This window comes from Sphingomonas phyllosphaerae, from assembly GCF_029623345.1.
In the GTDB taxonomy this organism is placed as follows: Bacteria; Pseudomonadota; Alphaproteobacteria; order Sphingomonadales; family Sphingomonadaceae; genus Sphingomonas; species Sphingomonas phyllosphaerae_C.
This window is the reverse complement of record NZ_JAPYKH010000020.1, coordinates 1-55,292: the sequence shown is the minus strand read 5'-3', so window position 1 is coordinate 55,292 and position 55,292 is coordinate 1. Positions and strand designations below refer to the sequence as shown.

54 protein-coding genes, 1 tRNA gene, 4 pseudogenes and 1 riboswitch (1 of these 60 running past the window's edge) are annotated in these 55,292 nt (G+C 67.1%); of the genes and pseudogenes, 38 read left to right on the top strand and 21 right to left on the bottom strand.

Annotated elements, in window-relative coordinates; all coding sequences use genetic code 11:
• The 6 genes from QBJ89_RS16320 to QBJ89_RS16295 all read left to right on the top strand — a co-directional run.
• Positions 1 to 666 carry the 3' portion of a baseplate assembly protein gene (locus QBJ89_RS16320; protein WP_277981532.1) on the top strand. The gene continues 231 nt to the left of window position 1, outside the view, so the window shows 666 of its 897 coding nt (coding positions 232-897); its start codon lies off the left edge, out of view; its stop codon occupies positions 664 to 666.
• A complete protein-coding gene (locus QBJ89_RS16315; RefSeq protein ID WP_277981531.1) occupies positions 663 to 1,142 on the top strand; it encodes a phage tail protein I in 480 nt (159 codons plus the stop codon). The genes QBJ89_RS16320 and QBJ89_RS16315 overlap by 4 nt, the downstream gene beginning before the upstream one ends.
• A 53-nt stretch (positions 1,143 to 1,195) precedes the next feature.
• On the top strand, positions 1,196 to 3,019 hold the full coding sequence (locus tag QBJ89_RS16310) for a hypothetical protein (RefSeq protein WP_277981530.1): 1,824 nt from the start codon (positions 1,196 to 1,198) through the stop codon (positions 3,017 to 3,019).
• A gap of 138 nt (positions 3,020 to 3,157) precedes the next feature.
• Positions 3,158 to 3,490 carry a gp53-like domain-containing protein gene (locus QBJ89_RS16305; RefSeq protein ID WP_277981529.1) on the top strand — a complete coding sequence of 111 codons (333 nt, stop codon included), beginning with the start codon at positions 3,158 to 3,160 and terminating at the stop codon, positions 3,488 to 3,490.
• A gap of 10 nt (positions 3,491 to 3,500) precedes the next feature.
• Positions 3,501 to 3,965 (top strand): hypothetical protein, encoded by a 465-nt coding sequence (locus QBJ89_RS16300; protein WP_277981528.1) that lies wholly within the window; start codon positions 3,501 to 3,503, stop codon positions 3,963 to 3,965.
• Positions 3,962 to 4,192 (top strand): hypothetical protein, encoded by a 231-nt coding sequence (locus QBJ89_RS16295; RefSeq protein ID WP_277981527.1) that lies wholly within the window; start codon positions 3,962 to 3,964, stop codon positions 4,190 to 4,192. Before QBJ89_RS16300 ends, QBJ89_RS16295 begins: the two co-directional genes overlap by 4 nt.
• Before the next feature lie 1,775 nt (positions 4,193 to 5,967).
• On the opposite strand, the gene QBJ89_RS16290 is transcribed toward QBJ89_RS16295, so the two are convergent.
• Entirely contained in the window at positions 5,968 to 6,237 is a 270-nt protein-coding gene (locus tag QBJ89_RS16290; RefSeq protein ID WP_277981526.1) for a hypothetical protein, read from the bottom strand.
• A gap of 207 nt (positions 6,238 to 6,444) precedes the next feature.
• Here QBJ89_RS16290 and QBJ89_RS16285 point away from each other — a divergent pair, with 207 nt between their 5' ends.
• The 3 genes and pseudogenes from QBJ89_RS16285 to QBJ89_RS16275 all read left to right on the top strand — a co-directional run.
• Positions 6,445 to 6,654: a DUF6980 family protein gene (locus tag QBJ89_RS16285; RefSeq protein WP_277981525.1), complete on the top strand. Its 210-nt coding sequence runs from the start codon at positions 6,445 to 6,447 to the stop codon at positions 6,652 to 6,654.
• A gap of 706 nt (positions 6,655 to 7,360) precedes the next feature.
• A complete protein-coding gene (locus tag QBJ89_RS16280; protein WP_277981524.1) occupies positions 7,361 to 7,804 on the top strand; it encodes a hypothetical protein in 444 nt (147 codons plus the stop codon).
• Positions 7,805 to 8,638: 834 nt separating this feature from the next.
• Positions 8,639 to 9,826: pseudogene (locus tag QBJ89_RS16275) on the top strand (phage baseplate assembly protein V); the annotation flags it as partial.
• Positions 9,827 to 9,937: 111 nt separating this feature from the next.
• On the opposite strand, the gene QBJ89_RS16270 reads toward QBJ89_RS16275, so the two are convergent.
• Entirely contained in the window at positions 9,938 to 10,135 is a 198-nt protein-coding gene (locus tag QBJ89_RS16270) for an Arm DNA-binding domain-containing protein (protein WP_277981556.1), read from the bottom strand.
• Between the two features lie 29 nt (positions 10,136 to 10,164).
• Here QBJ89_RS16270 and QBJ89_RS16265 point away from each other — a divergent pair, with 29 nt between their 5' ends.
• On the top strand, positions 10,165 to 10,398 hold the full coding sequence (locus tag QBJ89_RS16265) for a DUF7681 family protein (RefSeq protein ID WP_277981523.1): 234 nt from the start codon (positions 10,165 to 10,167) through the stop codon (positions 10,396 to 10,398).
• Entirely contained in the window at positions 10,395 to 10,802 is a 408-nt protein-coding gene (locus QBJ89_RS16260) for a hypothetical protein (protein WP_277981522.1), read from the top strand. Before QBJ89_RS16265 ends, QBJ89_RS16260 begins: the two co-directional genes overlap by 4 nt.
• On the opposite strand, the gene QBJ89_RS16255 is transcribed toward QBJ89_RS16260, so the two are convergent.
• From QBJ89_RS16255 to QBJ89_RS16245, 3 genes are all read right to left on the bottom strand, one after another.
• Positions 10,754 to 11,128, bottom strand: coding sequence for a hypothetical protein (locus QBJ89_RS16255; protein WP_277981521.1), 375 nt, complete (start codon positions 11,126 to 11,128; stop codon positions 10,754 to 10,756). The genes QBJ89_RS16260 and QBJ89_RS16255 overlap by 49 nt on opposite strands.
• A 313-nt stretch (positions 11,129 to 11,441) precedes the next feature.
• Positions 11,442 to 11,792, bottom strand: a complete 351-nt coding sequence (locus QBJ89_RS16250; RefSeq protein WP_277981520.1) for an acyl carrier protein — start codon at positions 11,790 to 11,792, stop codon at positions 11,442 to 11,444.
• A gap of 843 nt (positions 11,793 to 12,635) precedes the next feature.
• Positions 12,636 to 14,063, bottom strand: a complete 1,428-nt coding sequence (locus tag QBJ89_RS16245) for a hypothetical protein (protein ID WP_277981519.1) — start codon at positions 14,061 to 14,063, stop codon at positions 12,636 to 12,638.
• Positions 14,064 to 14,191: 128 nt separating this feature from the next.
• Between QBJ89_RS16245 and QBJ89_RS16240 the strand changes: the two genes are divergently transcribed.
• The 9 genes and pseudogenes from QBJ89_RS16240 to QBJ89_RS16200 all read left to right on the top strand — a co-directional run bounded on the left by QBJ89_RS16240 (position 14,192) and on the right by QBJ89_RS16200 (position 19,661).
• Positions 14,192 to 15,286, top strand: coding sequence for an acyltransferase family protein (locus QBJ89_RS16240; protein WP_277981518.1), 1,095 nt, complete (start codon positions 14,192 to 14,194; stop codon positions 15,284 to 15,286).
• 1,031 nt (positions 15,287 to 16,317) lie between these two features.
• A complete protein-coding gene (locus QBJ89_RS16235; RefSeq protein WP_277981517.1) occupies positions 16,318 to 16,572 on the top strand; it encodes a hypothetical protein in 255 nt (84 codons plus the stop codon).
• A 198-nt stretch (positions 16,573 to 16,770) separates the two neighbouring features.
• Positions 16,771 to 16,884, top strand: a pseudogene (locus QBJ89_RS20265) (PEPxxWA-CTERM sorting domain-containing protein); the annotation flags it as partial.
• Between the two features lie 733 nt (positions 16,885 to 17,617).
• Positions 17,618 to 17,995: pseudogene (locus QBJ89_RS16225) on the top strand (phage baseplate assembly protein V); the annotation flags it as partial.
• 5 nt (positions 17,996 to 18,000) lie between these two features.
• Positions 18,001 to 18,348 carry a GPW/gp25 family protein gene (locus tag QBJ89_RS16220; RefSeq protein WP_277981516.1) on the top strand — a complete coding sequence of 116 codons (348 nt, stop codon included), beginning with the start codon at positions 18,001 to 18,003 and terminating at the stop codon, positions 18,346 to 18,348.
• Between the two features lie 13 nt (positions 18,349 to 18,361).
• A complete protein-coding gene (locus QBJ89_RS16215; RefSeq protein WP_277981515.1) occupies positions 18,362 to 18,874 on the top strand; it encodes a hypothetical protein in 513 nt (170 codons plus the stop codon).
• A 27-nt stretch (positions 18,875 to 18,901) separates the two neighbouring features.
• Positions 18,902 to 19,141: a phage tail sheath subtilisin-like domain-containing protein gene (locus tag QBJ89_RS16210; RefSeq protein WP_277981514.1), complete on the top strand. Its 240-nt coding sequence runs from the start codon at positions 18,902 to 18,904 to the stop codon at positions 19,139 to 19,141.
• Positions 19,142 to 19,236: 95 nt separating this feature from the next.
• The gene (locus QBJ89_RS16205; protein WP_277981513.1) at positions 19,237 to 19,392 is read left to right on the top strand and encodes a hypothetical protein; all 156 of its coding nucleotides are present in this window, start codon (positions 19,237 to 19,239) and stop codon (positions 19,390 to 19,392) included.
• Entirely contained in the window at positions 19,362 to 19,661 is a 300-nt protein-coding gene (locus QBJ89_RS16200; RefSeq protein WP_277981512.1) for a hypothetical protein, read from the top strand. The genes QBJ89_RS16205 and QBJ89_RS16200 overlap by 31 nt, the downstream gene beginning before the upstream one ends.
• A 184-nt stretch (positions 19,662 to 19,845) precedes the next feature.
• On the opposite strand, the gene QBJ89_RS16195 is transcribed toward QBJ89_RS16200, so the two are convergent.
• The 3 genes from QBJ89_RS16195 to QBJ89_RS16185 form a co-directional block, all read right to left on the bottom strand.
• Positions 19,846 to 21,225: an L-serine ammonia-lyase gene (locus QBJ89_RS16195; RefSeq protein ID WP_431522549.1), complete on the bottom strand. Its 1,380-nt coding sequence runs from the start codon at positions 21,223 to 21,225 to the stop codon at positions 19,846 to 19,848.
• A 121-nt stretch (positions 21,226 to 21,346) separates the two neighbouring features.
• A riboswitch (glycine riboswitch) is annotated at positions 21,347 to 21,434 on the bottom strand.
• Between the two features lie 65 nt (positions 21,435 to 21,499).
• Entirely contained in the window at positions 21,500 to 22,516 is a 1,017-nt protein-coding gene (locus QBJ89_RS16190) for an LLM class flavin-dependent oxidoreductase (RefSeq protein WP_277981510.1), read from the bottom strand.
• A 90-nt stretch (positions 22,517 to 22,606) separates the two neighbouring features.
• Complete coding sequence (locus tag QBJ89_RS16185) at positions 22,607 to 23,209, bottom strand: biliverdin-producing heme oxygenase (protein WP_277981509.1); 603 nt, start codon at positions 23,207 to 23,209, stop codon at positions 22,607 to 22,609.
• Positions 23,210 to 23,312: 103 nt separating this feature from the next.
• Here QBJ89_RS16185 and QBJ89_RS16180 point away from each other — a divergent pair, with 103 nt between their 5' ends.
• Entirely contained in the window at positions 23,313 to 24,548 is a 1,236-nt protein-coding gene (locus tag QBJ89_RS16180) for an NAD(P)/FAD-dependent oxidoreductase (RefSeq protein WP_277981508.1), read from the top strand.
• 185 nt (positions 24,549 to 24,733) lie between these two features.
• On the opposite strand, the gene QBJ89_RS16175 is transcribed toward QBJ89_RS16180, so the two are convergent.
• Positions 24,734 to 25,084 carry a tetratricopeptide repeat protein gene (locus QBJ89_RS16175; RefSeq protein WP_277981507.1) on the bottom strand — a complete coding sequence of 117 codons (351 nt, stop codon included), beginning with the start codon at positions 25,082 to 25,084 and terminating at the stop codon, positions 24,734 to 24,736.
• Positions 25,085 to 25,461: 377 nt separating this feature from the next.
• Between QBJ89_RS16175 and QBJ89_RS16170 the strand changes: the two genes are divergently transcribed.
• Positions 25,462 to 27,288, top strand: coding sequence for a methyl-accepting chemotaxis protein (locus QBJ89_RS16170; protein ID WP_277981506.1), 1,827 nt, complete (start codon positions 25,462 to 25,464; stop codon positions 27,286 to 27,288).
• 106 nt (positions 27,289 to 27,394) lie between these two features.
• Here QBJ89_RS16170 and QBJ89_RS16165 read toward each other — a convergent pair whose 3' ends face one another.
• The 4 genes from QBJ89_RS16165 to QBJ89_RS16150 form a co-directional block, all read right to left on the bottom strand.
• Positions 27,395 to 27,823, bottom strand: coding sequence for an ExbD/TolR family protein (locus tag QBJ89_RS16165; protein WP_223010680.1), 429 nt, complete (start codon positions 27,821 to 27,823; stop codon positions 27,395 to 27,397).
• Positions 27,824 to 27,847: 24 nt separating this feature from the next.
• Entirely contained in the window at positions 27,848 to 28,324 is a 477-nt protein-coding gene (locus QBJ89_RS16160; RefSeq protein WP_277981505.1) for an ExbD/TolR family protein, read from the bottom strand.
• A gap of 118 nt (positions 28,325 to 28,442) precedes the next feature.
• Positions 28,443 to 29,234 carry a MotA/TolQ/ExbB proton channel family protein gene (locus QBJ89_RS16155; RefSeq protein WP_277981504.1) on the bottom strand — a complete coding sequence of 264 codons (792 nt, stop codon included), beginning with the start codon at positions 29,232 to 29,234 and terminating at the stop codon, positions 28,443 to 28,445.
• Positions 29,235 to 29,298: 64 nt separating this feature from the next.
• A complete protein-coding gene (locus tag QBJ89_RS16150; RefSeq protein ID WP_277981503.1) occupies positions 29,299 to 29,967 on the bottom strand; it encodes an energy transducer TonB in 669 nt (222 codons plus the stop codon).
• Between the two features lie 224 nt (positions 29,968 to 30,191).
• On the opposite strand from QBJ89_RS16150, the gene QBJ89_RS16145 reads away from it, so the two are divergent.
• A complete protein-coding gene (locus QBJ89_RS16145) occupies positions 30,192 to 31,097 on the top strand; it encodes a hypothetical protein (RefSeq protein ID WP_277981502.1) in 906 nt (301 codons plus the stop codon).
• Here the strand turns inward: QBJ89_RS16145 and QBJ89_RS16140 are convergent.
• On the bottom strand, positions 31,072 to 31,446 hold the full coding sequence (locus QBJ89_RS16140; RefSeq protein WP_277981501.1) for a dihydroneopterin aldolase: 375 nt from the start codon (positions 31,444 to 31,446) through the stop codon (positions 31,072 to 31,074). The two genes, QBJ89_RS16145 and QBJ89_RS16140, sit on opposite strands and share 26 nt — an antisense overlap.
• Before the next feature lie 198 nt (positions 31,447 to 31,644).
• On the opposite strand from QBJ89_RS16140, the gene QBJ89_RS16135 reads away from it, so the two are divergent.
• The 4 genes from QBJ89_RS16135 to QBJ89_RS16120 are packed head-to-tail and all read left to right on the top strand — an operon-like array spanning position 31,645 to position 34,521.
• A complete protein-coding gene (locus QBJ89_RS16135; RefSeq protein ID WP_277981500.1) occupies positions 31,645 to 32,151 on the top strand; it encodes a GNAT family N-acetyltransferase in 507 nt (168 codons plus the stop codon).
• Between the two features lie 38 nt (positions 32,152 to 32,189).
• Positions 32,190 to 32,753 (top strand): DUF1285 domain-containing protein, encoded by a 564-nt coding sequence (locus tag QBJ89_RS16130; protein WP_277981499.1) that lies wholly within the window; start codon positions 32,190 to 32,192, stop codon positions 32,751 to 32,753.
• The gene (locus QBJ89_RS16125) at positions 32,750 to 33,337 is read left to right on the top strand and encodes a CoA pyrophosphatase (protein WP_277981498.1); all 588 of its coding nucleotides are present in this window, start codon (positions 32,750 to 32,752) and stop codon (positions 33,335 to 33,337) included. The genes QBJ89_RS16130 and QBJ89_RS16125 overlap by 4 nt, the downstream gene beginning before the upstream one ends.
• Positions 33,325 to 34,521, top strand: a complete 1,197-nt coding sequence (locus QBJ89_RS16120) for a CCA tRNA nucleotidyltransferase (RefSeq protein WP_277981497.1) — start codon at positions 33,325 to 33,327, stop codon at positions 34,519 to 34,521. The genes QBJ89_RS16125 and QBJ89_RS16120 overlap by 13 nt, the downstream gene beginning before the upstream one ends.
• Here QBJ89_RS16120 and QBJ89_RS16115 read toward each other — a convergent pair.
• The 3 genes from QBJ89_RS16115 to gcvA form a co-directional block, all read right to left on the bottom strand.
• Positions 34,491 to 36,188: a putative bifunctional diguanylate cyclase/phosphodiesterase gene (locus QBJ89_RS16115; RefSeq protein ID WP_277981496.1), complete on the bottom strand. Its 1,698-nt coding sequence runs from the start codon at positions 36,186 to 36,188 to the stop codon at positions 34,491 to 34,493. The two genes, QBJ89_RS16120 and QBJ89_RS16115, sit on opposite strands and share 31 nt — an antisense overlap.
• 357 nt (positions 36,189 to 36,545) lie before the next feature.
• On the bottom strand, positions 36,546 to 38,807 hold the full coding sequence (parC, locus tag QBJ89_RS16110; RefSeq protein ID WP_277981495.1) for a DNA topoisomerase IV subunit A: 2,262 nt from the start codon (positions 38,805 to 38,807) through the stop codon (positions 36,546 to 36,548).
• 64 nt (positions 38,808 to 38,871) lie between these two features.
• Entirely contained in the window at positions 38,872 to 39,771 is a 900-nt protein-coding gene (gene gcvA, locus QBJ89_RS16105) for a transcriptional regulator GcvA (protein WP_277981494.1), read from the bottom strand.
• Between the two features lie 100 nt (positions 39,772 to 39,871).
• Between gcvA and QBJ89_RS16100 the strand changes: the two genes are divergently transcribed.
• The 6 genes from QBJ89_RS16100 (at position 39,872) to purQ (ending at position 44,099) form a co-directional block, all read left to right on the top strand.
• Positions 39,872 to 40,030 (top strand): hypothetical protein, encoded by a 159-nt coding sequence (locus QBJ89_RS16100; protein ID WP_277981493.1) that lies wholly within the window; start codon positions 39,872 to 39,874, stop codon positions 40,028 to 40,030.
• A gap of 147 nt (positions 40,031 to 40,177) precedes the next feature.
• Positions 40,178 to 41,365: an OpgC family protein gene (locus QBJ89_RS16095; protein WP_277981492.1), complete on the top strand. Its 1,188-nt coding sequence runs from the start codon at positions 40,178 to 40,180 to the stop codon at positions 41,363 to 41,365.
• Between the two features lie 50 nt (positions 41,366 to 41,415).
• Positions 41,416 to 42,261, top strand: coding sequence for an alpha/beta hydrolase family protein (locus tag QBJ89_RS16090; protein WP_277981491.1), 846 nt, complete (start codon positions 41,416 to 41,418; stop codon positions 42,259 to 42,261).
• A 101-nt stretch (positions 42,262 to 42,362) separates the two neighbouring features.
• Complete coding sequence (gene purC / locus QBJ89_RS16085; protein ID WP_132907417.1) at positions 42,363 to 43,142, top strand: phosphoribosylaminoimidazolesuccinocarboxamide synthase; 780 nt, start codon at positions 42,363 to 42,365, stop codon at positions 43,140 to 43,142.
• 61 nt (positions 43,143 to 43,203) lie between these two features.
• Positions 43,204 to 43,434 (top strand): phosphoribosylformylglycinamidine synthase subunit PurS, encoded by a 231-nt coding sequence (gene purS, locus QBJ89_RS16080; protein WP_277981490.1) that lies wholly within the window; start codon positions 43,204 to 43,206, stop codon positions 43,432 to 43,434.
• Complete coding sequence (gene purQ, locus QBJ89_RS16075) at positions 43,431 to 44,099, top strand: phosphoribosylformylglycinamidine synthase subunit PurQ (protein ID WP_277981489.1); 669 nt, start codon at positions 43,431 to 43,433, stop codon at positions 44,097 to 44,099. The genes purS and purQ overlap by 4 nt, the downstream gene beginning before the upstream one ends.
• A gap of 30 nt (positions 44,100 to 44,129) precedes the next feature.
• Here the strand turns inward: purQ and QBJ89_RS16070 are convergent, their stop codons facing one another.
• Complete coding sequence (locus tag QBJ89_RS16070) at positions 44,130 to 44,876, bottom strand: queuosine precursor transporter (RefSeq protein WP_277981554.1); 747 nt, start codon at positions 44,874 to 44,876, stop codon at positions 44,130 to 44,132.
• 58 nt (positions 44,877 to 44,934) lie between these two features.
• On the opposite strand from QBJ89_RS16070, the gene QBJ89_RS16065 reads away from it, so the two are divergent.
• From QBJ89_RS16065 to QBJ89_RS16055, 3 genes and pseudogenes are all read left to right on the top strand, one after another.
• Positions 44,935 to 45,011: transfer RNA gene (locus tag QBJ89_RS16065), tRNA-Arg, on the top strand.
• Positions 45,012 to 45,344: 333 nt separating this feature from the next.
• Positions 45,345 to 46,775 (top strand): methyl-accepting chemotaxis protein, encoded by a 1,431-nt coding sequence (locus QBJ89_RS16060; protein ID WP_277981488.1) that lies wholly within the window; start codon positions 45,345 to 45,347, stop codon positions 46,773 to 46,775.
• A gap of 190 nt (positions 46,776 to 46,965) precedes the next feature.
• Positions 46,966 to 47,502, top strand: a pseudogene (locus QBJ89_RS16055) (methyl-accepting chemotaxis protein); the annotation flags it as partial.
• Between the two features lie 704 nt (positions 47,503 to 48,206).
• On the opposite strand, the gene QBJ89_RS16050 reads toward QBJ89_RS16055, so the two are convergent.
• The 3 genes from QBJ89_RS16050 to QBJ89_RS16040 form a co-directional block, all read right to left on the bottom strand.
• Positions 48,207 to 50,057: a methyl-accepting chemotaxis protein gene (locus tag QBJ89_RS16050; protein ID WP_277981487.1), complete on the bottom strand. Its 1,851-nt coding sequence runs from the start codon at positions 50,055 to 50,057 to the stop codon at positions 48,207 to 48,209.
• Positions 50,058 to 50,165: 108 nt separating this feature from the next.
• Positions 50,166 to 52,649, bottom strand: coding sequence for a TonB-dependent receptor (locus QBJ89_RS16045; protein WP_277981486.1), 2,484 nt, complete (start codon positions 52,647 to 52,649; stop codon positions 50,166 to 50,168).
• Between the two features lie 174 nt (positions 52,650 to 52,823).
• Positions 52,824 to 53,885 carry a DUF2332 domain-containing protein gene (locus QBJ89_RS16040; protein WP_277981485.1) on the bottom strand — a complete coding sequence of 354 codons (1,062 nt, stop codon included), beginning with the start codon at positions 53,883 to 53,885 and terminating at the stop codon, positions 52,824 to 52,826.
• 332 nt (positions 53,886 to 54,217) lie between these two features.
• Here QBJ89_RS16040 and QBJ89_RS16035 point away from each other — a divergent pair, with 332 nt between their 5' ends.
• Together QBJ89_RS16035 and QBJ89_RS16030 are read left to right on the top strand one after the other, a co-directional pair.
• Positions 54,218 to 54,478: an STAS domain-containing protein gene (locus QBJ89_RS16035; RefSeq protein ID WP_277981484.1), complete on the top strand. Its 261-nt coding sequence runs from the start codon at positions 54,218 to 54,220 to the stop codon at positions 54,476 to 54,478.
• A gap of 33 nt (positions 54,479 to 54,511) precedes the next feature.
• Positions 54,512 to 55,292: Hpt domain-containing protein (locus QBJ89_RS16030; protein ID WP_277981483.1), on the top strand; the 781-nt coding region annotated here is incomplete at its 3' end.

Sequence of the window (55,292 nt, the reverse complement as noted above, 5' to 3'; positions counted from 1 at the left end):
ATGCCGGCGTTCGCGCGCGGCAGCGGCCTCGACCAGCTCGCCGCGCTGATGGGGATCACGCGCCACCGCCTCTCCGCCGGCGACGCCAGCCGCGGCATCGCGCCCAGCTACGAGGACGACGACGACTTCCGCCGCCGCCTCGTGCTCGCGCCCGAGGGCTTCTCGGTCGCCGGCCCGGCGGGCGCCTACGTCTTCCACGCGCTCTCGGCCGACCGCGACGTGCTCGACGCCAGCGCGATCAGCCCCGCGCCCGGCGACGTGCTCGTCTCGGTGCTCTCGCGCACCGGCGACGGTACCGCGCCCGACACGCTCGTCGCGACCGTCGACGCTTACCTCTCCGCCGAGACGCGCCGCCCGCTCACCGACCACGTCCGCGTCCGCGGCGCCACCATCGTCCCCTACGCGGTGGAAGCCGTGCTCACCACCTACGCCGGCCCCGACGCCGCGACCGCGCTCGCCCAGGCGCGCGCCAACGTCGCCGCGCACGCCGCGCGCTGTCACCGGCTCGGGCTCGACGTCACGCGCTCGGCGCTGTTCGCCGCGCTCCACGTTCCCGGCGTGCAGAACGTCGCGCTGCTCCAGCCCGCCGCCGACATCGTCGTCGACCGCACCGCCGCCACCTGGTGCAGCGGCATCAGCGTCGCCGTCGGCGGAGTCGGCGAGTGACCCTGCTCCCGCCCAACGCCACCGCGCTCGAGCGCGCGCTCGAGGCCGCGACCGCGCGGCTCGGTGACGTCGCCTCGCCGCTGCGCCGGCTGGTCGACCCCGACACCTGCCCCGCCGAGCTGCTGCCGTATCTCGCCTGGGCGGTCGCGATCGACAGCTGGTCGGACGACTGGCCCGAGCGCGTCCGCCGCGCGCGCGTCCGCGCCGCCATCCCGATCCAGCGCCGCAAGGGCACCGTCGCCAGCATCCGCGACCTCATCGCCAGCTTCGGCGGCGCGGTGGCGCTGCGCGAATGGTGGCAGACCAGCCCGCGCGGACACCCCTACACCTTCGCCATCGTCATCGACGTCGCCGGCGTCGTCCACCCGGCGCCGCCTTCGCCGAGGCGGTCCACGCCGAGGTCGAGCGCACCAAGCCGGTGCGCTGCTCCTTCAGCATCAGCCAGGCGCTCGCCGCCGGCGATGCGTTCGGCGTGATCGCCGCGGCGCGCCCCGCGGTCCACGCGCGGCTCCAGCTGGCGGCCTGAGCGATGGGGCTCCAGCTCGTCATCACCGACGCCGGCCGCGCCGCGGTGCTCGACCAGGCGGGCGGCGGCTTCCGCGCGGTGCGGGTCGCCGCGGTCGGCCTCTCGCCCACCGCGCTCCGGGCGACGCCGACCGCCGCCGCGCTCGCCGGCGAGACCAAGCGGGTCGCCACCATCGCGGGCGAGGCCACCGCCGCCGACACGATCCACCTCACCGTCACCGACGAGACCGCCGACGCCTACGCGGTCCGCGCCTTCGCGCTGTACCTCGCCGACGGCACGTTGTTCGCGCTGTACGGCCAGGACGAGGTGATCGTCGAGAAGTCGCCGCAGGCGCTGCTGCTGCTCGCGCTCGACGTCGCGCTGGTCGACGTGCCGGCGATGGCGATCACCTTCGGCAGCGCCGCCTTCACCAACCCGGCGGCGACCACGAAGCGCGCCGGCGTTGTCACGCTGGCCACGCCCGACGAAGCGCGTGCCGGCGCCGATCGCGTCCGCGCGCTCACCCCCGCGACCGCGCGCGGCGCAGTGCTCGACTGGCTCGGCTTCACCCCGGTGCAGCAAGGCACCGGGCTCGGCCAACGCGCCAACGTGGTGAAGATCGGCTGGTCGGGCGTGCGGCTGCTCGTCACCGTCGATGCCACCGACCAGGGCGCGGTCGTGTTCGAGCGCGGCGGCGACACGGTGTGGCGCCTCGACAACGACGGCGCCGGGTCGGGGCTCGACGCCGATCTGCTCGACGGCCGCGACGGCGCCGACTATCTCGCCGACCGCGGCCGCGTCGCTGCCGCCAACCTCGACACCGCCGTCGCCAACGGCTGCTACGCGATCGAATACCCCGGCTACCAGGATTCGCTCCTCGCCTGGCGCACCGCCAGCTCGACCGGCACGATGCAGCTCGCCTTCGGCTACACCGGCCAGGCGCGCTGGCGCTCCTGGATCAACAACAAGCATTGGAGCGAGTGGCGCACGCTGTGGCACTCGGGCAACGACGGCGCCGGCTCCGGGCTCGACGCCGACCTGTTCGACGGCCGCGACAACACCGACTTCCTCGCCGATCGCGGGCGCCTCGATGCCGCCAACCTCGACGAGGCGGTCGCGAACGGATTCTACCGCCTCGAGTACGACGGCTATCAGGACTCGCTGCTGGCGTGGCGTACCGAAAGCTCGACCGGCTTGATGCAGCTCGCCTTCGGCTACACCGGTCGCGCGCGCTGGCGCTCGCGCATCGACAACAATCACTGGAGCGACTGGCGCACCTTCTGGCACTCGGACAATGACGGCGCCGGCTCCGGGCTCGACGCCGACCTGTTCGACGGCCGCGACAACACCGACTTCCTGGCCGACCGCGGCCGGATCGACGCCGCCAGCCTCGACGATGCGGTGGCGAACGGCTTCTACCGCCTCGAATATGACGGCTACCAGGATTCGCTGCTGGCGTGGCGCACCGTCAGCTCGACCGGCACGATGCAGCTCGCCTTCGGCTATTCCGGTCGCGCGCGCTGGCGCTCGCGCATCGACAACAACCGGTGGAGCGACTGGCGCACCTTCTGGCACTCGGACAACGACGGCGCCGGCTCCGGCCTCGACGCCGACCTGCTCGACGGGCGCGACAACACCGACTTCCTCGCCGATCGCGGCCGGATCGACGCCGCCAGCCTCGACGATGCGGTGGCCAACGGCTTCTACCGTGTCGAGTATGACGGCTACCAGGATTCACTTCTCGCCTGGCGCACCGCCAGCTCGACCGGCACGATGCAGCTCGCTTTCGGCTATTCCGGTCGCGCACGTTGGCGCTCGCGCATCGACAACAACCGGTGGAGCGAATGACGCACCTTCTGGCACTCGAACAACGACGGCGCCGGCTCCGGCCTCGACGCCGACCTGCTCGACGGCGAACACGCCAACGACCTGCGCGACTTCGCCCGGCTGCTCAACCGCCCCGCGACCTACCCGCCCGCGCCGCACGTGCACGCCGCGGCCGATCTCGCCGCTGCCTTTCCCGCATCGCTGAGCGACAACGGCTATGTCGTGCTGCCCAACGGGCTGATCCTGCAATGGCTCGCCGGCGCGCAGCAGGCCGCGGGGATGAGCGGCGCGCAGGTGCTGACGCTGCCGATCGCCTTCCCCAACCGCTGCCTCCACGCCAGCGTCTCGACGACCCTGTCCGGCGACGCCGTGCCCGGCCGCGCGGCCTACGCCGTCACCGGCGTGTCGACGACCAAGGTGACGGTCGAGCGCCAGCCGTTCGAGCACGACATGCGCGGCAGCACGCCGGCCGTGCTCGCGATCGGCTACTGAGAGATCCGCGATGCCGCTCCACTACAGCGCCGCCGCCAACGCCTTCTTCGACGCGCGGCTGCACGACCCGCTGCCCGACGACGCGGTGCCGGTCACCGCGGCGGAGCACCAGGCACTGCTCGCGGCGCAGGCGGCGGGCAAGGTGATCCGCCCCGGCGACGACGGCGCGCCGACCGCCCGCCGCCCGACCGAGACGACCGACGCGCTGCGCGGGCGGCTGCTCGCCGCGGTGAAGCAGGAGGCGGCCCGACGGATCCTCGCGGTCGCGCCGCTGTGGCGCCAGCTCAACGACGTGCGCGACCTCGCCCAAGCCGAGGGCGAGGGCCGCGCCGCGATCGACCGACGCTGCGCGACGGTGGACGCGCTGCGCGCCGCCTTCGACCGGCTCGAGGCCGCGCTCGCGACGATGACGCCGCGCCAGCTCGCCCGCGTCGACCTCACCGCCGACAGCCACTGGACGGAACCGACATCATGAAGATCAGCATCGGCGCGTTCGACGCCGCTACCCGCACCGTCGCGGTCACCTTCGAGCACGACGGCGTGCGCCACGAGCGCGCCGTGAACGCCTGCCTCGATGCCAAGGGCGGCTACGACGCTGCCGCCACGGCGGCCCGGGTCGACGAGGTCGCGCGCGGGGTCGAGTACAAGATGGCCGCGGGCGTGATCGTTGCGACGGTCACGCCGGTCGCGACCACCGAGTGACTCATGCTCGTCAGTGTAACTTGATGTCTGCTTAGGGGAGAGAAGCGGACAGGCGGCTTACGAGCGCCGAACGCCACATCCGCTCTCGATTCATCCGATTTGGCTTGAGCCTTGTCGCCTTGGTCTGACGAGCCAAGCAACCGTTAGAGACCCGAAGGCTAAGAGCCAGCAAATGATATGGTAAGTAGGTGAATCGCCAGGTAGTGAATGCACGACATTGTTGCGGCCTGACGGCAGACTGTAGCAGTCAAACCACTCGCCTCGCCACCTACAAAGCACGAATACGTCTGTTTTTGGCACCGCAAATCCAACTTCGTCTGGGCTAGATCATGCGTATGAGCTGCCTCCTACCCGGTCGCCACTGACAGATTTAGCCTAATCAGCTTCATATCCCTGCCGATAGGCCCACTTCCTTATCTCAGCCTCTGGGGGAAACAATCCATGAGATCTATTGTATGCCATGACAAAATTGCCGGTAGCCTTGAAAACGCGTGGCATTTGAATGCATGTAAGCGCGCCCAGGATCTAAATCGCGGTAGATACCGTAGCTCACCAGAGCAGCTAGGCCTGCGAACAACACGAGCATTGCAGCTGATGCGCTTCGAAGTGTGGTGTCAATCAGCTTCATGATGACTTTGTAGTATAGGACGCGGGTTACCTCTAGCTGGTCGCGCTCCGATGCGTTTGGATGTCCGTCTATGGGAGGTCTTAACGCCTTGAGAGCAAGTGCGGTCACCAAGGCGACCTCTACTGCTAATCAAAAAGACGCAAGCTGACGCTCAAGATACCTTACGTTGGTGGAAAGCTTTTTGCTGCTTGGTCGGTCAAATGACGAAAACCATCTGTCAACGGCACCTGAACTAAAAAGCTTTACGCCGAGCGGTGTAAGATCGCCCTCCGTGATAACTAACCTATCTATTTCCGATAGGTCGAAATGCTTGTTGAGTAGACTGTTGTCGCTTAGGAATTTAAACAGACTATTATACTTAGCTTTCACGCTAGCATACCACGACTCATCCCGAATCCAGCGAGTTTTATCCGTGGGATCCTGCCTCTTGACGACCCGGCTTAACAGGCCGGGAAGGTCGACAAAAACTCGCGGTTCTACTCGCATCCTACTGCTCGCTATACGGTTCAACGCTGAACAAAGGCCGTTCCGTGGTACGTTACGCCAACCCTGCCACCTCCGACAAAGCTGAACGAGGGGCCGTTCCCGGGCAAGTCGTTTATTGGCTTTCGTGTACGTTCTGGGCGCTAACGGACATCGCAACCGGGTACGCCGCGGGTACCGCAGGCCTGATCGCCACCGTTCATCGAGGGCGTACGTAGTACCGCGGCGGAGGGCATTTCCGCCGCGAATTAGGCTAGCCATCACGCCGAGCAGATCGATTTGCCAGCCTACGCGCTGTCAAGTAGCTGGCAGCAAAGGATATCGGCGTAGCTACCAATAGAAAGAGCATATTCCCAGCGAGGAACATTCCAGGTGGAGCGTCATCGACCTGCATGGTCGCAAACGAAAAGGCAAGCGAGGCTAATATCAGGATAGGAACAGCACGTGTTCCGATCGTTATCAAAGCCGAGGGCTTGAGACGAAGCCGTAGACTGATTGCGGTCGATGCGCACGCTACAATCGATCCAACGATTGCAACGCAAGCGATGAGAAGCGGCACGGTCATGAAGGTGATCGCAGGAGGATTGAGCCGGGAGGCGCAAGCGGAACGTAGCTGACCTCTTTCGATGGGCTGTCCGCATTTGGCATGAAAGCGATCGGTCCGCTACCGGGTGACGACGAACATCTGTTGCAGCATGGACGCCAGGTCCATGTCCCGATCAGGCTCTGCCGGAAGCTCCATACGATCCCGAACAACGGTTGAAAGATACTCGGCTATTTGCGCTGCGGGCGCATCGGCCCTCAGCATCTCGAGCAAACAAGGCGCGTACCCGTCGTACTCGTCCGCCGCCTCTTCGATACGGCGCACGCCGATCGGATCCCATGCCCAACGCAGAGCAATTTGGATCAGTCGCAAGGTTGTAAGGTCGGTCAACACGCCATCCTACGATCTAAATCAATCGTCCGGAAGTGGCCGCTACCGGCCGTAGCAAGCAGGTATCCCGCGGATATAGGAGTCGCGCTTGGCGGCGCCTGAAGACGACAGGAGCGGCACCTCGGCGGGGGGCTCCTCCACAGCGGTGTCCGCTTTTGGGAGGAAAGCAGACGTTGCGGCGAGCGCGCGAAACGCGGAGAGTGACGAATGTCCACCGCCCCTTATTGCTGCGACCGGCTCGCGAGCGACCTTACTCACGGGCGCACCATTCACGCCGATCGAAGGGAATGTCCCGACGCGTTCATCGCTGAAATGAATGGCGGCTTTGGACTGATCGTTCACGATGGCGGCAGCAGCGCGGTCGAGATTGCCTTCTGCCCGTGGTGCGGCGCCGCCCTGCCGCCGATGACCCGCTAATGGCAGAGTTGCAGACAAGCTCATTTCAACTAACCTCCCGAGCAGAGGCGATTTTTGACAAAGGACCGGCTTTGGATGCTCAATCAAGTATGTCGCCGTCTAGTGCTGCTTGTGTCCTTGACTACATTGTCTGGGTGCGACCCAGGCGTTCATGTTGCCTGGAAGGACACCATCCAACGTCAAATTAATAGGAAACGCATAGAGGATGCGGTCAAATCTGTGGCAGGTAAAACAACGCATTCATATTATGAAAGCGACGGCGAGGACTTTCCGCACGGCATTAAGGTATATCAAATTATCTAGGAACAGCCCTTCAATGAGATGAACCCCCATCTCGCAGCAGGATATGGTATTGATATTGCTCCGTTGCGGGACGGATCTACGGGATATATCCATCGATGGGGCAAGCTAGGTACGACCATATCTAGCGCGGAAATGAACTACGTTACTCTTGTCATGACAAAGGTCAACGCCGCTGTTGCGCGACGTTGCGGAGTAGCCGTCGGCAACGGCAACCCCGTTCAGGGCAAAGGTTGATCTGACCAAGCCTGAGAACGCGTTTCTGAGGCGCGGACGCGCCAGGTCTGACGTCCGGTAGTGGGAGTAAGCGGACGTTCGGCTTGCGGCCTTGCAGGGTAGGTGCTCTATCAAGCGTCCCATGGCTGTTGATCACCGGGAACCCTTTGAAGGCGCGAACGCGCGGCACATGATGATCGGCTATGCGATCCTCGGAGTCCCAATTGTCACGTTATTTGTGCTTCTCGCATTCTTTATCAAACGGGAGCCGATGTCTCCTCAGTATCTTATCGGATGCTATACAGCCACCAGCGGCCCAACGCTCAACATTCGCTACAAGACAATGTCATATGGCAAGGGCCGATCGCATTTACTGAGCTACGTTGTTGAGACATCGAAGGACGGATATCACCTGCTCGTTTCGCCAGCTATGATTTTGCGTCGCGGCAGTGATGGTAATTTTGCGTTTTCATCAGGCCGTGGCGTCGGATATTTTTGGAATTTGCTTGCGAAGGATGGATCGCAGCGACTACGCGCACCGAGTGACTATGATGGTCAATTTTATACCACTGCGACGGATGGATCTTCGGTCGTTTATAGTCGGACCAATGACAGGACCGAGTGCGGCTCCTAATGGGCGTTAGCCGCCACTCAAATCGCTCTCTGCAACTCGTGGATGATCGGCAGATACCCTTGGTCATCCAGAAGGCCGCTGGCGCTTCCGATGACCGTAGGCTCGCCACAGCGGGGGCACTCAGCCGTCCATCGCTCGCCTCGGCTCCGGTATTCGGGTCGGGTCCATTCGTCCCGCCATGAGGTCACTTTGGTCGAAGCGTACACGGCGCAGCAAGACGTGCAGCCCGCATAGCGGCTCGCCTCAATCTCAGTTCGGTTGCCGTTGCTATGCTCTCTTGCTTCGGCGATCGCGGCGGCGATTGTCTGCATTGGGGTCATATCACCGAACAGGGGAGTGGCCGCAATATGGGCGATATAGCCGTAAGAGCGAGGTGCCGGAGCTTAACCGACGCCGTTACATCGTGCGAGGGTGATCCGGCCAGTGCTCACATCGTACTCGATATTCACTTGAATGCAGCCACCGTCGCAATCGCTGGGAAGAAAGATGTGGTCATCAAACCAACGCCGTTCACCTGCCCTCATGCCGATCGGCGGCGGGCATACCGCAGCCGCATCGCCGCTCAATCGAGGACCCATCCTAATAAATCTGTGACAATATGCGTAGTCGGAGGGTCCTGCCGCGCGAAAATATGTCGCTCGAACCTTGCTTCTCGAACTGAATTGATAAGCGCGAGCGTAGCTTTGCAGTGAATTTGCACCGGTCGGAAGTTGGATAATGTGCTCGATCCTGTTCATAATCTCAACCATTTGACGGTCCCCGGTCGATGTACAACCTGCCAGCCACAGGAACGCAGCAAGGAAGAGGCAATGTCTCATAAGCCGATCGTCGCACGTGACATTGCTTCGGGCAATCGGATCGTGCCAAGCCGATGACTGGCGGCCGTTCAGGGTGAACGAACGTCCTCGATTGGACGGGCCAAAATCGTCGCGCCTGTCCGGTTGTGGGCGTAGTCAGACGCTGCCGCTGACGCGCTCGCCGCTCACAGGAACGCACCGTATCTCCGCTGAGCACCTGTGGCACCCGCCTCCCACAGGCACGCCCCCGCGCGCCGCGCCGCTGACGCTGGCACGGTCCCGCACCGTGACCGCGCTCTCCGACCCGCGCCGCCTGTTCGGCAACCTGCTCCAGCTCGGCGCGGTCGAGTCGGTCGATCTCGCGCACGCCACCTGCCGCGTGCGCGTCGGCGATCTCGTCACCGGCGACCTGCCCTGGCTCACGCCGCGCGCGGACGCGACGCGCGTCTGGTCGCCCCCGCTCGCGGGCGAGCAGGTCCTGCTGCTCTGCCCTTCCACCACCCCTTCGTTTCGGGTCATCTCAGAGAACCTCAGAAACAGGTCATTCCCCTCGTGGGAAGGCTTGTCCGTTGTCTCATTTGGTCGCAATCAACATCGATGCAGCGCGACGATTCTGGGGGACTTTGGGGGCACGACTTCGTCCGCCTGGGGGCACCGGATGCTGACGGATCTAGCCTGCGGGAAGGCTGCCCCCAAGGACAAGCCGTACAAGCTCGGGGATGCCGGCGGCCTCTACCTCTACGTGCTGCAGAGCGGCTTCAAGTCGTGGCGCTGGAAGTACCGGGTCGGCGGCAAGGAGAAGCGCCTGGTGTTCGGCGGCTATCCGGAGATCTCGCTCTCCAAAGCGCGCGAGCTGCGCGAGGATGCGGCGCGAACGCTGCGCGAGGGCGCGGACCCGGCGGTGGCGAAGCGGCAGCGAGCGGCCGAGCAGACAGCGATGGCCGGCAGCACCTTCGAGACGATTGCGCGCGAGTGGCACGCCAGCCAGAAGGCGGGCTGGTCGAAGCGCTATGCGAACATCGTGCTCAACAGCTTCGTCAACGACGTCTTCCCGCGCATCGGCACGCTGCCCATCACCGCGGTGACGACGCCGCTGGTGCTCGAGGTCCTGCGGCCGATCGAGGCGCGCGGTGCGGTGGAGACGGCGCACCGCGTGCGGCAGCGGATATCGGAGGTCTTCGCGCGGGCGATCGCGGCAGGAATCGCGCTGGCGAATCCATCGGCGGTGACGAAGCGCGCGCTCGGCCGGAAGACCAAGAGCAAGTTTCCGGCGGTGCGCACGATCAAGCTGGCCCAGGCGGTGCTCGCCGGATCGGAGCGCCAGCCCGGTCACCCGCTAGGCGCGCGCCGCGTCGCGCGACACCTCGGGCCATTGGCCTATCGTGAGCAGCTGCTCCTGGCCTGCGAACCGGAAGCGCCAGCGAAACGACTTGCGGCCGGTCGGCGCGACGAACAGGTGCAGCCCGCGCTCGTCGGCGATCTTGTAGGCGGCCGCGCGCGGCCGCGCGGCTTTCACCGCGGCGTTCGTCAGCATATGACTATCCGGACAAGAGGAGCGGCGCGATGTACAACCAGCACCAGAAGATCAGCGGCTATCGAGACCTGTCGCAGGCCGAGATCGATGCCATGAATGAGGTCAAAGTACTTGAGGCACGCTTCAACGGCATGATCGATCGGTTGAAGACTATCGCGGAAATCGATCAACGAAACGTTGCGATCGCGCAGACGGAGGGCGAAACGGCGTTCATGCGCGCCGTCCGCGCCATCGCGCAGCCAGCTAGGATTACGGCTGAGTGATCGCCCGCTGGCTGGCGGAGCGGACGGCGAAGCGGCAGCGCAAGCAGGTCGAGCGATCGTTCATCGAGGACACTTTCGGGCCTTACCCGCCTGCGGCGATTGATCGATGGGACCGGGTGACGCTCACCGAGCGAATCGCCCGCAAGGGTGATCTCTCCCAGATCGAGGCCGCCTACGCTCGAAGCCGGCTCAACATCCTCGAGCAGAAGGAAGGGCCGTCCGGCCGCTCCGCACGGATCGCTGCCTGGGCGCTCGGAGTGTCGATCGTCTCCGCGCTCCTGGCGCTCATGGCGATGACGCCCAATATTGGACGTGGAGACCTTGATTTGCGACAGTCAGGGTCCAGTACTCTCAATCAATCTTCGGCGGTCATGCCCGGCATCTGCCATGGAAACCGGCGATAAATCGCGAAACAAACCCCGACCATGACTACCCAACATACCAAGCCGTCGAATACAAGCATCAGTTGAACTATGCCTTTTGATGGAAGCGCGGCCTCAGCAGCGCGCTCGCGCAAAACGTAAACCGCTGATAGGTTTGCCGCCGTGAGAAACGCGATTGTGCACCAGTACCAAGCTAACCGGCGTAAGCGCCAGAAGGGTGCTACCGCGGAACCAACTGCGAACGCGCAACCTGACACCCAGAAGTACTGACTAGCATAACCTTCTTCGCCGACGATGATCAGGCCGAAGAACCACGTCATGAACGTGCCAAAGCCGATGAGTGCCATCTTCCATCGACTTATCGAGCCTGAGCCCTTGTCGGAGTCCATGCGCTAAGTTCCCGTCCACCGCGGACCTGTCAATAGGCCAGCGTGTCCGAAACCGCCGCAGAAGCAAGATGCAGACGTCCGCTAACCTGCCACTAGCGGACATCGCGGCGGAGGGGACCTCCGCCGCGGTCATCCGGCGGGGACGTCCGCTAACGCCCACTAACGGACGTCCTCCGGATCAGCGGGCCAGCGGCCGGCCTCGACGATTTGAGCCAATCCCTCCAACGGTAAGTGGCCTCAATTCTCTACCGAACCAACGCGAAAGAAGCCTTCAGCCAGCCACCAAAAGAAGAAGGACTAGCAGAACCGCTAGGAGCTTCGGCCAGTGCCAGACCGCCGAGATGATTCCGGCGACAAAACCGAATATGATTATCGCCGAAATACCGACGAGGATCGCGCGCGGACTCGCGCCTTCCGTGTTGAAAAGCTCACGCCATTGGACATCAAGCGAACCGAAGTCGGTGCCAAACCGCTTGTGCAGCTCTTCAAATAGCTCGGCTGCGTCGCCGCCGTCCACGCCAAAATCGTGGACGATGCGGGCGTCTCGCGTCACCTTGCGGGGTGGCACGCCGTGCTCGTCTACAAGAAGACGATGCACAGCCGCTGTCGGATCGTCATCCATGGCCTCATCCTACCCGTCGGGCGAGAGTCCGCAATCCTGCCATCAGCGGACATCGCGGCGGAGGTCACCTCCCCCGCGGTCGCGTCGAAAATGGCGGTTTTCCGTGCCTGCGGGACAGGCTCGCCCGGGGTCGATACCCCGCGCGATACCCCGCCCCATCACGCGAAATTGCTGACGACCAGCTCCGCGACCTGCTGATCTGCGCCGCGGTGCCGGTTGATCAACCAGGTGACGGTCCTGTCGACGGTGTTGAAGCGGCCGAAGACCTCGCGAGCCCGGTGTCGCGTTGACGGACAGAATGAACTTGCCGCTCATCCCGGCGAGCTGGTCGGCCAGCTGGGTGAAGTCGTCGCGGGAGAAGACGCCGTCGCCGTAATCGTCCTCGCAGCCTCAATAGGGTGGGTCGAGGTAGAACAGCGTCTCGGGCGCGTCGTAGCGCGCGATCAGGTCGGCATAGGGCAGCCGCTCGATCGTGACAGGCGCCCGGCGCGCGCCAAGAGCGCGGATCTCCGCTCGCAGGTTGGCATAGTCGAAGCGCGACGGCCGCTCCCGAGTGACGAAGGGCGTCCTAGCGGAGCCGGTGCCGATCGCGGCACTCGTCGCAGTAGTAGTAGATCCCCCGGTCGATCAGCGGGTCACCGCAGATAAAGCACCAGTCGGGGTAAGCGAACCTTTCGAACAGTTTCTGATGGGACCAATCGAGGCATTGGCGAACGGCTCGGACGGCCGCGCCAATGGTATCGCCAACGAGGCTGATCACAGCACGCATGTTAAACCGCCTACCCGCCAGCGTATCGATCAATCGAGCAAGCGCGCTCAACGGTCACCGGAGCTTGGCCCCCTTTACCTGCCGGTCTCTGCCGATTGGATATCGCTGGAGCGGCTCCGAAGCGAGCGCCGGCGCTTCACCGGCTTGACTGCTCGCGGCGGCTGCCTGGCGATTGCAAGACCGAGCACCATCATCGGGAACACGCTCTCGATCACGTTGGAGGCCGCGCCGATGCCGAGCATGGCGATGATCATCGCGAAGTCCCTGCGCCCGGTGCGATCCGACTGGATCGCGCGCTGACCACCGCGAAAGACGAAGATGGCGATCAGCAGTGCGCCCAAGCCGAAGATCACAGCGAGGTAGACCGCCAGGTTGTCCCCCGGATTGTACCGCGCCGGTTCGGCGATCGTCTGTGCAGCACCGATCCCACCGAGGCCACGCCCTACCAGCCAGCCAACCGGGTCGCGCCAATTAACGAGAGACAGTGCGTCCGGCCACGTCGTCAGGACGCGATCAGCGAGCGAGCTGTAGCTTGGCCCGATGCCTGGACCATTGGGGAACAGCTGCCGGCCGTAGCTAACCGCCATGAGGGGTCCAGCGAAGATCAGCACAAGCCACAAGGCCATATGGATATTCGCCAAGAGGATGCGCTTTGGTGCAGCCGTGCCCCTTAGCTTACCCAGCAGGAAGTAGGTCCCCGGCAGGAGGATCATCGCAAGTTCTGGCGCTTTCGAGGTCGTCAGATGGATAGCGACTAGCCCAGCAGCCCATGCCACCGCCTTCGTGGCGAACGACTTCAGCTTTGGCTCGGCTGCGCAGAACCCAATGATGATGCAAGCGGCTGCGATAAAGCTGGCACGACTGAAGCCGGCAAGGCGGGAAACGCCGCCGGCGCTCCATTCACGAGCAGCCCCTTGCTGGCTACCCATGACCTCGAAGGTGGCGTCTTTCCAGGGGAAGTCGATGAATGCGTTTAGTACGACCCCGACCACCGAAACGTAGAACATGGGGATCATGGCCGCGATGATGCGCTCTTGCATGCCTCGCTGGGTCGCCGCCATCATGATCAATGCGGCCACGAAGATCCAAATCTGATAGGCGATCCCGGCAGGCGAGCGCCCTAAAAATTTAGCGATGACGATCTCGATTGCAAGGAACACTAGCACGGCGATTGTTGGAGTCGCCGTCCGCGGGTCACCTACTCGCACCAGCGTATTCGCCAGCAGCGCGGGAACCGCGATGATGCCGGGCAGGTAGATCAACGGAGCCAGGCCGACCGGCCCTAGAACGCCTCGGACGATGCCTCCCACCGCCGTGAACACGACATAGAGCACGCCGGCAGCCACGATGCCGATGCCCGCCCACTTGTCGACGACACCCTGTGTGCTCAGCTCGCCGGGCCTCGCTTGAGGGGAAAGGGTCCTGCGAATAACGTCGGCTAGAGCCAAGAGGATTTCCCTATTCAAAGCCGATCCCGGCGAGGCGGCAGCGGAATAGGTCATAGCGATTTTGCGCGCAACGCGGCAGCCCGTATCGGACTGCCCCGAAGGCGCACAGGTCTCGAGCGTGGCGCCGCGCCCCAGCGCTCGCTATGGGACGCGCGGGGCGCACGCCTGGGGTGGGTTGAGCAATGGTGTCTAAGGGATCTCGGTACGGCTACGTTGACGCCCTGCGTGGCCTTGCCGCGCTTGCGGTCATCTATTTTCACGCGGGCTATGATGCGCTCAAGCACGGCCGCGTGAATAACGGCTGGGAGCAGAGCCTTTTCTGGCTCGCAACCGACCAGCTCGACCTTGGAAAAATTGCCGTCACGCTGTTCTTCGCCATCTCGGGCTTCGTCATACCCTTCTCGTTGCGGCGCGACGGTCAGCGCCCGAAGGAGGCGTTCATCGTGGGGCGCATCTTCAGGCTCTATCCCGCCTACTGGCTGTCGCTGCCCGCGGCGTTCCTCGTCGAGTACGTGATGGTCGGCAAGGATCTCGGCTTGGGGACATTCCTCGTCAACCTGACGATGCTGCAGGGCTTCGTCGGCCAGCAGTCGATGCAGGGGCTCTACTGGACGCTGCAGATCGAGCTGATTTTCTACGCTCTCTGTTTCGGGCTCTTCATGTTCGTCGACCTGCGGCGACCCAAGGTGGCTACGACCATGGCCGCGTTGATGCTGGCTTGCGCGCTGGCGCTCGCCGGCCTCCGCTTCGTCACGGGCAAGCAGGTGCCGGTGGCAATCCCGCTCGCGCTTTTCGTCATGTTCATCGGGCTGCTGTGGCGGCTCGCCACGGTAGAGGCGAACCTCTCTGCGCGGCGCGCGGTCATGTGGCTCTGCAGCGCCTTGCTGGTCCTGATGCCCGTCATTGCCACGCTCGCCTACGACGAGGGGGCGTTGCGCTATACTCTCACCTACTATCTCGCGACCGGCAGCTTCCTCCTATTCACGAGCCGCATAAAGCTCACCGGCGCGATCTTGGCGTACCTCGGGACCATCAGCTATTCGGTCTATCTGTTCGGCAGCCTGGTGCAGAAGACCTTCGAGCACTTCCTTGCGGCGTGGTGGCAGGATCTTGGATTGCCGCTTCATCTCGCGATCGCAGGGATGATGCTGGTGGCGATCGGCATTGCCTCACTCGTGTACCGCTTCGTCGAGGCTCCCGCCGTTACAGTCGGCAAGGCCATCATCCAGCGTCGCTTGAAGACCTCCCCTGCTCGCGCCGACGCTGTGGCGCTCTGACGACGTGACGACGGCATAAGAGATGACTGCCCGGCATGGCGGTACGGCGAAGCGCGCGCCGCCATGCGGGACCTCGTCAGTAGCGCGATCTATGCCGTCGATACCCGCACGATACCCTTGTGCGGCCTGCCTTCCCCGAGAAGTGCCAGCTTTTATTGCTCGGGCGGCAATCCGGGACTCGGGTCGCGGGCTACGAACGGAGGACCCACGTCACCGATAAACCACCAGCGCCCAGAGCCTTCGGCGCACAACCCGTAGCTGCAATCCAGCAGCCGGGAGATCTCCTGGCGCAGTTGCACGACCGTGTCGCAATCCACCTGCGAATCGAATTTCATCTGCGTCACCGGAGAGGGTGTTAGTGTCTTCGTGACCTCGAGGTAGGACCTGAGTGTGTCTCTCGAGACGTTCTCGCCGTTCCATGTCACGGCCCCGCTCTTCGAGACGGATATGACGTTGAGTGTGGACAGGGCACCCAGACCGTGACGGGGGGTAATCCAACCCCTCGGCAGAGAGCCGCACCCCTCCGCATAAGTCGGTGGGCGGTCACAGTCGGCCAAGAACAACGCAACGGACAAAATGGCGGGATTTCTCATCGCGACTCAAGCGTACCAGTGCTGCCCAGCCTACGCTACGACGTCTCGTCAGAACCCTCGCAGAGCCTACCGCGGTGGAGGAGCCCTCCGCCGCGGTGCCGATTCGTGGTGTGGATGCACCGCGAACCATGTCTAGCGTACGCGCGCGGTACCCGCTGCGCTTGCCCGCTATCGCCCAAAAAGCGGACATTGCGGCGGAGCTAACCCCGCCGCGGTCGCTGGGCGAAATGCCCATTATCGCCAACGCGGCACCCGCACCAGCAGCCCGCTCGCCTTTATTACGGGAACATCGTGAGACGTTGAATTATAAAGTTTGTGTTATTGTGGTGCCTACGACTGAGGCTTGCCCCGTTTCGACGAGTCCTCGAATGACAGTTTCGTACAATGAATGAATGGCACGATGGATCATGGTTTAAGAAACAGTACTGGAGACGCCTCGTGAGAACGACCCTGCTTGCCGCTGCGGCACTCAGCTTTTTCACCACTCCTGCAAACGCAGCCTTGGTCGCTTACAACGTCAGAATCAATGGCGCCTCTTTAACGATGGAGGGGATTGCCGCGCCGGTAAGCGGCCTTCTAGTAGATTTTGACGTACGGTTTGATGACACCGTCCTGAAAATTGATCGAACCCAAGAAGGCCTCACAGTTAACTCGTCGAATTTCGGGTGGAATCATCCACTTTACTATGCGTAGAACGCCGATCCCATTTTTCCAGTGCTTACCTTCGGAATTGATATAGAGGCGAACGGGTATCACATAGATCCCAATATAGATAACTTTGGCGTCTTTATATCTGACATCGCGACCAACCCAAGACTGAGTGGCGAGACTTATACGAATTCTTCTGGTAAAATCTTTGACCTTAGTATTTTGCCGACTGTGAGCAAGTTGTCGACGGCAGCTGTTCCGGAGCCTACGACATGGGCGATGATGCTTCTTGGCTTTGGCGTAATCGGCTTTGTGACTCGCCGGCGCTCCCCTATCTTGATTCTTTTCCCGAAGTAATTGCGTTGGTGTTGAGAGAGCGGGAGGTGTCCTTTGCCGCTATGTCGTTTGCGCTACCAGCAGACGCGGCCGAGCTTGGCTCCTACACCCACTCGATTCTCGCTTTTGTCGGCCGTCGGTTCCCGTGAGCGGAAATGCCCGCTTTCTGCCAGAAGCGGACATCGCGGCGGAGATGCCCTCCGCCGCGACGCTGCTTGGACCCTCTGTGAAGGGCGTTAAGCGCGCCTCCGATACCCCCATGGTACCCGCTCGCAACGGCCGCTTACGCCCCACTTGCGGACATTTGCGATATCGCAGATCAGGTGGGCGCAGAGTGCGAGGTGATGCGATGAGAAGGGACAAACGGCTTCTGGGAAGCATATCACTTTTTGTCGCGGCGATCCCATTCGCCTTGTATCAAGGTTTTTTAACGAAGAGCTACATCCGGGCGGCGACCTTGGGGCAATTAGATTCTGTTGCTAAATATCTTGGACTCCCGCAGCCACCCGAGTTTTGCCTCGACTTTTGCGGACCTGAACTCCCTTTTACGGCGGGGTGGATAGCAATCACCTGCGTTGTAGCATCCATGTTGTTAGTGGCGACAGCTTGGTGGAGGCCCCAACTGTAATAACGCTGATTCCTTATGACCGGACATTCGGTCGGTGATCAATCGAACGTCCGCTTTCCTGCCATAACCGGCCGGGCCGCTAGCGCCCACAAACGGCCATAGGCTCAGCTTGCCGCTTTTCCTGAAGGCGACGTCGAGGGCGGGCTCGTCCTGCCCGCCCTGTTCAGCGACGCGCACTCGGCCCCCGCCAGCGACAAGCGCGACCTGATCACGTGGCACGACGGCGCCGAGCTTTCCTACGACGCCGACGGCGCCGGCCTCGTGCTCAAGCTCCCCGACGGCCGCCCGCTCAAGATCACCGCCCCCGCCGGCGTCACGATCGAGGCCGCCGTCGCGATCACGGGCGACGTCAAGGTCAAGGGCAAGACCGCGCTCGACGGCGACATCACCCTCACCGGCAGGCTCACCGCCAGCGACGACGTCCTCGCCGCGGGCAAGAGCCTCCAGCGTCACACCCACCCCGGCGTCCAGCCGGGCGGCGGCAGCTCGGGGCCGCCCAAGTGAACGGCATGGACGCCATCACCGGCCGCCCGCTCCGCGGCGAGGCGCACCTGCGCCAGTCGGTAGCCGACATCCTCTCAACCCCGATCGGCAGTCGCGTCGCGCGCCGCGATTATGGCTCGCTGCTGCCCGAGCTGCTCGACCAGCCGATGAACGCGCTCGGCCGCATGCGCCTGGTCGCCGCGACCGCGCTCGCGTTGTCGCGCTGGGAGCGCCGGCTGCGCGTCTCCGCCATCCGCGTCGACGCGCGCACCGACGGTCGCGTGTCGCTCGCAATCGACGCCACCCGCACCGACCTGCCCACGCCCAACGCGCGCGCGCGGCTGATCGTCCCGCTCGCTCCCCGCCCCGCCTGAGGACCGCCCGCGCATGCACGGCATCACCGTCACCGAATATAGTGAGGGCGCCCGCGCGCTCACCGCCGTCGCCACCGCGGTGATCGGGCTGGTCGCGACCGCCTCGGCGCCGGCCGGCGCTGCGACCGCCGCACTCGACGCTGCCTTCCCGCTCGATCGTCCCGCACTCGTCACCGATCTGCCCTCCGCGATCGGGGTCGCCGGCACCGGCGGCACGCTGCGCGCCGCGCTCGTCGCAATCGCCGACCAGGCGCGCGCGCCGGTCGTGGTGGTGCGCGTCAACACCAACGTGGACGCGCGATGGGTCGATATCAACGTGATCGGCAGCACCGTCAACGGCTCCAAGATCGGGCTGCGGGCGCTGCTCGCCGCCGAGCCGCAGCTGGGCGTCCGCCCGCGCATCCTCGGCGCACCGGGGCTCGACACCCAGCCGGTTGCCGCCGCGCTGGCGGTGGTCTCGGACAAGCTGCGCGGCTTCGCCTACGCCAGCGCGCTCGGCGCCGACAGCGACGCCGCCATCGCCTAACGCGCCAATTTAGCGTCGCGCCGGCTGATGCTTGTCTACCCCGACTTTCTCGCCTTCGACAGCGTCGCCGGCACCAGCGCGCCCAGCGCTGCGGTGGCGCGTGCGCTCGGCCTGCGCGCGCGGATCGACCAGGAGATCGGCTGGCATAAGACGCTCAGCACCGTGCCGGTCCAGGGCGTGCTCGGCCTCACCAAGGACGTCGGCTTCGACGTACAGGATCCCGGCTGCGAGGCGGCGCTGCTCAACGACAGCAGGTCACCGCGCTGATCCGCATCTCCGCCGGCTACCGCTTCTGGGGCAATCGCACCACGGTCGAGCCCGAGAGCCCGTACACCTTCGAGTCGACCGCGCGCACCGCCGACGTGCTGGTCGACACCATCGCGAACGGTATGCAGTGGGCGATCGATCAGCCGCTGCGCCCCAGCCTCGCCAAGGACATCGTCGAGACGATCAACGGCACCTTGCGCGAGTTCAAGGCGCAGGGTCGATGCGCGCGAAGCGTGCGCGCACGACGCTGATGAACGTGGCGGCGGCGGCCAGCGTCGGCTTGCCAACGGCCGCGCAGGACTTGTCGGATCCGATGACCCTGACGACCGATCCGGCGGATAAAAACGTGTTGCCCGAGTTCGCGCGCGAAACCGGATCCGGTAAGCCGGACAAGGCGACGCTGGACGCGGTGCTGGTAAAGCTGCCGCGGCCGACGCCGCTCGCAGCCCTAGCCATCGCAGCTGATCGGGGTGAACTGATCGCGGAGCTTGGCACGAGCTCCGCGCCGGGGCGGGCATGAAGACTGAAGACCTGCTCACCGGATCGCCGGCGGCCCGCGACTTTTCGCCGACATCCACGCCGAGTCGGCACACCTGCCGCATACGGTCCCTCACCGTGGCGGTTGCGCAGCGTTCCCGACCAGCGCCATCGCAGCGATGCGGCCGTCCCGCGGGGTGGAGACGTGACGCGGTCGACGCGCCGTCTCAGCATTCCACTACGTTCACGGCCAGACCGCCGAGGCTGGTCTCCTTATACTGGCTGCGCATGTCCTCGCCGGTCTGGCGCATCGTCTCGATCACCGCGTCGAGGCTGACGATATGGCTGCCGTCGCCGCGCAGCGCGAGATAGGCGGCGTTGATCGCCTTCACCGCGCCCATCGTGTTGCGCTCGATGCACGGGATCTGGACGAGTCCCGCGATCGGGTCGCAGGTGAGCCCGAGATTGTGCTCCATGCCGATCTCGGCGGCATTCTCCACCTGCCGGTCGGTGCCGCCCAGCACCGCGGCGAGCGCGCCCGCTGCCATCGAGCAGGCGACGCCGACCTCGCCCTGGCACCCCATCTCGGCGGCCGAGATCGAGGCGCGCTTCTTGTACAGCATGCCGATCGCCGCGGCGGTGTAGAGGAAGTGGCGCGCGCCGGCGCGTGTCGCGCCCGGCACCAGCACTTCGTAATAGCGCAGCACCGATGGCAACACCCCCGCCGCGCCGTTGGTCGGCGCAGTAACGACACGGCCGCCCGCGGCATTTTCCTCGTTCACCGCGATGGCCCACAGGCTGACCCATTCAAACACCGCGGCAGGACGATGCTCCGGACCGCACCGGGACAAGGACTCGTGCAGCGCGCGTGCGCGGCGGCGCACGCGCAGCCCGCCCGGCAGCACGCCTTCCTGCGCGATGCCGCGGTCGATGCAGGCGCTCATCGCGTCGCGCACCGAGTCGAGGAAGGCGTCGCTCTCCGCGGGTGAGCGCCACGCTTCCTCGTTGGCGCGGACGAGCGCACCGATGCTGAGTCCGGTCTCCTCGCAGCGCGCCAGCAGCTCGGCGCTCGACGAGAAAGGATGCGCCACCGCGACATTGTGCGCGAGCGGCGGCGCGCCGAGCCGCAGGATCGCTCCGCCGCCGATCGAGAAGTAGGTCTCCTCCAGCGTCGCCCCCTCGTCGTAGCTCGCGGTGAAGCGCATGCCGTTCGGATGCTGCGGCAGAAACGTCCGCGGGTGGAAGACGAGGTCAGTCTCCGCGTCGAACGCGATTGCCCGCGTGCCGCCGAGTGGAAGCCGCTTGGTCTCGCGCACCGCGGCGACGATCGCGGGCGCGGTGTCGGGGTCGAGCCGCTCGGGTAACCAACCCGCCAGGCCGAGCAGCGTCGCCGTGTCGGTGGCGTGGCCGCGCCCGGTCAGTGCGAGCGAGCCGTACAATGCGCAGCGCACATGATGCGGCGCGCGCTCGCACGCGGTCGCACGCTCGGCGAAGTCGTGCGCGGCGCGCATCGGCCCGACCGTGTGCGAGCTCGACGGGCCGACGCCGATCGTGAACAGCTCGGCGACGCTGATCGGGCGTGTCGCGCCGCGATCGAGCGGCACCATCTCAGACTCGGTCGGCACGTACTCTCCCCGACCGCTCGCCACAGCCCATGCCCCTCTGTCCCTTGTGCCTGAGATCGCTATCCCGTCGGCGGACGCGTCGCTGCGCCTCTCTCCAGATGTTGGCGCCGACGGGTCCTTTTACCTGAGAGTTTCCGGGGCGGTTGCTCCTTCGGTGCCGGGCCTGTCCCGGTCTCTCCCACGTCGGCACCGATGGTATCCCGCGCCATGGCGTGCTGGTCAAGCCGCCGCCGCGCCCGCATTCCGCCGGAGTGGGTCAGCGCCAGCCGAGCGCGGGCGCGACATGCGTCATGATCGCCTCGAGCACGTGCGCGTTATAGTTGACGCCAAGCTGATTGGGCACGGTGAGCAGCAAAGTGTCGGCCTCGGCGATCGCCGCGTCGGCGCGCAGCTGCTCGACCAGGCGATCCGGCTCGGCGGCGTAGGAGCGGCCGAACACCGCGCGCATTGCGTCGATCACGCCGATCTGGTCCTCACCGCCGGCCTGACCGAAATAAGCGCGGTCACGATCGTCGACGAGCGCGAAGATCGAGCGGGACACCGAGACGCGCGGCGCCCAGTCGTGCCCCGCCTCGGCCCAGGCGGCGCGATAGGCGCGGATCTGCCGTGCCTGCTGGACATGGAACGGCTCGCCGCCCTCATCCTTCTTGAGCGTCGAACTCTGCAGGTTCATCCCCTGCTGCGCCGCCCAGATCGCGGTCGAATCCGACGCCGAGCCCCACCAGATCCGCCGTCGCAAGCCCGCGGCGTGCGGCTCGAGCCGCAGCAGCCCCGGCGGGTTGGGGAACATCGGGCGCGGGTTGGGCTGGGCGAACCCCTCGCCTTTGAGCAGCTCGAGATAGACCTCGGCGTGGCGCCGCCCCATGTCGGCGTCGCTCTCGCCCTCGCCCGGCGCATAACCGAAGTAGCGCCACCCCTCGATCACCTGCTCAGGCGAGCCGCGGCTGATGCCGAGCTGGAGCCGCCCGCCCGCGATCAGATCCGCCGCACCCGAGTCCTCCGCCATGTAGAAGGGGTTCTCGTAGCGCATGTCGATCACGCCGGTGCCGATCTCGATCCGCTTGGTGCGCGCGCCCACCGCGGCGAGCAACGGGAACGGCGAGGCGAGCTGACGTGCGAAATGGTGGACGCGATAGTAAGCGCCGTCGACGCCGAGCTGCTCGGCCGCCTCGGCGAGTTCGATCGACTGCAACAGCACGTCGCTGGCCGAACGCGTTGCGGACTGCGCCGTCGGCGACCAATGGCCGAACGACAGAAACCCGATCTTCTTCATATGCTACTCCCGCGCCGACGGCGCCTCGCTACCAGGCGGAGGTGGCGGCGCGGGCAGGTGCTGGCAAGCGCGGCGAAACGAAACGGTGCGTTACGCCGCGACGCGTCGCACCAGCGCGGCGACCGTGTCGAACGCCTCGCGCGCGCCCGCCTCGGCGCGCCCCTCCTCGTCGGGAGACAAGACGACCGCGTCGATCGCCCCGGTAAAGCTGCGCCAATGACGCGCGCGCCCCTCGGCATGGCCGGCCAGGTGGCGCGCGCCGAAGGTCGGCCCCAATCCCAGCGTCATCGCCGCCTTGAGCAGGATCGCGGCGCCCAGGCTCGACCCCTCGGCAACGTAGAGCCAGCCGATAGCGGTGCCGCGGTCCGGCGCGGCCCCGGCGGCGAACCGTGGCGGCGGCGGCGGCGCGAGCGGGACGTGGAGGTCGGCGGCATCCTGCTCCACCGCCAACAGGCGCGCGCGAGCGACCAGATCAGGGATCAACGTGACGAGGCTCGGTGCAACATAGAGCGGCGCGATCAGCGCGTGGAAGTCGCGGTGGATCGTCAGCAGGCGCGCATACCGCGTGCGATCGCCGAAGGGGTCGAGCGCCATGATCGAGTCGTCGAGCCGTCGGTGCGCGACGTCGGTCGCGAGGCGAAGGCGCTGCGTACGCGTGGGAGTCGGCTCGGGCGATGCGGAGGATGTCGTCACCCGCCGCGGCTAGCACCCGCGTGGCGACGGTTGCAACGCGCGCTTGCCACCTGCGCACTGCATCCCGCATGCGGGATGCCGGCCACGAGCGAGGAGGTGGAGCGTGAACGACGGCGAGCGGGACGAGGGTGAACGCTATGACGTGGTGATCGTCGGTGCCGGCCACGGCGGCGCGGCGGCCGCGGCGGCGCTGCGCCAGCGCGGCTTCGCCGGCAGCATCGTGCTGATCGGCGCGGAACCCGAGCTCCCCTATGAGCGCCCGCCGCTGTCGAAGGAGTATCTCGCCGGTGAGCGTGCGTTCGAGCGCATGCTCATCCGCCCTGCGGCCTTCTGGCGCGAGCGCGAGATCACGCTGCTGCTGGGGCAGCCGGTGGCCGTGGTCGACGCGTCGGCGCGGCGGGTGACCCTCGAGAACGGTCGCGTGATCGGCTACCATCGGTTGATCTGGGCGGCGGGGGGCAGCGCGCGCCGGCTCGCCTGCGAGGGCCACGACCTGGCGGGGGTCCACACCGTCCGCTGCCGCGCCGACGTCGATCGGATGATCGCCGAGCTGCCCCGGGTCGAGCGCGTCGCGGTGGTCGGCGGCGGCTATGTCGGACTGGAAGCGGCGGCGGTGCTGACCGCGCTCGGCCGCCGCGTCACGGTGATCGAGGCGCGGGATCGACTACTCGCCCGCGTCGCCGGCGCCACGCTCGCCGATTTCTACGCTGCCGAGCATCGCGCGCGCGGGGTCGAGGTCCGCCTCGGCGCGCAGGTGGAATCGATCCTCGCCAACGACGGTGTCGCAGCCGGCGTGCGCCTCGGCGACGGCGAACGAGTCGCGGCGGAGATGGTGATCGTCGGTATTGGCCTCGTGCCTGCGGTGGCGCCGCTGCTTGCCGCCGGCGCCGACGGCGGCGACGGCGTGATCGTCGACTCGCTCTGTCGCACCAGTCTGCCCGATGTCTATGCGATCGGCGACGCCGCCGCGCACCGTAACGCCTTCGCGGGTGGCGCCCTGGTGCGGCTTGAATCGGTGCAGAACGCGACCGACCAGGCCGCGACCGTGGCCAAACGCCTGACCGGGACCGACGAGCCTTACGCGGCGGTGCCATGGTTCTGGTCGAACCAATACGACCTGCGGCTCCAGACGGTCGGTCTCTCCGCCGGTCACGACGAGGCGATCCTCCGCGGGGCGCCGACGAGCCGCCGCTTCAGCGTGATCTATCGCCGCGCCGGGCGGGTCGTCGCGCTGGATTGCGTCAACGCCGCGCGCGATTTCGTCCGCGGAAAAGCGCTGGTCAGCGCAGGCGCGACCGTCGATGCGACGGTGTTGGCGGATCCCGCCATCCCCTTGTGAGCATCGCCGATCGCGCTCGTGGCAAGACGATCGAGCTCCCTCATCAAGCGAGGACGCGTCTGCGAGCGCCCGCTCCTCTCACAGGCAAGACTAGCGACACCAAATGCTCGACACAGCCGCCAGGGCTGTCGCGCATCGGTGACAGCTGTGTGCTCTCCGCCACTGACGTGCGCGAGCGCAATGAGTCAGCGCGAAGCGATCGACGATCCGAGACGCGATAGGCCGCGCTGTGCGAGTGCGTGCGAGGACTGCACGCTGCCATCGGCCAGATCCATCGCGACAGGCTCTTGGTCCAGCACTTGGCCATATAGCGAGCGCGCTTGCGTAACCCGTCCGGTGCGCGCGTAAACGGCGGCGAGGTTGAGCATCAGCTCGGGGCGGGTCGGGAAGATCGTCCGCTCCGCATCAATCGTCTGCTCCGCCTGGGCGAGACTGCCAGCGGAGATCGCCTGGTAGCCGACGCGATCCTTGCCGGTCGCTGGCACAGCCACGAACGCCGCCAGCGTGGCGACGACGGTCCATCCTGAGATGCGCATGATCCTGCCTCCTATCCCAGGCATGACGCCTGGGTTACGCTTTTGTGACAGGAGAATGTCACTTTTCTGACATGAGCACAACAGCGGGGGTGCGCAGGGCAGCCGCTTGAATCGCCAAAGTGAGTAAGCGAGCGCGATAGGCAATCAGCTCAAGCGTCGGACGCACGACCGTCGATGAAACAGGCAGATAGCAAAATCCTTATCGACATAAATTGGACTTTGTACTGACACGTTTGTGCAAAATAGAACGCAACCCTATCACAAGTCATCGTAGTTCCCGCAAGACAACAACGTCGACATCATCTCACGATCCATTTGCCCCAGATCGACCGAGTAGCTAGCGCGCGCGAGAACATGCCACTCGAATGGACACGCTCGTGACCTCTCCCCCACCCTCCACCGGCACGTCCCTTCCCGCAGCGTCGCCGCGCCACCGACCGCGGGACCATCTGCTCAAACGCAGCGTTACCGCCCGCCTGCTTACGCCGCTCGTCGGCGCGCTCGCGCTGCTCTGGCTCTTGGCCGGCCTTACCTTATACGCGGGCCAAGAGGTCCACGACGTCAACGCCGCCGCCGCGACGACTCAGGACCGCGTGGTCCTACTCAGTGAGATCCGCTCGCTCAGCCGCTCGCTCCAGCGCGACGCGCTCAACCTCGTCACCGAGGACGAGCCGGCCGAGCTGCCGGTCATCCTACGCAAGTTCGCCTCTCGATCGCGCACGATGCGGGCCGATCTCCGCACCCTCCACCGCGGCACCGGCGACACGCTGCCGCCAAGCTATTTCGGCCTATCCTATCGCGTGCTCGACGCGCTCCAGGCGGTGGCGCGGCAGACGCAGCGCGGTGATCGTTCCGGCGCCCTCCGGCGTTTCCATCGCGAGGTCCGCCCCGCCGAGCGCGCCGCCTCCAAGGTCGCCGACGCCGAGATCGAGTCGCTCACCGCCCGCACCGGCACGTTGCGCACCGACGCGGAGGCGGTCGAGCTGCGCGTCGGCCGCAGGCTGACGGCGGCGGTGCTGCTGCTGACCGCCAGTGGACTGGTCGCCGGCCTGATCATCACGCGGCGGAGCGTCATCCAGCCGCTCCAGCAACTTCGCTCGAGCATGTATGAGCTCGCCGCCGGTCACGCACCGATAATCGTGCCGCAGCTCGGACGCTCCGACGAAATCGGCCAGATGGCGCAGTCGCTGGCCGACCTGCAGCGTCAGCTCGCGCTGGCGGAAGCGGCGAAGCGCGAGCAGGCGGGCCAGATCGTTGAGCAGATCGGTCATACACTCGCCTCGCTCGCGCGCGGCGATCTCAGCGCACGAGTGAACCAAGCCATGGCGGGCGAGTTCGCCAAGCTCGGCGCTGACCTCAACACCGCGATGGTGGCGGTTGGGGCGGCGCTGGCCACGGTACGCAGCAGCACTGCCGAGCTCGCCGGCAGCGCCAACTCGCTCCGCGCCGCCTCGGACGACCTGTCGCGGCGTACGGAGCGACAGGCCGCCTCGCTCGCCACCACCGCCGCGGCGATGCACGAGATCACCCAGACGGTACAGGAGACCGCCGATATTGCGGGGCTTGCCAATACAATGGTCTCCGAAGCGCGCGCCGACGCCGAGCAGATGGGCGAGACGGTGCGGCGCGCGACCGAAGCGATGATCGCGCTGGAGCATTCGTCCACCGAGATTGGCGAGATCATCAGCGTGATCGATGGCTTCGCTTTTCAGACGAGCCTGCTCGCGCTCAACGCCGGGATCGAGGCGGCACGCGCCGGCGATACCGGGCTCGGCTTCGCGGTGGTGGCGAGCGAGGTGCGCGCGCTGGCGCAGCGATCCGCCGACGCGGCGCATGACGTCAAAGCGCGGATCACCGCCTCGGTCCGCCAGGTCGATACGGGGGTGGGGCTCGTCACGGAGGCCGGTGGTGCGCTGGCGCGGATCAAGGCGCTTGTGGTCGAGGCCGCCGAACTCGTCGCCGCGATCTCGCACGCCGCGCGCGAGCAGTCGATCGGGCTTCAGCAAGTCAATGACGCGGTCGCCCAGATGGATGGCACGACGCAGGACAATGTCGCGATGGTGCAGGAGGCGACTGCGGCGGTGCGTCAGCTCGACGCGCTGGTGCGGAGGATGACCGAGCAGGTTGACCGCTTCCGCCTCGACGAACCAGCGCAGGCGGCGTCGTCGGCGCGGATGCTCGCCACGGTGCGCCGCTCGGCATGACCTGCGGTCCGTCATGCATGTGGCGCGGGAGCGCACCGCACCGGGGTCAAACAAGAAGGGCGGCCCCGGAGGACCGCCCTGTCACTCTCCCAAACCGGAGGCCGGCTTAGAATTCCTTGTAGAACTGCTCGTTGCCGACGAAACCCAGCTTCGTGATGTTTGAGCGCTTGATGTCGGCCAGCGTCTGGTCGACCACCGAATAGCGCGTCGCCGGATCGGGCTGGAACTGCAGCTCGGGCTCCGGAGTCATCGCCGCCGACTGATCGAGATACTGGCGCAGCACCGTCGAATTCACCGGCGTGCCGTTCCAGGTGACGTTGCCCGCCGCGTCGATCGCGATCTTATTCTTAACCGGATCCACCGGCGGCTTAACCGCCTTCGGGTCGTTGACCGGGAGGTCGACCTTCACCGCGTGCGTCGGAACCGGGAGGGTGATGATGAACATGATGAGGAGCACGAGCATGACGTCGATCAACGGCGTCGTGTTCATCTCCATCATCGGCTCGCCGTCGTCGCGGCCTGCACTCATTGCCATGTCAGCTACTCCTGTCCCTTGGCCTTAGCCAGCGTCGCCGGTCTTCGGCTGCGAGATGAAACCGACTTTGGCGAAGCCGGCCATTTGCATGTTGTAGATCGTTCCCGCCACACAGCGCCAGTCCGTGTTGACGTCGGCACGCACGTGCGCCTCCGGCAGTTCCAGGTCCGGATTGCTCGCCCCGCCCTGCCGATCGATCTCCGCCTTCAGCTTGGCCACGGCGCGATCGAGCAGCTCCTGGTGGGTCACGGGGGTGACGCCCCAATAGACCTTGCAGGCGCCGTCCGCCGTGGTGACCGACAGCGAGACGTTCTCTGGCTTGGTCGTGGTCGGATCGAACCGGACGTTGGGGAGCTTGATGCCCTTCACCGTCTGGATGGCAACCGGGACCGCGATCAGGAAGATGATGAGGAGCACCAGCATCACGTCCACGAGGGGCGTCGTGTTGATGTCCGACATCGGTTTTTCAGCAGCGGAGTCACCGCCAACGCTCATCGCCATGGATCAGGCTTTCCTATTCCTTCGTTCCGCCGCGCCCCGCTCCCGAGTGGAGCGGCAGTGCGGCGGCCGGTGATCGGCGGGGCCGCCGCGATGGCAACCCCGCGCTACACCTTGTGCCTTACGAGCGGGTCTGCACGCCACCGGTCTGGCCGGCGGTCGTCGTCGCCGTCGCGGGCTTCACCGGGGCCTTCGCCGGGGTGGTGCCGAGCGACGGGCGCACCGCGCCGTTCGATGCCAGGAAGCCGAGCACGTCGTTCGAGAAGGCCGACAGGTCCTCCGAGATCGACTTGTTGCGGCGCTGCAGCCAGTTGTACGCCAGCACCGCCGGCACGGCGACGACGAGGCCGAGTGCCGTCATGATAAGCGCCTCACCGACCGGCCCTGCGACCTTGTCGATCGAGGGATCGCCCGACGCGCCGATCTTGATCAGCGCGCGGTAGATGCCGACGACGGTCCCGAACAGACCGATGAACGGCGACGTCGCGCCCACGGTCGCCAGGAACGCCAGACCACCGCCGAGCTTCGAGTTGATCGCGGCTTCCGAACGCGCCAGCGAACCGTGCAGCCAGTCGTGCGCCTCGATCGGATCGGTCAGCTTCGAGTGCTGCTCCTGCGCCGCCAGGCCATCGTCGACCAGCTGCTTGTACGCCGAGTTCTTGTCGAGCTTGGCCGAGCCCTCGCGCAGCGAGTTGCTGGTCCAGAAGTTCGAGCGCACGCGCTTCGCCTGGTTGATGATCTTCTGCTGCTCGAACAGCTTGGAGAACAGGATGTAGAACGACACCACCGACATGATCACCAGGATGGTGAACACCGACTGCGAGATGATGCCGCCTTCCTTGAGCGCCTGCTGCAGGCCGAACTGGTTCTCGGCTGCCGCGGTCCCACCCGCGGCGAGGATGTTGATGATCATTCTTCGTCTTCCTTAAGCCAAAATGTTGTCGGCAGACGCATCCGCGTCGCCACGTTCACGCGGATCAATTCTCCGGAAGCACCCAGCGCACCGGAAGGGTGTAGCTGGACGCGATCGGGTTGCCGGCAGCATCTTGCGCGGGCGAGAAACGCACGCGGGCCTTGGCAATACGGCAGGTCGCCTGATCGAGCGCCGAGGAGTTGCTCGACGTCGTCACCGTACAATCCGTCACCCGGCCGTCCGTACCCACCGTCAGCTTGGCGACGACACGCCCCTGCTCGCCGGCGCGGATCGCCGAGGGCGGGTAGTTGTCGGCACCGAAGAACTGGCCCGGGTTACCCTTCAGACCGGCTGCCTTGCTGATCGGGCTCGGCGGCGCCGGCGGCGCCGGCGGAGCAGGCGGCGCGACGACCGGCGACGGCACGTAGACCGGCGGCGGAGTCGGGACCGTCGCGACCGTCACGGGTGGCGGGTTCGGGTTCTGCACGATCGGCGGCGGCGACACCACGGGCGGCGGCGTCATCGGCACGTCGGGCGGCGGCGGCGGCGGCTCGTCCGGCGGCGGGGGCGGTGGCTCCTCGACGTCGAACGTGTTCAGCTTCTCAACCTGCTTCTTGACGAAATTTGTCGCGAGGCCGGTAACGAAGGCATAGCCGAGAGCGACGTGAATCAGCGCGACGATCACCAGCGCGCCGATCTTCCCTCCGCTCATCTTCTGGTCAGAATAGGCCATTCAGCAACGAAACTCCCTCATCCTGCGGCCCTTGGGTGGCCGGAGCTGATCCGACCTGGGTTGTTAACCGTTCCGTAGCATCCCCAGGGGCAGGCCACAGACGGTCGAGTCCTATCGCGCCCGTTTTGGGGACGCAAACGCTTTGTCGGGCGCAACAAACGTACAAACGAACGGCGACAGATTTATTTCTGTATCGTTCAGGCAGGTTCACGTACCCAGCGGCCATGATCTTACGCCAGATTCGATCGCTGAGGCGAGCCCCCTTCGCGCTGCCCGCGATCATCCTCGCTTTTTCCTCGCTGGCGCCGTCGCCGCTCGCCGCACAGGCCGCGCCGCCGTCCGCCACCGCACCAGCGGTGGACTATGCCTCGCTCGCCGATCTGGTGGTGCAGAGCCCGCTCATCATCGACGCGACGATTCGCTCCGCCGCCAAGATCAAAGGCGACGAGGCGGCCGGTCTCGCACCGGGACATTCGCGCTTCTACGTCGAGGGCGACGTCGGCACGCTGGTGCGCGGTACCGTCGCGATCCCGCAGCGCGTAGGCTGGGTGGTCGACGCTGCCCCGGATTGGCGAGGCCGCGCCCCCAACCTGAAGAAGCGCCGCGTGCTCGCTTTCGCGCGCCCGGTCGCGGGCCGGCCCGACCAGGTCCAACTCGTCACGCCGGGAGCGCAGCGCGACTGGAGCCCAACGATCGACTCGCTGGCCCGTCAGATCGCCCGGGAGGCGAGCGCGCCCGACGCGCCGCCGATCATCACCGATATCCGCAGCGCCTTCCACGTGCCGGGCGCGCTCCCCGGTGAGGGTGAGACGCAGATCTTCCTCATCACCGAGGACAATCGCCCTGCCGCGCTGTCGATACTGCGGCGGCCCGGCGAGCAGCCGCGCTGGTCGGTCGCGCTCACCGAGATCATCGACGATGCCGCCGCGGCGCCGCGACGCGACACCTTGCTGTGGTATCGGCTCGCCTGTGCGCTGCCCGCGACGCTGCCCGAGCGCGCCACCGCCTCGCTCGAGCCAGACGATTCGGCGCAGGCGCAGGCCGACTACCGCTACGTGATCGAGCAGCTCGGATCGTGCCGAAATGGGACGAACGCGACCTCGATCAGCGGCGATGCCGCACGAGGGTGATGCCGATCGATTCGCCCGCCTCGGCGATAGCGAGTTTGACGATCTTGACCGTGACGCGGCGTACCCGCCGATCCTGGAGAAACAGCGTCTCGGTGATATGGTCCGCCACCGCCTCGATCAGGGTGAAGTGACCCGCGGTGGCGAGTGCGTCGGTCGCGGCGTGGCGCAGGTCGAGGTAGTTCTTCGAGGCGCTCAGCGGCGTGTCGGGAGCGTAGCGCGCCGGGGCGTCGAGCAGCACGTTGAGCGAGATCCGCAGCGGCTGCGGCAGATGCGTCTCCTCCGAGTAGATCCCGGTGAGCACCTGCACCACCAGGTCGTGAACCTCCAGCTCCAGCGTGTCGTCGTCCATCTCTCGGGCTCCCGCGCTCGGCCGCGCCGCGGCCGCTCTTGCCAGCGGGCGCAGGTGGACGCGGTGCCCGTGCGAGTCCAGCACGGCGCGGCGATGGCACGATCATGGCGATTCGGGGGCGATCGCGGTTGCGTTCGGGCACGGTCCCGCTACAGCGCGCGCGCCCGGCGTCCCTGCCGGGCATGAGGAAAGCATGCTGTGGTCGAGCTGGTGGCGATCGAGACGGTGGCGGCGGCAGCGGTCGAGTCGCTGCTCGACCGCGCCTTCGGTCCCGATCGTCACGCCCGCACCGCCTATCGACTGCGTGCCGGCACTGCGCCGCTGCGTGAGCTGAGTTTCGCTCTGGTCGAGGACGGCGCGCTGCTCGGCACGATCCAGTGCTGGCCAGTGCGCTTCCTCGGCGACGACGGCGGCGACATACCTCTGGTGCTGGTTGGTCCGGTCGCGGTCGCTCCGGAGCGGCAGCAGAGCGGCCTCGGGCGCCGGCTGACCGCTGCCGCGCTCGCCGCCGCCGATTCGCAGGGGCTTGATCTGATGCTGGTCGGCGACCCGGAATATTACGGACGCTTCTTCGGCTTCAGCGCGGCCGCCACCGCCGGCTGGCGGCTGCCCGGCCCGGTCGAGCGCCATCGGCTGCTCGCGCGCGGTGCCGGGGTGCCGCACGTCGCGGGTGAGATCGCACCACGCGTCACCGCCGCGGCCTGAACCTTTACCGCCGCCTCCGCGCGCCCTAACTGGCGCGCATGCCGATGGCGCCCCCACCCGATTTCAGCACATTGTCGATCGCCGACATCGCGCGCCTGGCCGAGAGCGACCAGCTGCCCCCGGTCGAGCGTTGGAACCCGTCCCATTGCGGTGACAGCGAGATGCGTATCGCGCGCGACGGCACCTGGTACCATCAGGGCAGCCCGATCACGCGCGTCGCGATGGTGCGCGCGTTCAGCCGCATCCTGCGCCGCGAGCCCGACGGCGCTCACGTGCTGGTCACGCCGGTCGAGAAGCTCGACATTGCGGTGGAGGACGCCGCGTTCGTTGCGGTGGAGCTCAAGGCAGAGGGCAAGGGGCGCGCCTCCACCCTCGCCTTTCGGCTCAACACCGGCGACGTGGTGACCGCCTCGGCCGACCACCCGCTGCGCTTCGTCGAGCGTGACGACGGGCCCCGCCCCTATCTGCTGGTGCGCGGCGGGCTAGAGGCGCTGGTGGCCCGGCCGCTCTACTATGAGCTGGCCGAGCGCGCGCTCGCGGGCGACGATTCGCCGCCCGGCGTGTGGAGCGCGGGCGCCTTCTTCCCGCTCCAGCCGCGATGACGCTGGCCGAGAAGCTCGCCGCTGCGCTGGTGTCGGACGAGACAACCGCGCTGATCGCGGGTGACGACGGAGACCTCTCGGGCGGTGGTGCGCTGACCGAGGCGGCAGTACTGGTCGCGGTGACCGATCGCGCGCGCCCTGGCGTGATCCTGACACAGCGGACGGAGACGTTGCGACGCCACGCCGGCCAGGTCGCCTTCCCAGGCGGTCGGCTCGATCCCGGCGAGGATGCGGTCACCGCCGCACTGCGCGAGGCCGAGGAGGAGATTGCGCTGCCGCGGGGGGCGGTGGAGGTGATCGGCGCGTCCGACCGCTATCGCACCGGCACCGGCTTCTGCGTCACCCCCGTCATCGGCGTCGTGCCGCCCGACCTGCCGCTGGTCGCGAGCGAGGCAGAAGTGGCGGCGGTGTTCGAGGTGCCGCTCGACTTCCTGCTCGACGCCGCGAACCATCGTCCCCGCAGCGCTACCTTCCAGGGCCGCGAGCGCGCCTATGTCGAGCTCCTGTGGGGCGAGCGGCGCATCTGGGGTGCCACCGCGGGGATGATCGTCAACCTGTCGCGGCGGCTACGATGGAGCGTGTGACCCTGCCGGCGGCGCCGTGGCGCACCCGGCCGGGCCTTGCCGCGCTGGAGCACGCGCTCGACGCCGCCGGCGGTCACGCGCGCTATGTCGGCGGCGCGGTGCGCGACACTCTGCTGGGCCTTGATGTCGCCGACATCGATCTCGCCACGCCCTTCGTACCGGACGACGTGGTGCGCCGGCTCGAGGCCGCCGGCATTCGCGCGGTGCCGACCGGGATCGCGCACGGCACGATCACGGCGGTGAGCGCGGGTACCGTGGTCGAGGTGACGACCCTGCGCCGCGATGTCGCCACCGACGGGCGGCACGCGGTCGTCGCCTTCGCCGAGGACTGGCGCGAGGACGCGGCGCGGCGCGACTTCACGATCAACGCGCTCTACGCCGACCCGGTCAGCGGCGCGGTCCACGATTATTTCGGCGGGCTCGACGACTTGGCGGCGCGACGCGTCCGCTTCATCGGTGACCCGCACCGCCGGATCGCGGAGGATCACCTGCGCATCCTGCGGTTCTTCCGCTTCCACGCGCGCTTCGGCGACGAGATCGATGCCGAGGGGCTCGCCGCCTGCATCGCGCGCGCCAACGACCTGATGGCGCTGAGCCGCGAGCGTGTCGCCGCCGAGTTGCTCAAGCTGCTCGTTGCCCCCGGGGCGGTGGCGGTGGTGCGGCTGATGCACCGCAGTGGCATCTTCCGTCCTGTGCTGCCCGAGATCGACGGCGACGGCGTGGCGCGGCTCGCCGCGCTGGCCGAGCGCGAGCGTGCCGCCGCCGTCGCGCCCGATCCGATCCGCCGCCTCGCCGCGCTGCTCCCGCCCGCCGCCGCCGAGGGAGCGGGCGCGCGGCTCAAGCTCTCCAACGCCGATCGCAAGCGGCTGGTACAGGCGAGCGCGGGCATCGGCGACGAGGGCGCACGTGCGCTCGGCTACCGCGTCGGCACCGCGAGCGCGCTCGACCGGCTGCTGCTCGCCGGTGCCGACGCTGCCCCGCTTGAGGGTTGGACGCCCCCCGCCCTGCCGATCGGCGGCGGAGCGCTGGTGGCCCGCGGGCTGACACGCGGCCCCGAGGTCGCGCGCGTGCTCAGGCGTGTCGAGGATCGCTGGGTGGAGGAAGGCCTCCCGGACGCGGCGCGGGTCGAGGCGATCGCCGACGAGGAAGTCGCTCAGGCGTTGCGCGCGACCAGGAACTCATAGGCCGCGTCGACGTCGAGAGGGCGGGCATAGGCATAGCCCTGGCCGAAGGTGCAGCCGAGCGCGCCGAGCGTCTGCCCCAGCTCCACCGACTCGATCCCCTCCGCCACCGTGTCCATCCCCAGCGCCTTGGACAGGCCGAGGATCGCGCGCACGATGGCGAGCTGGTCGCGGTCGGTCAGCATGCCCGTGACGAAGCTGCGGTCGATCTTGAGCAGGTCGATGGGCAGCGTGTGGAGCGAGGCCAGGTTCGAGAAGCCCGTGCCGAAATCGTCCATCGCAATGACGGTGCCGAGCTCCTTCAGTGCCATCAGCACGCCCGCGATTCGATCGGGGTCGGCGATGATCGCGCTTTCGGTCAGCTCGAGCTTGAGCCGCCCGCCACCCAGCCGCGCGGCGTGGAGCGCGCGCTCGACCATGCCGGGGATGCAGTCGCGCTGAAGCTGGATCGGCGAGACGTTGACCGCCACCGTCGCGCCGCACTCGCTCCCCCAACGCCGATCCCAGCCGGCCAGCGTCTGCATCGCGGTGTCGACCGCCCAGCGGCCGAGCGGGACGATAAGCCCCGATTCTTCCGCCACGGGGATGAAGCGCACCGGCGGCACGTTGCTGCCCTGTTCGTCGGTCCAGCGCGCCAGCGCCTCGAACCCGCTGACCTTGCCCGAGGTCAGGTCGAGGATCGGCTGGTAGACGAGATGAAGCTGCTCGTTCTCGATCGCGCGACGCAGCGCGGTCTCCATCGCGAACTCTTCGCGCGCGCTGTCGAGCGCGCGGGTCTGATAGGCCTCGGCGCTCTTGGTCGCTTTGGACCGCTTCATCGCTACCTGCGCGTGACGGATCACGTCCTCGGCGTCATCGGTGGCCGAGTCGCCGTGGGCGATACCGATCGCGCACGAGACGCGCAGCTCGAAGTCGCCCAGCCGGAACGGCGTCGCCAGTGCCTCGCGGATACGGCGCGCGACATGGTCGGCCTCGTGGTCGTCCTGGTCGATCGTGAGCAGCACGCCGAATTCGTCGCCGCCGGTGCGCGCCAGTACGTCGCGGCTGCGCAGCGCGCCCTTGATCCGGCGCGCCACCGTGATCAGCAGCTCGTCGCCGGTAAGCGAGCCGAGGCAGGCGTTGAAGCGGCTGAACCGCTCCAGGTCGATCATCAGCACCGCCCAACGCGCCGCACCTTCCTCGATCATCGCTTCGAGCGAGTCGGTGAAGCCGCCGCGGTTGGGCAGTCCGGTGAGACTGTCGGTCGCCATCTCGCGGCGCAGCGTCTCCTCGGTGCGCACCTCGGCGGTCTGATCGACGAAGGAGACCACCGCGGTAGGCTCGGGGCGGTCGGGAATGAGCGCGAAGCTGAGGCGGTAGTGGCGCCGCTCGACCGCCTCGCCGGTTGACCAGTTGATCTCGGCCTGATCGTGGCCCGTGCGCAGGAACGAGGCGATCAGCGGATCGATCGCGCGTTCCTGCTGCAGGCCCGCGCGTACGAAAGCGGGATTGCTGTCCTCATAGTCGACCCGCCCGGCGCGGAGTCGCGCGATCACCAGCGGGATGGGCACGAGCTCGAGCGAGCCCTGCGCCGTGGACAGCCCCAGGCCGGGCGCGACCGCGGCGCGGCCGTGCCCGGCGGGGATCGAGCCGGCCGATGCGGTCGCCAGAAGGGGAGAGCGTGTTGCCATTACGATCTGTCCTAGATCGCAACGGTTAAGGCTGGCTTACGGAAAGCAAGTTGGGCCGGATCGGTTGTATTTAGCTGCTGCCGTGAGCGTGTCGAAACGGGACGAACCGTCCCGCCCTGCCGCTTGGCGCCGAGCGTTGCCGTGATCGACATCCCGGCATCCCCGGCATCCCCGGCATCCCCGGCATCGCGCGTCGTCGCGGAGATCAATTACCCGTTGGTCATCCCGGGCTCACCCGCGATCCATGGTGCCGCGAGGGACGCCGGCGTTGCTCTCGCGGAAGGATGGATCCCGGCGCGACGCCGGAGGTGACGGTGATTGGCACCGGCGCGCATCACCGGTCGACCAAGTCGAAGGTCAGAAGCGATTGTCGCGCGGGAAGCCGTTGGGCGGCATCCGCCCGGCAGCGCCGCGCGCGGTGCGCCACGCGGATAGGTCGGGCTCAGTGCGCACGCGCCCGCTGCCCCCGCCCATCGCCCAGCTCAGTCCCTCGGCGAACACGAGGGTGCGCGCGTCGGCGAGGCCCCCCTCGCGATAGCGTTGCAGTTGCACTCCCTGCCCGCGCGTCATCTCGGGAAGATCGACCATCGGGAACAGCGCGAGCTTGCGATTGTCGCCGATCACTGCGACGAAATCGTCCCCCGGCGACACCGGACGGACCACCATCAGTCGCGCGCCGGGCTTGGGAGTCATCACCGTCTTGCCCTTGCGAGTCTCGGCGATCACCTCGGCGCTCGGCACGACGAAGCCGCGTCCGTCGCTCGCCGCCACCAGCAGCCGCTCGGCGGCGCCGGCGCGCAGCAGCGCCACAATCGGCACGCTGCCGTCGAGGTCGATCGAGGCGCGCACCGGCTCGCCGAAGCCACGCCCGCCCGGCAATTTGTCCGCCGCGAGCGTGAAGAAGCGGCCGTTGCCCGCGGCGAGCAGCAGTTTGTCGGTGGTATGCGCGTGAAAGGCGAAGGCGGGGCCGTCGCCTTCCTTGAACTTCATTGTCTCGGGCGCGGAGAGGTCGACATGGCCCTTCATGGCGCGAATCCAGCCGCGCTCGGACATGATCACCGAGATCGGCTCGCGCTCGATCATCGCCTCCAGCGGGATCTCGCGCGCCGCCGCCTGCTCCTCGATCGTGGTGCGACGCGCGCCCAGCTTGGTCTCCGCGCCGTAGCGATCGCGCACCTTGGCGAAGTCGCGCTTCAGTCGCGTGCGCTGGCGCGCTTCCGAGCCGAGCAGCTGGGTGAGCGTCTCCTGCTCCTTCTCCAGCGAGTCGCGCTCGCGGCGCAGCTCCATCTCCTCCAGCCGGCGCAGGCTGCGCAGCCGCATGTTGAGGATGGCCTCGGCCTGGCGATCGGTCAGAGCGAACTCGGCCATCATCACCGCCTTGGGCTCGTCCTCGGTGCGGATGATCTCGATCACGCGGTCGAGGTTGAGGAAGGCGATGATATAGCCGCCGAGCAGCTCGAGCCGGTCGGCGATCTTGCCGAGCCGGTGCTCGGTGCGCCGGCGCAGCACCACGAACTGATGCTCGACCCAGACGGCGAGCGCCTCGCGCAGCGACATGACGCGCGGCGTGCGGTCCTTGTCGAGCACGTTGAGGTTGAGCGGGATGCGCGTCTCCAGGTCGGAGAGGCGGAATAGCCCGTCCATCAGCACCTGGGGGTCGACGGTGCGGCTGCGCGGCTCGAGCACCAGCCGGATCTCGGCGTCGCTCTCGTCGCGCACGTCGGCGAGGATCGGCAGCTTGCGGTCGTTGATCAGCGCGGCGATCTGCTCGATCAGCTTGCCCTTCTGCACGCCGTACGGGATCTCGCTGACGACGATCGTCCAGCCCCCGCCCTTCTCGCGCTCCACCGCCCAGCGCGCGCGCACGCGGAAGGCACCCCGCCCGGTGGCATAAGCCTCGGCGATGATTGCGGGCGCGTCGACGAGCAGGCCGCCGGTGGGGAAGTCGGGGCCGCTGACATGCTGCAGGATCGCGGCATCGTCGGCGTCGGGCTTGTCGACCAGCAGGATCGCGGCCTCGAGCAGCTCGGCGGCGTTGTGCGGCGGGACGCTGGTCGCCATGCCGACCGCGATCCCCGCTGCGCCGTTCGCCAGCAGGTTGGGGAAGGCACCGGGGAACAGCTCGGGCTCCTGCTCCTCGCCGTTGTAGGTCGGACGGAACTCGGCGGCGTCCTCGTCGAGCCCGTCCATCAGGTCGATCGCGACCTGGGTCAGGCGCGCCTCGGTGTAGCGATAGGCGGCGGCGTTATCGCCGTCGATGTTGCCGAAATTGCCCTGCCCGTCGACCAGCGGATAGCGCAGCGCGAAATCCTGCGCGAGCCGCACCATCGCGTCATAGACCGACTGATCGCCGTGCGGGTGATACTTACCGATCACGTCGCCGACGACGCGCGCGCATTTCTTGTACCCGGAGGCGGGATCGAGCTTCAGAAGCCGCATCGCCCACAAAAGCCGGCGGTGGACCGGCTTGAGCCCGTCGCGCACGTCGGGCAGCGAACGCGCGGTGATCGTCGAGAGCGCGTAGACGAGGTAGCGCTCCGACAGCGCGCTGTCGAAAGGCGCGTCGAGCACGCCGACGGGAGGGTTGTCGGGGGGGAGAGCGGTCGCGTCGGTCGCCATGGATCAGGCTGCTAGCAGCGCGCGGGGCCGTTCCACAACCGTTCCGCGCCCGTGACGCGTCGGCTCAGCCGCCCGCGGCGGCGCGGTCGCGGTCCAGCGCCTCGATCAGCCACTCGCGAAAACGCCGGATTTTGACTACTTTGGCGCGGGCCTCTGGGTAGACCAACCAATAGGCCTCCCCCATCGATGAGAGCTGCGCAAACGGGCGCACGAGCCGCCCCGCGACCAGATCGTTGTGCCAGAAAAAGGGCGTCAGCATCGCCACGCCCTGCCCCGCGATCGCGGCGTGTCCCTCGTGTGCCTGCGAGTCGAGTCGCATACCGGTTCGACGCGCCTCGACCACGTCGAGTCCCGCCTCGCGCAACCACTGCGCCCACCACGGATCCTGCGCGCTGATCAGCGGCAACTGGAGGAGGTCGACCGGGTCAAGCCGCCCGCCCTGCTCGGCGAGGAAGCCGGGCGAGCACATCGGCGTGAAGTCGAGCGGCAGCAGTTCGTGCTGCGCCAGCCCCGCCCAGCCGCCAGGCCCCGAGCGGATCGCGACGTCCACCTCGTCGGCGGCGAAGTCGGCCAGTGCGTTGCTGGTCCACAGCCGCACCGCCGTGGACGGGTGCGCGAGGTGGAAGCCGCCGAGCCGCCACGCCAGCCACGTGTTGGCGAAGGTGTTGGTGACCGAGACGGTCAGCACCGCTTCGTCCTCAACGCGCAACCCGGCGAAGGCGGCGTCGATCGAGTCGAACGCCGCGGCGAGCTGCGCGCCGGCGCGACGCCCCGCCTCGGTGAGCGTGACGCGGCGGCGCTCGCGACGGAATAAGGGCACGCCGAGCCGCTGCTCGAGCAGCCGGATCTGGTAGCTCACCGCCGCCTGCGTCATCCTCAGCTCACCCGCGGCGGCGGTAAAATTCTCGTGCCGCGCGGCGGCCTCGAACACGCGGACGGCAGCGAGCGGCGGGAGCTGGCGCATCCTTGTAGCATAAGCGCCACTTATCAACTTGGGCCAGCTCTTTGTTGGCGTGCTGCGCCTGCGAACCGTATCGATGCCGCTCCAGCAATGGAGGACGGTCATGAACATGGATTTCGAGAGCGAAGCCTTTGCCCGGCATCACGAGACGCTGTCGGGCGGTGTCCACAAGTTCGTCGAATCGCTGGTTGGTGGGATTGCCGCATTGCAGCGCCGGCGCTTCGCCGCGCCTTGGCGGGCCGCCCGGAAACCCGCGCGCTGAGCGATCACCGCCGCGCTTTCCGGGACGAGCGGAGGCGCGGCGGTATCGATCGGCGCGGGTCGTGCGCTACACGCGGGTGCGCCGGTGCGCCTCGGGCCGCCGCGCACCGACGCCACGCACGGGAGCCGCTGTTTGCCACGTTACGGGATGATCGACGGCCTGCGCGGCTTCTTCCTCGTCTTCATGCTGATCAACCATCTCGTCTTCCAGGGCGAGCTCTGGCTGCAGCGGATCAATCACAATCAGTTCGCTTATGTCGAGGACGCGCAGGGCTTCGTCTTCCTGTCCGGCCTCATGATCGGGCTGGTCTATGGCCGCAAGATGCTCAAGCTCGGCGCCCCCGCCGCCAGCCGGCTGGTCTGGGCGCGCGCCTTCGAGCTGTATCGCTACGCGATGGCGATCGTGATCGCGGTGCTGCTCGCGCGGCTGGTGCTGCCGGACGCGGCGCGGCTGTGGGGCAATTGGCTCGGCCATACCAGCCTCACCGGCGAGCCGCTGCGGCTCTTCGCGATCGCCACCTTCGTGTTCCAGCCCACGGTCATGGACATTCTGCCACAATACGTGCTGTACATGCTGATCGCGCCGCCAGTGCTGAAGCTGTGCCGCGAAGGGCGGGCCGCCATGGTGGCGACCGTCTCAGGGTTGCTGTGGCTGGCGGGACAGCTCGGCTTCCAGCACGCCCTGACCGACCCGCTCGGGCGCTGGTTCACCGCCTCGGACGGCCAGGGACTGCGCGCCGGATTCAACCTGCTCGGCTGGCAGATCGTGTTCTTCTCCGGAATGATCGCGGGCGCGCTTACCGCCTCCGGGCGGATCGACTGGCATCGGCTTTTCCGAGCCGAGGCGAGCGGCGTCGCCAAGATCGCGCTGGCGGTGTGCCTGTTCTTCCTGCCCATTCGGCTGCTCACCGCGCGCGGCATCCTGCCCGACGTGGCGATCAGGCGCATCGAGTTGCTTGAGGTACGCGCCGACTTCAGCCTGGTCTATCTCGTCAACTTTGCCGCCGTGGCGATCGGGCTGGCGTGGCTGATGATCGCCGGTCCGCAGCACGCACGCGCCTGGGTACGGCAGGCCGCTGGCGTGGTGTGCGGGCTGTTCTCAGTCGCGTTCCTTCGCCTGCTCGGACGCCACTCGCTCTACGTCTACGTCTGGCACGTCGCGATTGTGTACGGCGTCTATTACGTCGACCAGCGCTACGGGCCCTTCCCGGTCTGGGCGCGGACGCTGGCGGCAGTTGTCGGCGTGGCATTGCTGACCCTGCCCGCGCTCTGGCGCGAGCGCGGCAGGTCCCCTGCAACCGAACCCCGACGGGTGCCGAGCGGGGCACGCTCGTGACTCGTCGGGCGCTTGCCGCAGCGCTGCTGCTCACGTCATGCTCGCCGACGATGACAGCCCCGAGCGCACCGCATCGACCGTTGACCTGGGCCGATTTGACTGCGCGCCCGCAACCGTCGCCCGACCGCACCTTCTCCTACGGCAGCGACTCGATGCAGAAGGTGGACGTGTGGCTGCCACGCGGTGCGCGACCCTATCCGATCGTGCTGATGGTCCATGGCGGCTGCTGGCAGACCGAGATCGCCGACCGGAAGCTGATGAACTGGGTTGCCGACGACCTGCGCAATGCCGGTTATGCGGTGTGGAACATCGACTATCGCGGCGTCGACCGTCCCGGCGGCGGCTATCCGGGGACGTTCGCCGACGCTGCCGCGGCAACCGACCTGCTGCGGACCGCGGGGCCCGCGCTCGGGCTCGACCTGCGCCGCGTCGTCGCGGTCGGCCACTCGGCCGGCGGTCATCTCGCCCTCTGGCTGGCGGGACGCACCCGCGTCCCTGCGGACAGCCCGCTGTACCGCGCCGACCCGCTGCCGCTCGCGCACGTCATCAGCCTGGGCGGGCTGCCCGACCTTGAGGCGACCGCCGCCAGCCCCGACAACGGCTGCGGCACCGCGGTGGTGGAACGATTGGTCGGAGGCGGCCGCGCCGATCCCTACGCCGACACATCGGTGCCGCGGCTGCTACCGCTCGGTGTGCCGCAGGATCTCGTCAACGGGCGCGAGGACCGGATCATTCCCTACCGCCTCGCCACCGATTATGTCGCGCGCGCCAAGGCGGCGGGGGATCGCGTTGCGCTCCACACCGTTCCGCTGACCGGCCATGTCGAACTGGTCGCACCCGAGACGCCCGCCTGGGCCGAAACCAAGCGGCTGCTCGCGCGCGCCTTCGCCCGTTAAGGCGATTTGCAGCCACCCCGCCGTTACCCTATAGGCCGCATGATTCCCGCCCCGGCTGCGCGACCTGCTCCGCCGGGGCGTTCCTTTTCCGAGGGTGAGCGATGGCACGGCGGCGGCAGATCTACGAGGGCAAGGCCAAGATCCTCTACGAGGGTCCTGAGCCGGGCACGCTGATCCAATATTTCAAGGACGACGCCACCGCCTTCAACGCGCAGAAGAAGGGCACGATCAACGGCAAAGGCGTGCTCAACAATCGCATCAGCGAGCATATCTTCACGCTGCTCGATCATATCGGCGTGCCGACCCACTTCATTCGGCGTCTCAATATGCGCGAGCAGCTGATCCGCCAGGTCGAGATCGTCCCGATCGAGGTCGTGGTGCGCAACGTCGCCGCGGGCTCGCTGTCGAAGCGGCTCGGGATCGAGGAGGGGGTCAAGCTGCCGCGCACGATCCTCGAATATTATTACAAGGACGACGCGCTCGGCGATCCGATGATCTCGGACGAGCATATCGCCGCCTTCGGCTGGGCCAGCCAGGACGAGATGCACGACATCGCCGATCTGGCGATCCGGGTGAACGACTTTCTCAGCGGCCTGTTCGCCGGCGTCGGCATCCGGCTGGTCGACTTCAAGCTCGAATTCGGGCGCATCTGGGATAATGACTATAGCCGCATCATCCTGGCGGACGAGATCAGCCCCGATGGCTGCCGGCTGTGGGACATGGAATCGAACGAGAAGCTCGACAAGGATCGCTTCCGTCGCGACCTCGGCGGCGAAGTCGAGGCCTATCAGGAGGTCGCGCGCCGGCTCGGCCTGTTTCCCGAAGGCGGCGAAACCGCGGTGCTCGACATGGAGAGTCACCGCAAGCGCCGCGGCAAGTGATCGTGGCCGCGCCGCGGTGGGAGGTTGCCCCGCACGGCGCGCCGCGGCATAGCGCGCAACCATGAAACTGCGCATCCATGTCACGCTCAAGCCCGGCGTGCTCGACCCCCAGGGCAAAGCAATCGAGCACGCGCTCGCCGGGCTCGGCTTCCAGGGTGTGGCCGGCGCGCGCGTCGGCAAGCTGATCGAGCTCGACGTCGCCGAGGGCACGTCCGACGCGGAGGTCGACTCGATGTGCCGCCAGCTGCTCGCCAACACCGTGATCGAGAACTACCGGGTCGAGCGCGCGTGAAGACCGCGGTCATCGTCTTCCCGGGTTCGAACTGCGATCGCGACATCGCGGTCGCGCTGGAGCGGGTGACCGGGCGCGCGCCGGCGATGGTGTGGCATCGCGACACCGAGCTGCCCGAGGGCGTCGGCCTGGTCGCGGTGCCGGGCGGCTTCTCCTACGGTGATTATTTGCGCTCGGGCGCGATGGCAGCGCGGTCGCCGATCATGCGCGCGGTGGCGAGCGGCGCCGAGCGCGGCCTGCCGGTGCTGGGCGTGTGCAACGGCTTTCAGGTGCTGACCGAGGCGGGGCTGCTGCCGGGCGCGCTGATGCGCAACGCCGGGCTCAACTTCGTCTGCCGGGACGTGACGCTGGCGGTCGACAATGCGCAAAGCGCCTTCACCCGCCGCTATGCCGCGGGTGAGCGGGTCGTCTTCCCGGTGGCGCATCATGACGGCAATTACGTCGCCGACGCCGACACGCTCGACCGGCTCGAGGGCGAGGGCCGAGTCGCCTTCCGTTACGCCGAGCCGGTCAACGGCAGCGCGCGCGATATCGCGGGCGTGCTCAGCGCGCAGGGCAACGTGCTGGGCCTGATGCCGCACCCGGAGCGTCGGGTCGAGCCTGCGCACGGCGGCGATGACGGGCGGCGACTGTTCGAGGGCCTGCTCGAGGTGGTCGGCGCCTGAGCCGCACCGTCCGCCGGAGCGTGACCCGGCTCACACCCGCGCGCGGAACGGGGTAAAGTTCGTCTCCCGGTCGTAAACGTCGACGCCTTCGACCCGCTTGAGCCAGCCGACCACCAGATAGGTCAGCGGCGTCAGCGCCGCCTCCCAGCCTGTCTTCAGCGCCCATTGCGTGAACAGCACGACCACCACCAGATGCGGCGTCCAGCCCGGCGCGCCGAGGAAGGCGAGCGGGTAGAAGATCAGGCTGTCCACCCCCTGCCCGGCGATCGTCGAGCCGATCGTGCGCATCCACAGGTGGCGCCCTTCTGTCAGCACCTTCATCCGCGCGAGCACGTAGGAGTTGACGAACTCGCCCGCCCAGAAGGCGCACATGCTGGCGAAGACGATCCGCGGCACCTGGCCGAACACCGCTTCATAGGCCGCCTGATTGCCCCAGTCGGGCGCGGGCGGCAGCGCCACCACCACCCAGGCCATCACCGCCATGAAGACCGTCGCGGCAAAGCCGACCCAGATGACGCGCCGCGCGTGCGCATAGCCATACACCTCGGTCAACACGTCGCCGATGATATAGCTGACGGGGAAGAACAGGATTCCTGCGCCGAACGGCCAGTCGCCGATGCCGGGCAGCGCCACCCGAGCGACCTTGCCGGCGCCGAGCACGTTGGACAACAGCAGGATCGCGACGAACGCCGCCATTACCAGATCATAGTAGCGAAAATGCGCCGCGGCGACGCGCGCGGCGTCGGTCGGCGGCGGGGTGCGCGAGGGCTCGGCCATGCGCGCGATCATGCCGACCATTCCTTCCGGCTTCAATCCGCGCTAGGCACAGTGGCGGGCGCCCGTAGCTCAGCTGGATAGAGCAAGGAGCTTCTACCTCCTTGGTCGGGGGTTCGAGTCCCTCCGGGCGCGCCATTCCTTCCCTCTGTCGCTTGACCGACTTTAGTGATTTGGCGTGGTTACTCGCTGTTTCACTATCCTCGATACTTACCATGCGTAGCCTGCATAAAGATGTCGCTGAGATACGACGGATTTTTCAAGCGAACCCTGAAAAAGATGCTGCTGCTGTCACTTCGAGCCGGCTCCAACCAACTATCTTTCTTGCGACAAAACGCCTTTTCCTTGCTCGCCGGGCTCAGGATCTATTGGCGCAACCATTTACTTAAGTTTAGCTGATTCGGTATACCGATGGCGGAGAGAAGGTGGTCCGCCACGCGGTCCGACCCGGGAAGGTGGGAAGAAAACCCTATGTTTCATTGGTTCAAGGCGCAGGCGCCGATACGGACGAAGTTCACCGCGCTGCTCGTCACCTACAGCACGCTGGCCGCCGTCCCCGTGGCGACCACGGCATGTGCGGCAGCGAACACGCGCCTCATCGGCATTGCGGGCGCAGCCTGGGCCGCAATCGTCATCGTGACGCTGGTCGCGCGTAAAATGGTGTGCGATCCCTATGTCGACACGGTGGTGCGCATGGAGGGACTCGCCAAGGGTGACTTCACGACGCCGATCCGCTACACCGATCACGGCGACTGTGTCGGCCGGATGACCAAGGCGATGGACGTGTTTCGCCGCAACGGCGTCGCGCTAGAAGAATCCTCGGCGGCGCAACGCGTTGTCGTCACCTCGCTTGGCACCGGGCTGGAGCGGCTCGCCGCGAACGATCTGACCTATCGTATCGAGACCGCCTTCTACGCCGACTATGATCGGCTCCGCCTCGACTACAATCGCGCGATGGAGGCGATGTCGGACGTGCTCGGCGCGGTGACCGCGGCCAGTCAAGGCATCGATAACGGCGCGGCGGACATCCGCAGCGCGTCGGACGAGCTCTCGCAGCGCACCGAGCAGCAGGCGGCGAGCCTGGAAGAGACCGCCGCGGCGATGGAGCAGATCACCTCCACCGTGCGCGAAACCGCCGATGGCGCCGATCGCGCGCACCGTGCCGTCACTGGCGCCCGCGAGGAGGCGGAGCATTCGGGCGCCGTCGTCCGTCGCGCGGTCGCGGCGATGGGCGGGATCGAGCGCGCCTCCAACGAGATCAGCGAGATCATCAGCGTCATCGACGGTATCGCCTTCCAGACCAACTTGCTGGCGCTCAACGCCGGCGTCGAGGCCGCGCGCGCAGGCGACGCGGGACGCGGCTTCGCGGTGGTCGCCTCCGAGGTGCGCGCACTGGCGCAGCGGTCCGCCGACGCCGCGCGCGACGTCAAGGCGAAGATCACCGCCTCCACCGATCAGGTCGATGCCGGTGTCGGGCTCGTCAGCGAGACCGGCAGCGCGTTGGAGCGGATCATTACCCGCATCGGCGAGATCAGCACACTGGTGGCGACGATCGCCAACTCGGCCAAGCACCAGGCCACCGGGCTGCAGCAGATCAACACCGCGGTCAGCGAGATGGACGGCGTGACGCAGCAGAACGCCGCGATGGTCGAGGAAGCCACCGCAGCGGCGCGCAGCCTGGCGGACGAGGCTACCCAGCTGGCGGCGCAGGTGGCACGCTTCCGCTTGACCAAGAGCCGCCCCGCGGCCGCGATCGTTCCCGCGGCCTCGCCGGTCCACGAGCTGCAATCGCGCGCGGCGAGCGCCGGCCGTGAGATCGCACGCGGCGCCCGCCAGCGCAGCGTGACCGGCACCAACGGCACCGCCCTCGCGGTCGCGCAGGACGACTGGTCGGAGTTCTGATCCGACCGCAGTCGAGCACCGTGCTCAAACGATCGTTGACCCGATAACGATAGGAACGGGCAGCTGACCTTTAGGGGTCGGTTGTCCGTTCCTTGCTCTTCCGACAAGCTCGCGCATCTCGGCTTCACGCGTGCACATTATCTACCTGTTATGTGACCAGCTACGCGCGCATGCTCGGATCCATCTCGATTCCGACGACTTCTCGCGCCGCACCGAGCAGCAGGCCGCCAGCCTGGAGGAAACCCCCGCGGCGATGGAGCAGATCACCGCCACCGTGCGCGAGACCGCCAGCAGCGCGACCCGCGCCAACACGGTGGCGTGCGACACGCGCGCCGAGGCCGAGCAGTCGGGCGTCGTAGTGCGCCGCGCGGTGAAGGCGCTGGGCGGGATCGGGCGCGCCTCGCACGAAATCAGCGACATCATCAGCGTCATCGACGGCATCGCCTTCCAAACCAACCTGCTGGCGCTCAACGCGGGTGTCGAGGCGGCGCGCGCGGGCGATGCGGGGAAGGGCTTCGCCGTGGTCGCCTCCGAGGTTTACGCGCTCGCGCAGCGCTCGACCGATTCGGCGCGCGACGTCAAGACCAAGATCACCACCTCAACCCATCAGGGCGATGCGGGTGTCGGGCTGGTCAGGGAGACCGCTCAGCCGCTCGAGCGGATGATCGCGCGGATCGCCGAAATCAATGTGCTGGTCGGCGCGATCGCAACCTCGGCGAGGTCGCGGCACCGTACAGCCGCTCCGCCGCGGTAGCTGCGGGACGATGATCGCCCTGGCTTGGCGTGCGAGCGGCGTTTGGCGCAGCGGCAGGTCAACGTCGACTTCGCCGCGGTCGGCTTGACCTTCCACCTGGCCCGACCACCGCCGGTGAGCTCCGTCGCGGCTCCATCGCCTCGCCGGCCTGGACCACACGCAGCATCGCTCATCCGAGGACGAGCCGCAGAGTGCTGCCGGCTCGGAGCCGAGGACGACGAGATCATGGTCACCTCGAAGCCGACGTCAACGAGAGCATGGTCGCCGCGAGCGCACCGCGAACATGGCTTCGGGACAAGATATCGGCGCCGCTCACCGACGAGACCCTGCCGCGCAGAAGTCACCGCACCCTCGCCGCGTATTTCGTTCCGACCGGATGGCAGCCCAGCGGGGGCCACATCACGATCTGTCTTCTCCGCTCGCCGCGATCATCGACCGGGCTGCGTCCGCCTTCCGAGCATCCGCGCGTGCGCCCGATCAAGGACAGTCCCGCTTTTCATTCCACCCGCCCGGCGACGATATATGAGCAGCTTGGCTCCGCAGCGGCGCGCGCTTACGCGTAGGGCGCTTTTCACTCCTCGTCTGCGGCGTCGCACAGCCTCGCGCCACGCCGTACCGAGCCGGAAGCCGCATCGAGCAACTCGCGACGGTGCCGCGTCATGCTGCGACGACGACGCTCAGAAGGACGACCAATCGTCCTCCTTGGGCACTGACCCGCTCTTGGCGACCAAGCGGATCGGGCCGCGTGCCGGCCGCGTAGCGGCGACCGGGCGCGCTTCGCGCGCGGGCGCGGTCGTCGCCCTCGCGACGCGGATCGATTCCGGCGCGGCCGCCTGCTCGATCGTGAAGATAGCGACCGCGCCTGCCAGCTGCTCGGCCTCATGCGCGAGCATCTGCGACGCCGCAGTCGATTCCTCCACCATGGCGGCGTTCTGTTGCGTCACCGAGTCCATCTCACCGATCGCGATATTGACCTGACCGAGACTCTGCGCCTGATCGTCCGACGAGCGCGCGATCGTTCCCATGATCGTGCTGACGCTGACCACGCGCTCAATGATGCGATCGAGCGCCTTGCCGGTGGCGTCGACCAGTTCGACACCCGATTGAACGTGCTCGATCGCAGAGAGAATTCGCGACTTCACGTCCGAGGCCGCGTCGGCGGATCGCTGCGCCAGGGCGCGAACTTCGGATGCGACGACCGCGAAGCCCCGGCCCGCGTCACCCGCGCGCGCCGCCTCGACGCCCGCGTTGAGCGCCAGCAGGTTGGTCTGGAAGGCGATGCCATCGATCACGCTGATGATGTCGGCGATCTCGCGACTGGCCTGATCAATCCCGTTCATTGCCTGCACCGACCGGCGCACCACCGCCCCACCCTGCTCCGCCTCGGTGCGCGCCTCGGCCATCGCGCTGTTCGCGTTGGCGGCGTTGGTGGCGCCGGTGCGCACGGTCGCGGTGATCTCGTCCATCGCTGCGGCAGTCTCGCGAAGGCTCGCGGCCTGCTGCTCGCTCCGCCCGGAAAGCGCGCGCGCCGCCTGGCTGATCTCGTCGGCGTTGCGCTTGATCGTGTGGACGCTGCCGCGCACGTTCCTGGTGAGATCGGACAGCTTGCCGACCGCATCGTTGAAGTCGTGCGCGATCTGCTCGAACGAGCGCGGCACGTCGGTGAGCCGCACGGTCAGATCCGCCTGGGCGAGACGACGCAGACCGTCGCCGATCGCGGCCATCGCCAACTCGCGCTCGGTGTCGGCGGTCAGCTTGGCGCGCGCCGCGTCGCGGAAGACGATCACGGCGCGCGCCATGTCACCCAGCTCGTCGCGCCGGTCAGCCGGCACGCTGATGTCGAGCTTGCCGTTCGCCAGATCGGCCATCCGCCTGGTCAGCGAGCTGATCGGGCGCGCGATGCTGCGGCTGAGCACCACTGCCAGCACCACCGCGACCGCGATCAACACCAGTCCGCCGATCACCAGCGCCACCGTCGCGCTGGCGAGCGCATTCTCCTGCCGCGCGGCGTTGCGCTGCATCGCCTCGGTTTCGCGGTCGCGCACGTCGCGCAGCGGCAGGATCGCGGCGCTGGTCAGCACCGCCTTGCCGGCGTCGCGCACCACCTGTTCGGCCGCCTCGCGCTTGCCGGCCTTGACCATCGCGACCAGTCGGTCGCTCCAGTCGCGCCGCCACTTCATCGCCTCGCCGCGTCCGGTCTCGAACAGGCGATGCTCGGTCGGATCGGTCAGCAGCGCGCCGAGCTCGGCCGCGGCACGATCATATTCCGTGCGCGCCTCGTCGTAGGATTTGAGATAGCTCTTGTCCCCGGTGACGAGATAGCCGCGCAGCTGGCTGTTCTCGCGCAGCAGCGAGGTCTCGAGCGTCAGCGCCTTGGCATAGATCGTCTGCGCGCGATTATTGTCCTCGGTCGCATCGCGGATCATCCAGACGTTGGCGAAGAATACCGCAAGCATCACCGCCGCGGTGCCGATGATGACGAAGAACGACACCGCCAGCTTGCGGGGGATGCTTATTCCCCTGATCATCGTACGATCCCTCTGTCCGGCCGGCGTTGATCCGTCACGCGGGCTGTACCCTCTTATCATGCTAAAACCGGGTCATCCCGCGTCTGGTCGAGGGATGACCCATATTGGTTAAAAATCGACCTTCAAGGTCGTCGCGATCGTGCGACCGGTCAGCGGGCGAGCATAGATCAGCGGGGTGCCCTCCTTACCCTGGCTGTCCTGCTCCGGCCGCCAGGGCGTATCCAGCCCGGCCAGCGCGACCGTGTCGAAGAGGTTGCTGGCGGTGACGGTCACGCGCAGCCGATCGGCAGGCCGCACCTCGAAGAAGGCGTTGGTGGTCATCGCCGCCGGGATCACCAGCCTGTTCTCCTCCTGCGCGAAGCTCCGCGTCGCCCCGATGAAGGTCGCGCCGAAGGCAAGGCGCGGCAGATCGATTTCGGGCGACGCCTGGAAGATCAACCTAGGCTGTGCTCGCGGCGCATGGCCGGTCAAGGTCGGATCAAGATAATCCTTGTCGATCTTGGCGTTGGTATACGTCGCCCCGGCGCGGATTCCTAGGATACCGAGCCGCAGCGAACCCTCGAACTCGGCGCCTCTGGCCAAATAGTCGCGCTGGATCGGGCGGGATCGAATCAGATCGTAATTGTCGTCGAAGGTCGTCGCCCAGAACCCGGTGAGGTTCAACGCCACCTTCTCGGTCCGAAATTTCGCGCCCGCTTCGGCCTGGCGGACGCTGTTGACCGCGGCAGCCTTGTTGCGGAGACTACCGTCACGGTTAAGCTCGCCATGGAACAGTAAGCGAGTAGCCGGCGTGCGTGCACCACGGCTGTATCGCGCGAACGCAGCCAACGACTCGATCACCCGATAAGTGATCCCGGTCGAGTAAGAGAGATACTGATAGCTGTAGCTGACCGGCGCCGACTTCTGGAAATCGGTCGTCTGCACTCTCTCTTCCGGCGCCGACACGATACCATTGCGGTCGATGTCGAGCCTAACATAGCCCGCTTCCGGTCCCCAGGCTTGCCCGTTCGCGCTCCCGTGGTCGTAGCGCACGCTGCCCCCGATCGACATCCTGCCAGCATGGTAGTTGAGCGAGGCAAACGGCGCGTTTACCGAATTGTCGGTCTGCACGGAGCGCCGAGCCCCCCGTCTAAAGGCGTTATCGTAAGTGATAATGCCATTGTCCGTCAGTCGCTTACCCCGCTGCGTCAGCATGTCGATCGGGGCGGAGAGACCGTTACCACGCAGGTCGGTTAGAACCGTTACCCAGAAGAGGTCACGATCGATCGTCTGACGCGCCGTGTACAGGCCGCCCGTCGCGGTCACCTCGCCCGCGCCGACGTCGAACCGCCGACTGATCCGCACCTCGTTCGTGACGTCGTCGTAGCTGTTGATCGGCATGTCGAGCAGGACGAGCCCGGCACTCAGCCCGTTGCCGTTCAGCGGTTGCGCACGGCTCGACACCAACCGCTGACCCGCCCGCGGCCCCACCGCATAGATCGCCGCGCCCCCAAGCGAGTGGTCGAGGCCTGACGTGACGTAGTCGACGCCGTCGTTGATCTCGCTGTAGGCGCTCGTGTACGGTGTCGTGACGACACCGTTGATGCCGGCATAGCGTAGCCGCTCCTGCACCAGCCACCCGCCCAGGTCGAATTGCGCCTCGACACCGACCGATCGATCGCGCAGGTGCTGGCCGTCGCGCAGGTCGGCGGAGATCACGTTGTTGCGCCGATCCAGCACCAGGAAATCACGCAGGTAGCGCGACGAGAGCGCGTCGTGCAGCACGTCGAAGCCCTTCACGCGCCCCAGCTTCGGCCGATCCTCCGTGCCGCCGTAGAAGAAGGGCACGACGTCGTAGAACGGCGTCCGGTCGTTCAGATACTTGCCGTAGAGGCGCACATAGCCGCTGCCCAGATCGTGCGTGACGTTGAACTTGAACTGTCCCCCCTTCTGCGCATCAAAGCCGGTGCGGCGCGGCCCCTGCCCCTGGCGGAAGAAGCCGCCCGCCTGGAAGCGCCAGCCGTTCCCGAGCGGACCGCCATAGGTGACGTCCGCGCGCGACGAGCGATAATCGAGGCCGCTGCTGAGCGCGACTGCGCCGCCCTGCACTTCGCCGCTCTTCGAGATAAAGTTGATCACGCCGCCGGGCGAGTTGGAAGCGAAGGTGGAGGCCGAGCCGCCGCGGATCACCTCGACCTGCGACAGCATCAGATCGGTCCGGACGAGATCGACCCCGGCGGCGCCGAAGATATCGCCGAATTCGAGAACGGGAAGGCCATCCTCCTGCACCTGGATGAACTTGGCGCCGCTCGAGGCGGCGGGCAGGCCGCGCACCGTCAGCGTCCCGTTGCCCTCGCCGGCGGCCGCGTCGGAGCGCAGGCCGGGCACGTCGCGGAGCAGGTCGCCCACGCCGCGCGCGCCGAGCCGCTCGATGTCCTCTTCGTGGAGGACGCTGGTCGAGGTGGCGCTGTCCAGCGGGTTGCGCGCGCGCGCCACGCCGGTGCTCACCGTATCGTTGCTGGGCGCGCGCGGCGTCGCCTCGGCGGTCACCACCGTCGGCACCATCAGCGCCGAAGCGGCTGTTGTGAGAAATAGAAGCCTAATGATCCTCACTATCTCTTCTCCCTGGCCGGCGACGTCGCAGCGCGTCGCGCATCGGTCGCGGCAGGAGAAAAATAGGCGGGACACCTTGATCGGATCGCAGCTTAACGGCGAATAACTTACCCGTTTCGCTCAATATCCGCCGCTTCACATAGGGATATCTCGAGAAAACAATTCGATACCTCGTTAACGCGACGTGTGTGGGGGGCGCCACGTGATCGCAGCGCCATAAGGGTGACACTCCGCCAGCACCTGCGCCTCACCGTCCGGAAAGCTGGTGAGCGTCAACAACACTGCGGCGCGGTCCTCGGTCCACTCGAAGCCGATGCGCACCAGCGGTCGCTCGCTCGTCGCCGCCGCACCGGCGGTGGCGATCGCCGCGTCGAGCGCGGCGCGCGCCGACGCGCCCAGATATTGCGTCACCATCGAGTGGACGATCGCGCGACAGCGCCCCGGCAGCGTCGGCTCGACAAGACGATCGCCCAGCCATGCCACGGCGTCGCCGCGCTCCACCTGCGGCCGCCACCGTCGTGCCAGCGCCAACGCGCTTTCGAGCCGCCGCGACCGTGCCGACTGATCGACGAAGACGAAGGCCATCAGCCGCTCGCACGTGGCGGCATCGGTCGGATCGAGCGGCGCCAAATCGACGCCGCGCGCCGCGACCAGCTCGACCGGCGCGTCGGGCGGTGGCGGTCCCACCCACTCGGGGGCGATCCGAACGGGCGAGGCGGAATCGCCTGCCGCGACGCCGCCGAGGTTATAGGCGTAGCGATGCAGGTTGAGGTTGAGGCCGGCGCTTGCGCCGATCTCGAGCAGCTCGACCGGCAGGTCGAAGCGCGTGCGCACGACCTTGAGCGCGGCGAGGATCGCCGCCGCGCGCCCTACCTCGTTGGTCTGCGGCGTATGCTGCATCCACTCGGCGATAAAGGCGTCATGCGCGGTAAGCGCCTCGCCGATCGCGCCGTCGACGTCGCGGTGCTCGCCGCGGTACAGGGCGCCGAGCCGTGCCGGCGTGTTGCGTCGCGCGAGCGCGTGAAGCGCCGCGTTCAAGCGCATCGCCAGCGCCGCGGCGGAACGGTCGCCCGGCCAACGCGCGAACACCGCCGCGGTGAGCGGCGCCCGCGCCAGCTGGCGCGCGCCCGATTCGAGTACCGCCGCAACCATGGGCGAGCCGATCGTCCGCGCCACGCGGGCCTGACGCCGCAGCTCACCAGCGTCCGGCTCAAAATCAAGATGTTGCTCAAACACTCGTCAGTCTATCCACTGGAGCGACAGCGCGCCGCGCCGATCCCGACAGTACTGGAAAGTGCTTTCCATCCACTTAACCGCACCGATTTCTTGCTCGACCGCCTCAGGCCGTGCCATCTCGGCGTCGTCCGTGCAATCGTTCTCACTGGAACCGTGTTTAACGTCATCTTAGGACGGCACGTCCATGAGGAAGTCGGCGCAGCGGCACCGCCCGGGACCAACCCGGTCGCCCGACGCGCTATATTGGGGGATGGGATAGGTGTCGGCTGGTCCTCGCCGCGGCGAGTGATCAATCCGATGCCGCCGCCCGCCCGACTGACCAGGAACCCGCCATGGCGTACGTGCTGCCTCCCCGTCTCGACACCGCCGCCGCGCCGCCCCTCCGCGTCGCGCTGAAGAAGCTGGTGGAGCAGGCGCAGCCGCTCACGATCGACGGCAGCGCGGTGGAGCAGATCGGGCAGGCTTGCCTCCAGATCCTGATCGCCGCGCGCGCCGCGGCGGTCGCGGAGGGGCAGAGCTTCGCTCTGACCGCGGTCAGCATCCCCTTCGCCGACGCCGCCGCGCTCGCCGCGGTCGACCTCTCCGCCGCCTAAGCGCGCGCCGCCCGGTTCACAGGAGCAGACGTCTTGGATCTCGACGCAATCCAGCAGATCTTCTTCCAGGAGTGCGAGGAAGGCCTGGCCGGCATGGAAGGCGCGTTCGCCGCACTGCGAGCCGAAAATTACGACGCCGAGACCATCAACGGCATCTTCCGCGCGGTCCACTCGATCAAGGGTGGCGCGGGTGCATTCGGACACGAGCGGCTCCAGGCCTATACGCATCAATATGAGACGCTGCTCGACCTGCTCCGCAGCGGCGCGCTGACGCTTACCCCGGCGCTCACCAACCTGATCGTCGCGGCCTTCGACATGCTCGCTGACCATGTCGCGGCGGCGCGCGACTCAGGCGAGGCACCCGACGACGGGGTGATGCTGGCGCGGCTGATCGCGGCTGCCAGCGGCGACGAGGCCGCCGAGACCGCCGCACCGCTGGCGCCGACCGCGGCCGAGGACGAGATCGCCTTCACTCCCGCCCCGATCAGCCTTGGTGACGATTTCGACGACCTGATGGCTTTGCTGGGTGACGTCGCTCCCGCGGCCGACGCTCCCGCGGCGGCCGGACCGCACGACTGGCTGGTCACCTTCAAGCCCACCCCCAACGCGCTCGATAACGGCGGCGAACCGCTGCTGCTGCTGCGCGAGCTGAGTCGCATGGGTGGGCGCGTGCTGTCGTGCGACGTCGCGGCGCTGCCGCCGCTCGCCTCGATCGACCCCGAGGTCTCCTATCTCGCCTGGTCGATCGCAGTTCCGGCGAACGTCGACGAGGATGACATCCGCTCGGTGTTCGAGTTCACCGACGGCTGCGCGG

Bases quoted from the DNA above. Each gene is read 5' to 3' on its own strand.
- QBJ89_RS16310 (WP_277981530.1), top strand. From the start codon at position 1,196: ATGGGGCTCCAGCTCGTCATCACCGACGCCGGCCGCGCCGCGGTGCTC.
- QBJ89_RS16300 (WP_277981528.1), top strand. From the start codon at position 3,501: ATGCCGCTCCACTACAGCGCCGCCGCCAACGCCTTCTTCGACGCGCGG.
- QBJ89_RS16295 (WP_277981527.1), top strand. From the start codon at position 3,962: ATGAAGATCAGCATCGGCGCGTTCGACGCCGCTACCCGCACCGTCGCG.
- QBJ89_RS16285 (WP_277981525.1), top strand. From the start codon at position 6,445: ATGTCCACCGCCCCTTATTGCTGCGACCGGCTCGCGAGCGACCTTACT.
- QBJ89_RS16280 (WP_277981524.1), top strand. From the start codon at position 7,361: ATGATGATCGGCTATGCGATCCTCGGAGTCCCAATTGTCACGTTATTT.
- QBJ89_RS16270 (WP_277981556.1), bottom strand. From the start codon at position 10,135: ATGCTGACGAACGCCGCGGTGAAAGCCGCGCGGCCGCGCGCGGCCGCC.
- QBJ89_RS16265 (WP_277981523.1), top strand. From the start codon at position 10,165: ATGTACAACCAGCACCAGAAGATCAGCGGCTATCGAGACCTGTCGCAG.
- QBJ89_RS16255 (WP_277981521.1), bottom strand. From the start codon at position 11,128: ATGGCACTCATCGGCTTTGGCACGTTCATGACGTGGTTCTTCGGCCTG.
- QBJ89_RS16250 (WP_277981520.1), bottom strand. From the start codon at position 11,792: ATGGATGACGATCCGACAGCGGCTGTGCATCGTCTTCTTGTAGACGAG.
- QBJ89_RS16245 (WP_277981519.1), bottom strand. From the start codon at position 14,063: ATGACCTATTCCGCTGCCGCCTCGCCGGGATCGGCTTTGAATAGGGAA.
- QBJ89_RS16240 (WP_277981518.1), top strand. From the start codon at position 14,192: ATGGTGTCTAAGGGATCTCGGTACGGCTACGTTGACGCCCTGCGTGGC.
- QBJ89_RS16220 (WP_277981516.1), top strand. From the start codon at position 18,001: ATGGACGCCATCACCGGCCGCCCGCTCCGCGGCGAGGCGCACCTGCGC.
- QBJ89_RS16215 (WP_277981515.1), top strand. From the start codon at position 18,362: ATGCACGGCATCACCGTCACCGAATATAGTGAGGGCGCCCGCGCGCTC.
- QBJ89_RS16210 (WP_277981514.1), top strand. From the start codon at position 18,902: ATGCTTGTCTACCCCGACTTTCTCGCCTTCGACAGCGTCGCCGGCACC.
- QBJ89_RS16200 (WP_277981512.1), top strand. From the start codon at position 19,362: ATGCGCGCGAAGCGTGCGCGCACGACGCTGATGAACGTGGCGGCGGCG.
- QBJ89_RS16195 (WP_431522549.1), bottom strand. From the start codon at position 21,225: ATGGTGCCGCTCGATCGCGGCGCGACACGCCCGATCAGCGTCGCCGAG.
- QBJ89_RS16190 (WP_277981510.1), bottom strand. From the start codon at position 22,516: ATGAAGAAGATCGGGTTTCTGTCGTTCGGCCATTGGTCGCCGACGGCG.
- QBJ89_RS16175 (WP_277981507.1), bottom strand. From the start codon at position 25,084: ATGCGCATCTCAGGATGGACCGTCGTCGCCACGCTGGCGGCGTTCGTG.
- QBJ89_RS16165 (WP_223010680.1), bottom strand. From the start codon at position 27,823: ATGGCAATGAGTGCAGGCCGCGACGACGGCGAGCCGATGATGGAGATG.
- QBJ89_RS16160 (WP_277981505.1), bottom strand. From the start codon at position 28,324: ATGGCGATGAGCGTTGGCGGTGACTCCGCTGCTGAAAAACCGATGTCG.
- QBJ89_RS16155 (WP_277981504.1), bottom strand. From the start codon at position 29,234: ATGATCATCAACATCCTCGCCGCGGGTGGGACCGCGGCAGCCGAGAAC.
- QBJ89_RS16150 (WP_277981503.1), bottom strand. From the start codon at position 29,967: ATGGCCTATTCTGACCAGAAGATGAGCGGAGGGAAGATCGGCGCGCTG.
- QBJ89_RS16145 (WP_277981502.1), top strand. From the start codon at position 30,192: ATGATCTTACGCCAGATTCGATCGCTGAGGCGAGCCCCCTTCGCGCTG.
- QBJ89_RS16140 (WP_277981501.1), bottom strand. From the start codon at position 31,446: ATGGACGACGACACGCTGGAGCTGGAGGTTCACGACCTGGTGGTGCAG.
- QBJ89_RS16130 (WP_277981499.1), top strand. From the start codon at position 32,190: ATGCCGATGGCGCCCCCACCCGATTTCAGCACATTGTCGATCGCCGAC.
- QBJ89_RS16125 (WP_277981498.1), top strand. From the start codon at position 32,750: ATGACGCTGGCCGAGAAGCTCGCCGCTGCGCTGGTGTCGGACGAGACA.
- QBJ89_RS16120 (WP_277981497.1), top strand. From the start codon at position 33,325: ATGGAGCGTGTGACCCTGCCGGCGGCGCCGTGGCGCACCCGGCCGGGC.
- QBJ89_RS16115 (WP_277981496.1), bottom strand. From the start codon at position 36,188: ATGGCAACACGCTCTCCCCTTCTGGCGACCGCATCGGCCGGCTCGATC.
- parC (WP_277981495.1), bottom strand. From the start codon at position 38,807: ATGGCGACCGACGCGACCGCTCTCCCCCCCGACAACCCTCCCGTCGGC.
- gcvA (WP_277981494.1), bottom strand. From the start codon at position 39,771: ATGCGCCAGCTCCCGCCGCTCGCTGCCGTCCGCGTGTTCGAGGCCGCC.
- QBJ89_RS16100 (WP_277981493.1), top strand. From the start codon at position 39,872: ATGAACATGGATTTCGAGAGCGAAGCCTTTGCCCGGCATCACGAGACG.
- QBJ89_RS16095 (WP_277981492.1), top strand. From the start codon at position 40,178: ATGATCGACGGCCTGCGCGGCTTCTTCCTCGTCTTCATGCTGATCAAC.
- QBJ89_RS16090 (WP_277981491.1), top strand. From the start codon at position 41,416: ATGACAGCCCCGAGCGCACCGCATCGACCGTTGACCTGGGCCGATTTG.
- purC (WP_132907417.1), top strand. From the start codon at position 42,363: ATGGCACGGCGGCGGCAGATCTACGAGGGCAAGGCCAAGATCCTCTAC.
- purS (WP_277981490.1), top strand. From the start codon at position 43,204: ATGAAACTGCGCATCCATGTCACGCTCAAGCCCGGCGTGCTCGACCCC.
- QBJ89_RS16070 (WP_277981554.1), bottom strand. From the start codon at position 44,876: ATGGCCGAGCCCTCGCGCACCCCGCCGCCGACCGACGCCGCGCGCGTC.
- QBJ89_RS16060 (WP_277981488.1), top strand. From the start codon at position 45,345: ATGTTTCATTGGTTCAAGGCGCAGGCGCCGATACGGACGAAGTTCACC.
- QBJ89_RS16050 (WP_277981487.1), bottom strand. From the start codon at position 50,057: ATGATCAGGGGAATAAGCATCCCCCGCAAGCTGGCGGTGTCGTTCTTC.
- QBJ89_RS16035 (WP_277981484.1), top strand. From the start codon at position 54,218: ATGGCGTACGTGCTGCCTCCCCGTCTCGACACCGCCGCCGCGCCGCCC.